Genomic DNA, 57671 nt, shown 5'->3' with positions numbered 1-57671 from the left:
GCCAGAAAATCCATAAACAAACCATTCTCCAATAGTAATTGGGCCATGGGCACCCGCAAATAATATGACCGAAACAATGGCTCCTATAATTGGCGCGCCTCTAAATATGCCTTTAATAAGTAATCCTCTAAATACAACTTCTTCTAAGATTGGTCCTAAGAGGCCAATTGATAAAAATTGAAGCAAGATTGGCACATTTTTATAATCTTCTTCTAATCCTTTTTCATTATTTGTCTCTGGCATGAAAAAAGATGAAAGATAATCTACACCGAACATTAAAGCAAAACCTATAATGATTAACATCCATTGTTGTTTGGTAATCTTGCTAAAATTAAATAATTTCAACTTAAATAACCATAATAATAAAAATGCGATGACAACTGGAATAATACTAACCCAGAAATATTTAGGGCTCTCTTCTGCTAATGCTAAAACCATCGATTCAGCGAAAAACATTACAACTATCATAAAAATAGATTGTAACAATAATTTCCAATACGCTTTATGCGAAATTTGAAAATCAGTTTGCTTAGTTTGTGAATCTACTTGTTCTTGTGACATTATTTACCTCCTCATTTCTCGGGAAATCTTTTGTTCTCTTAATTAAAACTCCACTTATTTTTAAAAAATAATTTTACTAAACTTATATAGCTTAAATGTCAAATATATGTTACATTCAAAGTGCAGTATCCGTTTTCAAAGTTCTAAATATTAAATAAAGGTGGGTTTAACATGCAAGAATATGAAAATGGGAATACATACGCTTCATCCGCTTCAAACCCTGAATACTCACATCAAGATAAAACTCCACAATCTCAAGAAGAACGTTATCCTAAGGGGAATAAGTTTTTAAATATCCTTATCTTTATTGGTTGGTTCATACTTGCTGAAATTCCAATCGTTACCTTAAGTTTCATTGTTGGATTTTCAGTTCATATGGACTTATTAACTGGCACAGTGTCTACATTACTTTTCCTTCTTTTCACTGGTATCATTGTGTGGTTTGTAAGACGATACTATCAACGTCACACATACGAACAACCGAAGAAATTTAAAGGTAAAGACATTGCGATAAATATTGGCTGGGCTGTGTTACTACGCCTACTGGTAATTGGTATGTCTCTATTAATGTTAGTTGTCACAGGCTCAAGAACGACTAAAAACGACCAAATGTTACTTGGCAACATGGATGGACAACCTAGTCCGGATCAATTAGGCCAAGCCTTCCCAGTTATTGTATTTGCGTTAACCATCACGTTCATTGCTCCATATTTAGAAGAATTGATTTATCGTGGTATCTTTAAAGAAACACTCTTTAAACGCAGTCGTTTCTGGTTACCATTCATTCTTTCATCAATTATTTTCGGTTCTCAACATAATCCAACCAATTGGGTAGCTGCATTAATGTATATCTTTATGGGCATGATTTTTTATCTTGCGTATCACCGTAGAGGCAATGTTCGCGATAGTATGATGGTCCACATGATCCATAATGGCGTTACTGGTATATTGATTCTTGTTGGTTATTTCACCGTATTATTTAGTTAAATTATTTAAGTAGTCCGTTTTTAGGACTACTTTTTTTCTTGAAAATGAAGGACAACTGGCGCAGTCATTTTCAAAAATAAAATATCAAAATATGTAACCTACCTATAACATAACAAAATTCTAAGTCATTCAAGCTTAAATGTTTCTTAAATCGCAAAATAAAACAGGACCCCGAGTTTGCGGAGTCCTGTTTTTTTATTTATCAAAAGCGATAGTTTCAATATTTTTCTTTTTCAAGAATTTCTCAATTTTATCTTGTTCACGACCATTAACAATATCTATATTTTTGTATATATTCTTAAACTCTTTTAAATCATCTTCATCTAACTTTTCTTCAGCTTTTTTTGACATACTTCTAGCTTTATTATCCATGTCATTAGATGTTGTAATATATTGACTAATTTTTTTACTATATTTTTCATATTCTTTATTCGGTAATTTATTATTTTTTATGTATTTAGCAAAGTTAGCGTCATTTTGAACTCGTAAATTTAATACTTTATCATAATTTTTCTGCTGTTTTTCAGATAATTTTTTATCAGAATCTAACTTATCTTCATAAGGTTCAGTAGCATCGCTTAGCTTTCTGCTAGAATCTAAATATGTTTTTATATCTTTCTTCATAGTAGCTTCAGAAATTGTTTTATTAGACATTGTTTTATCAAAAATGTGTTCTGGAATTTTATGATTATGACTTTCATTGTTCTCAGTATGTTTATTTTCAGTCTCACTATCTTTTTTATGATTTTTCTCAGAAGATGAACATCCTGCTACTGTAATAACTAATATAAAAGTTGAAATTAATAATGCTATCTTTTTCATATCAAATCTCCTTTTATTTAATTTTTACATTACAGTTTAAGTATAGTGAACTTCTCAGTAACTTTAAACCTTTCTTAAGTAACTCAACTAAGTCGTGAGTTTCTTCTAACTCTTAGTAATAATAAGATGACAACAAGATAACCAAAAATAGAAATAAGTGAAGCTTCGAAGCCAAACTGGTTGCCTGATATAGCTATGTTGTTCGTATGTAATACATATTGCCATACGGCAGTGCTACTTTCTTTTTCAGTGATAAAGATAATTTGAGAAAGATTCCAAAAGAAATGCAAGGTAATACTTGCCCAAATCGTATTGAATTTATAAGTGGCTAAAGCAAACATAAGGCCTACTAGAGAACCACTCATCAATAATAGTAAGAAGCTACTTATATTGAGTGCCCCATTCAATACATGGATCACGCCGAAAAAGACAGATGTCGAAATAATAGCAACTTTAATATTCGTTTGCTTCTCAATATAACCCATTAAGAAGCCTCGACACACCATTTCTTCAACAATCCCGCCGCCAAGTGCAGTAACAAAGATTGACCAAAATATCATACGCATTGTTTCATTTAACGAATTAAAATGATGAATTTTAAATTCACCAGGGACAAAAATGAAATAAATAGCATAAACTAAAATTGGTAATCCTAAACCAAGTAGGACATATGTTTTATGAAATTTAGGTGCAGTAATACGGTACGATTCTAAACTATCTTTGAATATCCTTTTAATAAAAAATCGCACTACGAAAAAAGCGAAAATAATATAAAATATACCTTGTAAAATAACGCCAATTCCTAAAAACTCAATAAGATTATCAAATAATGATGTAATACCTTGGGTAACTCCCATAATTAAAATTGCTAGAATAAACATGCCAATTATTTTTAATAGTTTCATTATGTTACTCCTAATTCTTTTACTTAACAAATTTAGTTTAACACAAGCATTTAAACATAAAATAAGAGTTAGAAAGCGCACTCTCTAACTCTTTTTCACTATATACTATTTTTTCTCAGCTACTTTAGAAATATATGTAGATGCTTTGTCTTTATCAAATATTGTAAGTCCGGTAATATCTTTTGTATTTTTTGAAGGTACAACGAAACTTACTAAATATCCAAAAACAAATGAAACTAAGAATGAAATGATTGACACATAGAATGGTGAATTTCCGCCACCTACACCATTTAAAATGTAAGCAATAATTACGCCGGCAATTAATCCTACAAGCACACCTACTGTATTCGCACGTTTTGTAAAGATACCAACTGCGAAAATACCTGCTAATGGTACACCAAACAGGCCGGTAATAAGTAAGAATAGATCCCATAAGTTGTTAGAATCTGCGTAAATTAAATACATTGAGATAGCATAACTTAGTAAACCTGCTACAACAATAACTAATCTTGCGAAATTAACTTCTGATTTATCTGCTCCTTTTCCAAAGAAACGGTGTTTAATATCTTCAGAAATACAAGCCGAAATTGAGTTTAAACTAGATGAAATTGTTGATTGTGCCGCTGCGAATATTGCTGCGATAAGTAAGCCGCCAACAAACGGAGGCATTTCAGTTAAAATGAAGTACGGTACGATAGATGACGTATTAAAACCTTTAGGCAACATTTCTTCATGATGATAAAATGAATACATCATTGTTCCCATACCATAGAATATAGGTGCTGAAATTAATGCTAGCACTCCATTAGTCCATAAAGATTTCTTTGTCTCTTCCATCGAGTCTGATGCTTGATAACGTTGAACTACATCTTGGCTGGCAGTATATTGATGCAAGTTATTAAAAATATTTCCAAGGAAAATAATTGGGATCGCTGCTGCAGCTGAATTTAACTTCCAGTTATCAGCGCTAATAATCTTTTTATTAGCAATAGCATCACTCATAATCGTACCGAAGCCACCTTTGATTTCAAATGCTCCGATAATAATTATAAGTAATGCGCCCCCTAATAAAATTACGCCTTGTATAAAGTCACTCCATACTACCCCTTCGAAGCCACCTAAGAAAGTATATAAAATACATAAAATTCCTACAAGACTAGCTACGATGTATGGATTCATATCTGAAACAGCAGTAATTGCTAATGTTGGTAAATAAATAACAATTGCAATTCGTCCTAAGTGGAAGATAACAAATAATAATGAACCAATAACACGAATACTTGGTCCAAAACGTGCTTCTAAATATTCATAAGCTGATGTAACACGTAATTTTTTAAAAAATGGTACATAAAATGCGATTAATATTGGAATAATTGCGACAATCGCAATATTTCCTGCTATGTATGCCCAATCCGTTAAAAATGCTTTTTCTGGTGTAGACATAAATGTAATTGCGCTTAAAGTTGTAGCATAAATTGAGAAGCCGATAGCCCATGATGGAAGGCGCCCGCTGGCAGTGAAGAAGCTATCTGTATCTTTACCAGCGCGTTTTGTGAAATACGCCCCTATTAATAACATCGTGATTAAATACCCAATTACAGCAACCCAATTCCACATCCCAAATCCAACCTGTTGCATAACTGACACCCCTTGCTTTACAAATTATGTTGTTTACTTGTTGTTATATTTATAAATCATATTTTTTAATTAAATTGTTTAATGCTTCACGATTATCTTCATTAAATGGTGCGAATGGGCGTTTTGGTAAACCACCATCAATACCACGAGATTTTAAGATTTCTTTAAGTGTTGGATAGATACCCATGCCTAACACTGTTTCAATAATGTCGTTTGTATCATGTTGAATTTTATATGCTTCTTCAACTTTGCCTTCACGTGCTAAATCAAAGATTTGACGTGCACGACGACCATTAACGTTATAAGTTGAACCAATTGCACCATCTACTCCAGAAATTGTTGCTTGAACTAACATTTCGTCAAAGCCTGATAAGATTAATTTATCTGGATACGCATTTCTAATACGCTCTAATAAGAAGAAGTTAGGTGCTGTGTATTTTACGCCTACAACTTTTTCATGATTAAAGAGTTCTCCAAATTGTTCAATGCTAATATTTACACCAGTTAAATCTGGAATTGCATAAATAATCATATTGTTTTGTGTAGCTTCAATTATTTCGAAGTAATAATTTTTAATTTCTTCGAATGAAAATGGATAATAAAATGGTGTAACTGCTGATAATGCATCATAACCTAATTCAGTAGCATATTTACCAAGTTCAATTGCTTCATTTAAGTCTAATGAACCTACTTGAGCGATTAAATTTACATCGTCTCCCACAGTTTCTTTAACTACTCTAAAAATTTGTTTCTTTTGTTCTTTACTAATTAAGAAGTTTTCACCAGAACTACCATTAACATATAAGCCATCTAATTTTTCAGTTTCGATAGCATTTTTAGCAATTTGTTTTAAACCTTCTTCTTTCACTTGACCTTGTTCATCAAATGGCACCAATAGTGCAGCGTATAAGCCTTTTAATTTCTCTTCCATATTTGATTACCTCCATTTATTTTTATATGAATTAATTTTTATAAAGTTTGATATAAATTCAACAACAATAATTTCTATTTACAATTTGAATTGTAAACGCTATCATTTCAATGAACAACCATTTTTGAAAAATTTTAACAAAATATACTAAATTTAATGAAAATTATTTTCAAAATAATTCAGAGAATATTCATTCTAGAAAATAACGAATATAATAAACGTTGTATGAGGAGGTTATTGCATGTATAAAATTGCGGTAGATATCGGAGGCACTAATATTAAAGTTGCTGTAATAGATGAAAATCTTGAAATGATAGATTATAAAAAAATTGATACTCCAAACAATATAGATGTATTAATCATTGATGAAACTTACAAAGTGATTCAATCTTTTATGGAGCAATATAATTTGAAAACACCTCATATTGGTATATCAAGTGCAGGTGTTGTTAATTCAGAATTAGGCCAAATTATTTATACAGGACCAACTATAAAAAACTTTGACGGTACTAACTTCTTTGAAGCATTCAAAGATTTATCAACAGATATTACTGTTTATAATGATGTTGATGCTGCTTTACTTGGAGAACTAACCTTCCATAATTATGAAGAAGATAATATCTTTTGTTTAACATTGGGAACAGGTATTGGGGGCGCATTTTATAGTAAAAGTTTAGGTATTTACCAAGGCTCTCGCCATCGCGCAAATGAAATTGGCTACTTACTTTACCGCGCTGAAGATGAAAAAACATTCGAACAAAGAGCTTCAACTTCTTCGCTGAAAGCATTAATGTTAGAGAGAAAGTTCGAATTTGAAACAGATGTTCCTAAATTATTTGATTTAGCAGAAGAAGGAAATCCACAAGCCGTAGATATTTTAAATGAATGGAGTAATCACGTAGCTGAGGGCATTGCTCAAATACAAATCATATACGATCCAGGTCTTATTTTAATTGGTGGCGGTATTTCATCCCAAGGCGATAAACTTTTAAAATATATTGAACCTAAAATTCATAATTATCTTCCAAACGATTATGGCATCGCGCGATTACAAACTACTAAAACAGAAAATCACGCAGCATTGTTTGGTGCTATAAAAAAATAGTATAAAGCCTATCGTTAGTCTTATTTACTTATCGATACGGCTTATTTATATTTATTCTTTCTCATTATTTAATACAACTTGACGTGTTTGTTGATAAGTACGGTGCATATTAGGATCTCCTAGTAATATATAACTTACAAGATCTATTAAAAAATGAGTAGCTATTTGAGAATTAATGAATCTAGAGTCATTATTACTTGAACGAGCACTTGTTATTAGCACTAAATCTGCATTCTTAGTTAGTGCACTCCCTTCAAAATTAGTAATTACGACTACATAAGCACCTCGTATTTGAGCAATGTTACTCGCTTCAATTAATTCAGATGTTTCACCACTATTTGAAATCGCTACAAACATATCTTTAGATGATAATAATGAGGCTGAAATTTTCATTTGATGTGCATCTGTTGAAATGGAACCTTTGACTCCCATACGCATTGTACGGTAATAAAACTCACTTGCTGTTAATCCTGAACTTCCTAAACCCGCAAAATTAACTTGCCTACATGTTTTTAAATTATGTGCTAATCTTTTTATCTTTTCCTCGGAAATAAACTCACCAGTTTGTTGAATAATATTTTGATGATAACTATGAATCAACTGTACTAATGGCGCATTTTCAACCACTTTTTCTGACTTTTCATGTTGTAAACTAAATTTCATATCTTGAAAGTTATTATAATTTAACTTACTACTAAACCTAGTAATTGTGGCAGGTGATGTGCCGATAGCATAAGCTAAGGAATTAATCGTTGAAAAATTATCATCTAGTTCGTGTGTTTTTATATATTCAATTATTTTCTTATCCATTTTAGTTAATAAATGACTACTACGTTGTACACGATTATCAAATTTCATCTCATCACCTCTGACTTAAGCTATATAAACTTTATTATATATGAAAATATTTTTCAAATTATATTTTTAAATTGATAAATATTTTCTCGATGTTATGATATGAGTAAATAAATTTTAAACAACAATAATCTCAGAACAACACAAAATATTAAATTGTTTTTGCTTTATAACTTAATAAGCTATTTACAAATTTTAAATATGTGGAGTGAATTTTTATGTTACCAAAAGGTCTAATCGTTTCATGTCAAGCATTACCAGATGAACCATTACATTCATCTTTTATTATGTCTAAAATGGCATTAGCTGCTTATCAAGGCGGTGCATCAGGAATTCGTGCAAATACTAAAGAAGATATCTTAGCTATTAAAGACGAAGTTTCTTTACCAGTGATTGGTATTGTTAAGCGTGACTATGATAATTCAGATGTTTTTATCACTGCTACTTCAAAAGAAGTTGATGAACTTATTGAAAGTGGTTGTGAAGTCATTGCTTTAGATGCTACGAAACAAGAACGACCAAAAGAATCTTTAAAAAAATTAGTAAATTATATCCGTGAAAAAGCACCAAATGTTGAAATTATGGCTGACATCTCAACTGTCGAAGAAGCTGTTCAAGCAGATAATTTAAAATTTGATTACATTGGCACAACATTACGTGGGTATACTTCATATACTAAAGGTCATATTCTTTATGAAAATGATTTTGAATTTTTAAAAGAAATCTTACAGAAAGTAAATGCTAAAGTCATTGCAGAAGGAAACGTCATCACACCTGAAATGTATAAAAAAGTAAGTGAGCTTGGCGTACACTGTACAGTAGTTGGAGGCGCTATTACACGTCCTAAACAAATCACTGAACGTTTTGTAGACGCTATTCAATAAGAGTAGTCTATTTTTAAAAATAGTTCTTATTCATTTACAAAGGGGAATAATTATCTTTAGTTGAATAAACGTATGGAGGCGTTTATATGATGAAATTGATTAATTTAAAAAATAAAGCGATTGCCAGTGATTATGTAGCTATTGAACTTTTGAAACTAATTCAAGACAACCCTAAAGCAATTCTCGGATTGGCTACAGGAAATACAATGACAGATATTTATCCACGTTTTTCTGAATTATTGGAAGCAAACGACACAGATTTAAGCGAAGTACAAACGTTCAATTTAGATGAATATGTGGGCTTAGAACCTGAACATTCTCAAAGTTATCACACGTACATGCATAAGCTATTGTTTGATCATAATTCTAGTTGGCAAGCTTCGAATATTCATATTCCTCAAGGTAAAGTGGATGATTTAGAAGCTGAGTCTAAACGCTATGAAGAATATTTAAAATCTATTGGCAACCCAGATATTCAACTATTAGGAATTGGGGAAAATGGGCATATTGGGTTTAACGAACCTGGCACGTCTTTCGAAAGTGAAACACGTGTGGTGGATTTAACTGATTCAACTGTTAAAGCCAATAGTGTGAATTTCGATAAGATTGAAGATGTACCGAAACAGGCTGTATCTATGGGATTAAAATCAATTATGCGTGCTAACCGTATTATTTTAATCGCATTTGGAGAACGTAAACAAGAAGCAATTCGTCGTTTATTAGAGGGAGAAACAACTGAAGATTTACCAGCATCTATATTGCATAATCACCCTAATGTAGAAATCATTATTGACGACACTATTTATAACAATTTGAAATAAAAAAATAGGACAGTATTCGAAGATTTAAAACCTTTGAATCCTGTCCTTTAATTATTTATTATGAGTGTTTAAATAATTTTAAAATTAAAGACATAATAATGCTTACAATTGCGATAATCGCAAACGTAATTGCGAAAATTAATTCAATTTGATGTAAGTTGAATTGTAAATTAAAATCATTAAAACCGTTAAACGTGCTATAAACTAGTAAGTTAAGTACAAGTACAGCGATTAAAGCTATAATAGACAACCATCCCAAAGTTGTGAAAAAGTTTTTTGCACTTGGAAATCTTAAATCATGTTGCACCGTAATAGCCCCCTTTCGTATCAATATGTCAATTTTTCACATAGTTAATATTTATATTCACTTATTTTCGCAATTTTAAACCTTTTAAAAATATAAATGTGCACAATATGTACGCATCAGACTATAAGTTTTAAAATTTATCATATTCTGACTATGCCGGTAGTCTTAAAAATGATGAATTGTGCCTGCTTTAATCGTTTTACTTATTTCAATTTCATCATTGGCGATAACGATATCTGCATCTTTGCCAATAGCCAAACTACCTTTAGTATCATCAATCTTTAATGCTTTTGCCTGGTTTAAACTAGCTACACGCCATAAATTCTCTAATGAATCATTTGTAAAAGTCATTAAATTACGTAAGCCATCATTCATTTTTAAAATACTACCTGCCAACGCACCACTTGCTAATCTTGCTTCTTTACCTTTTACGATAACATTTTGACCACCTAGGTCGTATTCGCCATCTTTCATACCTTTAGCACGCATAGCATCTGTAATCAAATACATGTGCTCATTACCTTTTTGTTTATAGGCAATATTGACTGAAGCAGGATGTGAATGTACACCATCGACAATAACCTCAGTGTTTAAACCTTTATTCGTCCATGCTGCACCAAAAACACCTGGATCGCGATGTTCGAATGGCGTTGCGGCGTTATATAGATGCGTAATATGCTTAGCGCCATGTTCAACCGCTTCATTTGCTTCATCAAATGTGGCTACTGTATGCCCCATTGAAAAGATAATATCGTCATGTAAAGCATTTAGAGTTTCATGCGCACCCTCTACTTCTGGCGCAAACGTTATAATTTTAATTTGTCCGTTCGCAATCTCTTGAAAATGTTGAATTTTGCTTACTGAAGGGCGTTGTACATATTTTGGATTTTGCGCGCCTACTTTGTGTTCCGAGATAAATGGTCCTTCTAAATGAACGCCACCGATTTCAGCTGCCTCACCTGGTTGCTGATTTGCTTGATAAGCCACAATATTTTTTAATGCTTTTTCAATATTCTCGTCTGATTGCGTCATTGTTGTCGCTAAGAACGTTGTTGTCCCTTCAGATAACAATTGTTCCGCTAAATGTTTCAATCCTTCATATGAGGCGTCCATAGCATCTTCACCGTATCCGCCATGAATGTGAATATCAATAAATCCTGGTAAGACATTTTGTCCTTGAGCATCTACTTGTTGTAAATCGCCTGTATACTCGCCTTCTTGAATATCACTTATTTTGCCATCTTTTACTACAAGATATCCATTTTCAATAACTTGTTCTTCTGTGTAAATTTTCCCATTAGTAATGACATAGTTCGACATGATATACCTTCTTTTCTTAAATATTGTTCTAAATTCATAACAATTATAGCATTTCAGATATTCAATTTATTGCTTTGTAAAAAGTTTTCAAAACAACTTATTATATCGCTAGTTTTCTTAAATTTTCAAAAAAATGAATTTTGAAAATAATTACAATTATAGGTATACTCATAACTAAATAACGTATAAGGGATGACTTAATAAAACTATGAATGACAAGCGTAAGAAAAACAATTATTTCGTTTATATCATTTCGGTAGCCATCATTATTCTTATCACTGCTATGGCAGGCATTTTCCCAAAGGGATTTGGAACTTATGCACAACACGTTTATGATTTTATTTCAAATTCATTTGGTTGGTTATTTTTACTCATTATTTTCATTTTAGATATCTTTTTAATTTCTTTAGCTGTTTCTCGTTATGGTCGTTTTAAATTAGGTGATGACGATGAAGAGCCTGAATTTTCATTTTTATCATGGCTGGGAATGCTATTTTCTGCTGGGCTAGGCGTAGGTATCGTCTTTTGGGGTGTAGCTGAGCCACTGACTCACTATATTCACTCCCCTTTTCCAGGAAAAGTTCCAGATCAATCAGCAGAATCTGCACGTGTCGCTATGGGATATACTTTCTTTCACTGGGGCATTTCGCAATGGTCCATCTTCGCTATGGCCGGCTTAATTGTAGCTTACTTCCAATTCCGTAAAAAAAGAGATGGTTTAATCTCTACTGCCATGGAGCCAGTCTTTGGCGAAGCTTACAAACGTCCGTTCCGCAATATAATCGATATTCTAGCGATTATTGCTACGGTCATGGGGATTGCAACGTCGATTGGCCTCGGTATTATGCAAATTAGTGGCGGTCTAAGTCACGTCTTTCATGTACCAAATAACAATTTCACTAAAATTGCAATTACTGTCTTAATGGTTTGTATTTTCCTAGGTTCAACGATTACTGGTTTAGATAAAGGCGTAAAATGGTTGAGCAATATCAATATTATTTTAGGTGCTGTACTACTCATCTTTATGCTCATATTTGGCGACTTAAAATTTATCTTTGAATCTTACACTTTAGCCATTGGAGATTACATACGAAACTTTGTAGAATACAGTTTACGTATTGACCCATATTCAGGAAAAAATGCATGGATACAGCAATGGACTGTCTTCTATTGGGCATGGGTGATTTCATGGTCACCGTTCATTGGTGGCTTCGTAGCTCGAGTGTCTCGTGGACGAACAATTCGTGAATTCATCATGTGTGTACTCATAGTGCCGCCACTTATTTCATTTGTATGGATTTCAGGCTTTGGTGGTATGGCTGTCAAAATTGCAATGGGTGGCGATAAAATCACTCAACTCGTCGACAAAGACTATACGGTTGCATTGTTCGAGTTGCTATCCAAATTCCCACTATCTGATATCACTAACGCATTAGCAATTGCTTTAATATTCTTACTGATTGTGACAAGTGCTGATTCCACAACACATATTGTAGCTGGTATGGCGACTGGAGGCAGTGAGAATCCTAAAAATAAACATAAAGTCGTTTGGGGTTTACTAATTGGAGCAATTTCAGTTGCGATGACGATTGCGGGTGGTTTAACAAGCTTACAAACCGCTTCAGTCGTAACAGGTTTACCATTCTCTATTATTTTATTACTAATGACAATTTCAATCATGAGAGCCTTACGCCGCGAACATACCAAACACTTCCAAATGTCATATATTGATGACGATAAAGACTACTCTATTCCTTTAGAACAACGTGAATCTGATAGCGATACTGTTGAAAAGGAGCAGAAAGATGACAAGACAGAAACGTAATGAAGAACAATATTTTAATTGATTACCTATCATAGGTGTAATAATAAGTGTATTTCTGTTTATACTCTTTTTCGTTATTTATAAAGTCGATGATAACTGGATGATTGTGAGTTTGTATTGTTTATTACCAATATTTGTGAATTGTTCCATGACTTTGGCATACAAATTCTTTAAAAAGTGATTATTAAAAATTAAATAAGATGTCTCTTGCTATAAGTGTAATTTTTAAATATTGTAGTAATAAGAACTTGAAATAATTAAGGGGATTCAAGGGGGATTAATTATGAATTACAAACAATATTCACCGGAAGCATTACGCCAACTTATTCGAGAAGGTAAATTAACAGGTCACACAAGTGGCATGGCAGAAGGTTATATCCAGGCCAATGTCGTTATCTTACCTTCCGCCTATGCTTATGATTTTTTAAAATTTTGCTTCAGAAATCCAAAGACATGTCCATTATTAGACGTTTCAGAAGTAGGTTCACCTTCTTTTCCTTATTACGGAAAAGATGCAGATATTCGTGCAGAAGTGCCCAAATATCGTATTTATGAACATGGCGAGCTCATAAAAGAAACAGATAATATCACTGATCTTTATACCGACGATATGGTAAGTTTCCTTATCGGCTGTAGCTTTACCTTTGAACATGCACTACTAGAAGCCGGCGTCCCTGTGCGTCATATTGAAGAAGAACACAACGTTCCTATGTATCGCACCAACATTCCAGCCGAACCTAGCGGACAATTCAAAGGCAACATCACCGTAAGCATGCGTCCAATGACCATCGCCCAAGCCATCCAAGCAACCGAAATCACAACGCACTTCAAGAACGTTCACGGTACACCTATTCACATTGGCACGCCAGAAGAACTAGGCATCAACAATATTAACGAACCAGATTACGGCGAACCCGTTACCATTAAAGCAGATGAAGTCCCAGTATTCTGGGGATGCGGCGTTACACCACAATCCGTGGCACTAGACACCAAACCCGACATCATGATCACACATTCCCCAGGCCACATGTTCATCACAGACATTAAAGACAATGAATTAAGTAATTAATATAAAAAATGGGAGATACACAGCATCAAACCCTAGCTGGCGTATCTCCCATTTTTGTATTCTTACTATCCTATTTGTATCAAAAGTTGATAAATTAGTGTGCCGGCATAGTTACCTATGACGTAACCTAAAGTACCTATAATAAGTATAGGCCCAATTAAACCTTGCCATCCTTTGCTTATAGCTAGTGCCGCTGCTGTAGTGGGACCTCCAGCAGTCGCATTACTTGCAAGTAATATTTCCTCAATTTTAAAGTTAAATAATTTACCAATAATCAAACTTAAACCTAAATTAAAAATTAAAATTATTATCACAAAGATAAATAGTAATGGCGCAGTCTTAATAATTGTAACGAAAGATGCTGGCGTACCGATTACAACAAAGAATATGTAAATAATAAATGTTCCTATTTCTGAAGACCCAGCCAACTTATCAAAGAAATCTCCCCAAATAGCTACTGCTAACAACGTTAGTGTAGTCAATAATAAGTATTGATCTCCAAAGAAAGATACTAATATAGTCAGCACTATATTAGACTGTGGAACTACATGTTGAATTAGCTCAGATAATTTAAAACTGATTGCTACTAAAGCAACCGCTATTGCTATCGAAAAAGCTATATCTAATAATTGAATATTTTTGGGTTGCCAATATGATTGTTGTGTTTCTGGAGTTGCTTCATCTTTATAGTCTGTCTTGAACCATTTTTTAATAAATGGCAATGATGGAATTGCAATTAATAACATAAAATACAATGCCATCACACTATTATCAGCAACTACAGTAGATGAAATCATATCACTAGGTGTTTTAAATTTTGTGCTTAACGCTGCAAAGTTAACGCCACCGCCAATATAACTACCTGTCATCATAGCGCCAATCTTAGCTAGATATGGAATCCAACGATGAAGTAAGATAAATCCTACTGTTGTTCCAATAATTGTACCTACCGAAGCGATAAGAAATATATATAATAATCGTCGACTTTCTCTCCATATTTTTAAAATATTAGAACTAAACAATAATAGAGGAATTGATATTGGCACCGCATAATTCCATACTGTGTCATAAACAGGTGATTCAGTCGGTATAACTTTAAAGTTAGATAATAACATAGCGCCGACTAAAGCTATAATTGCCCCTGAAATCGTACTTGCCCATTGATATTTCTGTTCTAGAAATATACTCACTGTAGCCCAGACGATAATAATGGCCCATAACACCCATGTATCGTCTTTAGCTATTAAAGCTCCCATTGTAAACATAAGCCCATCCCCTTCCTTGAGTAACATTTTATACTAAATATCAATTATTTTCGATGCTAGTATACATATTCTTAAGATAGAAAATAATGAGAAATATTCTCAATTAATTACTTACATCCTCTGTACATTCTTAAAAAATAGGTCTATCCTAATGTATGAAATATTGAAAAAATAGATTGAAAGAAGGTTTCATTATGGATAATCCTGTTCAGTATAAGAAGTTTATACTGCCTGTAGTTATCGGTGTCATTCTTGCCTTAATTACGCCTTTTAGACCTGAGGCATTAAGCGTGCAAGCATGGCTCATGTTCGCTATCTTTGTAGCAACTATCGTTGGCTGTATCACACAACCAATGTCTATCGGTGCCGTCTCTATCCTCGGTTTTACCCTTACCGTATTAGTTGGCGTCGTTGATACTAAAACAGCCGTTCAAGGTTTTGGTAACCCTAGTATTTGGCTAATTGCTATGGCATTCTTCATTTCAAGAGGTTTCGTGAAGACAGGTCTTGGTCGTCGAATCGCACTTCAATTCGTTAAACTTTTCGGGAAAAAGACGCTCGGCTTAGCCTACTCTCTTGTCGGCGTTGATTTAATCTTAGCCCCAGCTACACCTAGTAACACTGCACGTGCTGGTGGTATCATGTTCCCTATCATTCAATCCTTATCAAAATCATTCGATTCAGATCCTAAACAAGGTACTGAACGTAAAATGGGGGCATTCTTACTCTTCACAGAGTTCCAAGGTAACTTAATCACTGCGGCAATGTTCTTAACAGCTATGGCAGGTAACCCTTTAGCGCAAAACTTAGCTGAAAAGACTGCACATGTGCATATTACTTGGATGAATTGGTTCTTAGCAGCAATTGTCCCTGGATTAATTTCTCTCATTGTAGTGCCATTTATTATTTATAAAATGTATCCACCTACAGTTAAAGAAACGCCAGATGCTAAAAAATGGGCAGAAGACCAACTTGCAGAAATGGGTCATATTTCTAAAGCTGAAAAATTCATGATTGGCGTCTTCATTATCGCTCTAGTATTGTGGATGACAGGTAGTTATATTGGTATAGATGCAACATTAACAGCATTTATTGCTTTATCATTATTACTCATCACAGGCGTATTGAATTGGAAAGACGTTTTAAACGAAACAGGCGCTTGGAATACATTAGTTTGGTTCTCAGTACTTGTTATGATGGCCGATCAATTAAACAAACTTGGTTTCATTCCTTGGTTAAGCCATCTTATCGCTCACAATTTAGGCGGTTTAAGTTGGCCAATTGTACTTATCATCTTAATCGTATTCTATTTCTACTCACACTATTTATTCGCAAGTTCAACAGCTCACGTGAGTGCGATGTATGCCGCCTTACTTGGTGTAGCCGTAGCAGCTGGTGCACATCCATTATTTAGTGCATTAATGTTAGGTTTCTTCGGTAACTTAATGGCTTCTACAACACATTACAGTAGTGGCCCGGCACCTATCATTTACGGCGCTGGTTATATAAGCCAAAAACGTTGGTGGCTGATGAACCTTGCATTAGGTATCGTTTATTTCATTATTTGGCTTGGCATCGGCTCACTATGGATGAAACTCATTGGACTGATGTAATTGTAAGAAGGAATTCAATTTTAAATTGGATTCCTTTTTTTATCTCAAATATACTTTTATCTAAATTATAATTGTTAACAATATAAAATCGACGTATAATATATAAAAAATATCATAAAAAGGAGTTGACTCTTATGATTCCAGAAGAAAGAGGCTCTTATACATTATCCAAAGAAGAAGCAATGATATTTGCGACTGCAGAATTTAAACCATTTTAACAATCACATTGAAAATGAATTAACTACAGCGAATCTACTTGAACTATATGAAAAAATTGAGAAAAGTAAATCATCGAATTTATAATCTTTCCGATTTTGATGACTACTCAAATATAAGTTATTCATTTTTTAAATTTCTCCAAGATAATATCAATCAATTTACTACTTCTTCTAACCCCTCTATAACATCTTACTTACAAAATAAAGCTTTACTTTTAAACCAACAAAATTCTCTACGTACTTATTTTATAGTTGATACAGACACTTTAGACATCATTGGTTATTTTTGTTTAAAAATAGTCAATATAAATACAAATATCTCAATATTGCATGATACAGATGAGTATCGCTTGAATACGCGATACTCATCTGTTGGCGCCGCCATTACCGCGTCTCGGTAATGGCGGTTTTTTGCGTTCTTTTTGTCTTCTTTCTCCCCTTTAATATTCCGTTCTTCGTAAGAGAAAAAAGTCGCCTTGGCAGGCGCCTTTAGTTTCCTACATGAAGAAACGGAGGTGAAACTATGCTTTATGACATTATTACTGAACAGTTAGCTAAATATAATGAAACACCTAGCAGTATCGTTTGCTATTACGAACAAATCGACTTCGGTCTTACTCAAGGCAATGAACAACATTTACTCGAATGCTATTTTCAGAGAATTTTCCATTATTTAAATCATTTAGATAATACACGTTATTTACTACAACAAATTGCGACGACGCCTCATGAATTGACAGAGTGGTACGTATTACATTCATATGTCCTAGGAAATGATTAGTTAGACATCATTCGACTATCCATTTTCAGAAAAAATGAATATATCGCACAAAATTAAATGAAATTAAGATTTTTATAAAATTAAAACTTTCATCTAAATGACTCATGCTGTCTAGGGTCGTTTTTTATAATGAAAATAGGTTTCGTGAAGGGAAGAAATGCGAATGGAACAGGCATATAGAGTACTTAATATCTACTCTAAATTGTTGAAAAAACAAACTGTAAATAAGGCAGATTTAGCCAAACAATTTGAAGTTAACACAAGGACGATTCAAAGAGATATAGATAATATTCGATATTATCTACATGAAGCTAATCTTCACTCAGACATTGAAGAGGAAATCACTTTTGATCAAAGTAAAAACAGTTATTTTATCAAAAGTATGCATAAAAATATGGGAACGCCACTTCAAGCTACTAAAGTAACTTATGAAATCACACCTCATTTATATCAAAAAATGAAAAATAACTATGACATTAAAGTCTTACAACGAACTTCAAAGTCTCTCACTGTTGAAATTGAAGTGAGTGCGAGAGAAGCGATTGAGTTGTGTTTCAATCATAGAAAATCATTACGTCTTATATCTCCAACTACGTTACTCAATCAATTCACTACAGAACTCATTAAACTTCAAATGATTTATCTAAGACATGAAGTTTAACTATAAGACCAAGGGCAATGGAAGTTTATTTCTTACTTGCCCTTGCCTCTTAATAATCAACTACTTAAAGGAGAATGAAATATGAAGAGAATGAAATATTTAATCGCATTAATCATGATAGGCTTATTAATCCCCAATCTAACAGGATGTAGTAAAAGCATCGAACATAAAAAGAACATTTCAATTAAAGATATTATTAATGATAAGAAAGAACACCTTCTTTATATGGTTAGTAATAAAGATGGTGAGTCTAGAGTAGAATATTTATATTTAACAAAAAATGGACAAATGAAAATGATTGCATTAGATGGCGATTCAAATGTACCACCAGATTTTATTCGTAAGTTAGATGCTGATGAAGTGAAGAAGACACTTGATAGTAAACATGCATCTTATGAAGAAACACCTTATCGTGATGTTAAATCATATATAGAAGTAACCACTGATAACGGTAAACCTTTAATGACACTAGTAACAACAAAGGAAATATCTGAGAAACAAGCTAAAAATAATATTAGTAGCGCTATAGATTCCGTAGAAGAAGGAAAAGATAGTTTGTTAACTTACACTGACGTTAATACAGGCCAATCACAAGATCCTAGTAAAGATATAGAATATACAGGTCAATTCTCAGTTAATCCAGCAGCATTAAATAGCGATTCATCAGACGATTCAGATTACAAATATACGATGATTAAGCTTGATAATGAAGATCAAAAAATTGTAGATCTTTCTCCAAAAGATAAAGACGTTACACAAATCAAATTTTCTGACTTTAAAATGGAATAAGGAGAGTAAAAAATGAACAATTCAAAAGAACAACTTATGTCAGATATTGCCCTAATGATTAAAGGAAAAACTCAAATTCAAAATTGTAACAATACTATTAATAAAGAAAATAATAAACTTCGAAAAATGACATTAAATAATATAAAAAGAAAGAATATGTTATTTTTACTTTTACCAGCACTCGCGATTATAATTTTATCAATTATTTTATTTCAATCAGTTGGCCTACTCTTTATTGGAGTAATTGTATTTGGTGTTTGGTTTTTTCAAAATAAAAAAATTAAAAATCCAAGCAAACATTTCCTGACTTCTAATCGTTATGAAAATGCTCAAAAAGAAGTATTCGAACAAGATAGTGCTAAACTTGCTTTACAAAATATCCGTTCAAATCAAAGTACATTATCCGAAATCAATCAAACTTTAAATGCTTCAGGCGTTTATAATCGTATTCCAAATTCATACTCAAATATTGATGCTTTAAGCGCAATGTTTAATTATTTATATAATCAACGCGCTGATACGTTAAAAGAAGCGATTAACTTATTTGAAACAGAATCACATCAAGCACGTTTAGAAGGTCAACAGAAACATATTCTTTCAAAAGTAACAGAGACAAGTATCGATGCTAGAGCAGCTAGATACGCTTCTAACTTGGCAGCAACGAACTCTGCCGCTTCAGCTCATTGGGCAAGACAAGCAGCACACTACTCTGGAGAAGCGAGAGATTATGCAGCCTCAGCAAATTATCATGCATCAGAAGCAAGTCGTAAAGCAGGTGACGTAGCAGCCGATGCCCATAAAGCACGCAAAAATACAGAAAGATTATAAAATTTTAAAACCACTTATCTAGTCGCAATATTAGATAAGTGGTTTATTTTTTATTAATCGTTATCTTCTTCAAAAATTAAGGTTTTATGAGCTTTTTTTAATTTTAAATAGTGCTCATCAAATTCTCGCTGTTCTTCAAGTTCACGTTTTTCTTCTCTTAAAGGTATATTTTTCGCCTTATAATTAATATTGTTAATAAGCAATGCTCCGCCTGAACGACTTTTAGTATATTTGTCTTTTAAATAATAAAAATAATTATCTTCCAAGTATATTAATATCTCATCAATAAGTTCTTCGTTTAGAATATCATAGCTTTCTTTTAAAGTTCTTCTTATTAAATCCTTCCAAACATATTCATATCTTCTGAAAATAAAAATAGGAATATCTGGCTCAAAATTATTTTTATACTTATTTTCTTCGTTATGCTTAATACTTAGAGCTATTCTTCTTAAAATAATTCTCGGACTAAATAAAGTTGTTTTATTATTATAAGAAATTAATTCTTTGCCAATTAAAGGTGTATCCTCACTTTTTGAATATAATTGTGGATTTTGAGAACGAAACGGAAATACTTCTAAGTTACATAATTTAATTCTATCAATTTTTTCTTTTACATCTTGTAAAGTATTTAATTTTTCACTATTTAAATACGCTTTTCTAAATTGGTTAAAAGTATTTGTTTTAGGTGCTTTTTTTATTAACATTGGATAGTAGTAACGTGCTAAATAATAATGTCCATTAGCCAAATTATTTTGATTATTTATTAAGTTTATTCTTTCATCTTTATCCTTATTTATTAAGTTATTGAATTCTTTACTTAAGATAGAATTATTTAAATCGAAAAGATGATTTTTTACAGAATTACTATCTTTAAAATTAGATAAATCAGAACTAACATCTTCTACGTGTTCACTTTTGAATTTTTCGTAAAACTCGCTCAAATCTTTAGGTGAAGTTTTTTTATCTTCTAAAGCTATATTTGGGTTAGCTAAACATTGAAATATTGTAGCTTTACTTATATTCCCGTGAAAATGATTAGGTATGCCAAAATGAATATTTTTATAAAATGTCATTTTCGGTTTTTTAATAAGGTATGCATATTCATAGTCTTTTTCAATTTCTAACCATGAAAAATCATTTTCGTTGTATATTATTTTATTATCTTTACTTTGTTTAGAATCTATAGAAGAAGTTATTTTTAAAAATTTATTAATTAAATTATTAGCTCTTTCAGTTTGCCATGGATTATATTGTTCTAAAAATTCATCTTGGTCTACTATTAAATTTTTTAATAAATAACTTTCGTATTCTTTTCTTCTTTTCTCTTTCATTTTTCTCATCCCTATTCTTAAAAAGTATTAAGACGTTTGCATAGCTTTATGTCAGTCTCAACACTGATATTTAAGCATTTAATAGGGACACTATATGGGTTTTATTTTTATTATGGTGATATATATAAAAACAAACTATCTTTCCATTGAGATTAATCATCTATTATTTTCAAATATCTAATCTAATTATTCTTATCTATATCATTAATCTCTTTCAAATTAACCAATCCTATGACTACAGGCCCCCACATCAATAAAGATGCCATTAAGAAATTCGTACCCATAACAAAATAAAAAATACAAAAACTTAAAAATCCTACGAAGATTAACATAATATTAAACCAACGTTTTTGCGCTATTTTTGGTTTATTATTAGATTCCATCCTTATTTGCTCCTTTTTTATTTTTTCGCAACAATTATAAATAAACTCAGTATGTTTTACCCGTCAATTTCGAATCCTAAATCTTCAATCATTTGGTAATCGAGTTCGTTAGGTTGTCCGCCTGTAATTAAGTAGTCTCCTACAAAGATTGAATTGGCAGCTTTTAATGCGATAGCTTGTAATGAACGTAAATTAACTTCGCGACCTCCTGCGATACGAATTTCTTTTGTTGGATTAATCAATCGAAACATCGCTATGATTCTCAAACATTTCATTGGCGATAATAAATCCAATCCTCCAAATTTTGTGCCCTTAATTGGATGTAAGAAGTTAATCGGAATGCTGTCTGCGTCGATTTCTTTCAATGCGAAAGCCATGTCGATAATATCTTCATCCGTCTCGCCCATGCCACAAATTACGCCTGAACATGGTGAGATATTGTGTGCTTTCATTATTTCAACGGTGTGCACGCGATCTTCATATGTATGTGTGGTTACGACTTCGCTATGGTATCTTTCACTTGTATTTAAGTTGTGATTATAACGATCCACGCCCGCTTCTTTTAATTTTTCTGCTTGTTCTTCGTTTGTTAATCCTAAGCAAGCACAAATTTTAAGTTGTGGATGCACTGCTTTAATTTCTTCTACTGTGTCGCAAATGTGGTCGACTTCTCTATTCGTTGGTCCTCGTCCGCTCATCACGATGCAGTAGGTACCGATATGATTGTCTGTCGCTACTTGTGCACCTGCTTTAATTTTTTCTGATTCGACTAAGGCGTAACGCTGTTTTTGTTTGATTTTGACAGATTGTCCGCAGTAACCACAGTCTTCTGAACAGATTCCGCTTTTTGCATTTAATATCATATTTAATTTTACTTTCTTGCCGAAGTAATGTTTTCTAACAATGTACGCTTCATTTAATAATTCAAATGTGTCGATTGTCGGATTTTCAAATAATTCTAAAGCTTCGTTTTTGCTTAATAAATCATGGTTTAAGATGCGTTCTGCTAAATTTAAATTCATGTTGTTTCGTACTCCCTATCTTTTAAAATGGCCCAGTGATACGTTCGTGACTAACAATGTAAACTATTAATAATTATAAGTTTACATTAAAACGAACACAAATTAAACTTCTCCTTGAAAATAAAAGAAAACCACATTGATTCTAACTATAAAATCAATGTGGCTTTATAACATTATTCATCATAATTTTTCTCGAGTTTACGTAGTTCGTCGCGTGTTTTCTTCTGCAATCCTTCGCCATAATCCATCATCTGGACAATATCTTTAAAGGCGGCATGCGGAATCGCGAGTTCATCTAACTCCTCAGGGTGCACATGTAAATCAATTTCGTCTTCGCGTCCTTCAGCTAATTTGTGTACGAAGTCAGGTTCTGTAACAAATGGTGAAGACATGCCGACCATATCTGCGTTGTTCAACGCATCTAGCGCAGTTTCTGGAGAATTAATACCACCACTCGCAATTAACGGCACACGTCCATCTAAATATTCATACACTACTTGGTTAACACGACGTCCATAATGCTCGCCTGGCGTACGTGTCTTATTCTGATAAATGTTACGTCCCCAACTCGCAATTGCCAAATATTGAATATTTGCGACTTCTAATACCCAATCCAAATGTTGATTAAATTCGTCGACGGTATAACCTAAATCACTGCCTCTGGTTTCTTCCGGTGTCGCTCTATATCCGAAAATGAAATCATCCGGCGCTTCTTTATCAATCACATTTTGCACTGCCTCCATGACTTCTAAACCAAATCGCGCTCTATTCTCTAACGTATCTACACCATACTCATCATGACGTTGATTTGAAAATGTAGAGAAGAACGTTTGAATTAACAGGCGTTGTGCTACAGAAATTTCTACGCCATCGAATCCAGCTTGAATCGCACGTGATGTCGCATCGGCATATTGTTGAATGACTTCATGGATTTTCTCGACAGACATTTCCAATACGTGATGTTTGATTGGCGAATGTAACGTCATAGGACTTGGTCCGTAAACCTCACCATAGTTCATAATTGCCGTATTTGAGAATCTGCCTGCATGTGCAAGTTGAATAATCGCTTTATTGCCATCTTGCTTCATAGCTTGAGCCACTTTTCTCAAACCTGGGATACAATCATCATCAGAAATGTTAAAACCATATTCGAATAATTGCCCATACGGTTCAATATATGCGGCACCTGTCACTTGTAATGGCGCTGAACCAGCACGTCGCTTGGCATAGCGGATATCTTCCTCTGTAATATGGCCTTCTTTCGTAGAAGAATTGGTCGTCATTGGAGACAACACGAAACGGTTAGCTAATTCTATGCCATTCGGTAAAGTAATTGGTTGTAATAAGGGTTGATATTGTGTCATTATCGGCATCCTCTTTCGTACATGATGTATTATTTTCAAAGTAACACGCCACATCCCAATACTCAATTGACTTGTTTATGAACTTCTTTCATCCCCTTTTCAAAAATGAAAAACATTGCCTGGGAAATTCTTCCAAGCTAGCAAAGCAAAATTTAACAAAAATGGTACAAACACGTTAAAATAGGAGTGGGTATATAAATCAAGGGAATGGTACTTTACAGTTGGAGATGAGTGTCCGATGGAATTCAGTGTTTTAGATTATGCCTTGATAGACGAAGGCAAAGACGCAGCACAGGCGTTGCAAGATACGACAAGACTTGCGAAACTTGCGGACGACTTAGGTTACAAACGTTTCTGGTTAACAGAACATCATGATGTGCCAGCCTTTGCGGGTAGTAGTCCTGAGTTACTGATGATGTATCTCTTAGGACAAACTGAGCGAATCAAGCTAGGTTCTGGTGGCGTCATGTTGCCTCATTATAGTCCGTATAAAGTGGCGGAAAACTTCAAGATGTTGGAGGCGTTGTATCCTGGTCGTGTTGACTTAGGTATCGGGAATAATCCTGGCACTGCGATAGTGAAACGTGCCATGGATGAGGATAAAACCGATTATCTTGATTATAGACAAAGTATCGAGGATATTCGCGGTTATTTAACGCAACCACCTGAGGAACAGCGTGTGGGTAAAGTCATCGCGCAACCACAGATTACTCGCCACCCTGAAATGTGGCTCTTAAGTACAAGTCAGCGTTCTGCCAAGTTTGCAGCTACGCAAGGTATGGGCTACACGCTAGGTACGTTTTTACTACCTAGCCAGGATAAAATAGATGCGGCGAAAAACAGTGTTGCGACGTATCGCAGTCATTTTCAAAAAACGAAGTTAAACATGTCGCCTAAGGTGATGATAACGGCGTTTGTGATTGTGACGGATACGGAAGATGAGGCACAACAACTGTTGCATGCGCTTGATGTGTGGTTGTTAGGTAAACGTCAATTTGCGGAATTCGACCGTTTCCCATCTATCGAAACTGCGAAGAACTATCAACTGAATGATCGTGACAAACGACTCATCGCACAACACCGCGCACGCATCTTAGCTGGTACGGTAAAACAAGTGAAACCGCGCTTGGATGCGATGATTGAGACATTCGAAGCAGACGAAGTCTTGGTCGTACCATTATTACCAGGTATCGAGCAACGATGCCGTACCATCGAACTTTTAGCACACACGTATTTATAAATAGAGAAAGGATGTTATGAAATGGCTAAATTAGCTAATTATTTATATGTTGAAAAGGTAGGAAACCAATATATCTATAGAATGACACCTGAACTTCAAGACGATGTAGGTACAGTAGGTTATGTCGAATTTATGGGTGCTGACGATGTAAATGTAAATGATGAAATCGTAAGTATCGAAGCGTCTAAAACAGTATTAGATGTACAATCACCTCTTGCAGGTAAAATTGTTGAACGTAATACAAAAGCTGAAGATGAACCTTCAATCTTAAATTCTGAAAAACCAGAAGAAAATTGGTTAGTTAAATTAGAAAATGTAGATGAAGAAGCATACAATGCATTACCAGATCCGGATGATGAATAAATGGTAAACACTCAAGAAGAACGTCTGGCTTATTTAATCCGTGCGATGTGGAAAGAGGCGCACGGAAATAAGCCTTTAGACTACCCTGACACTGCCGAGACACAATGGGAGCTTTACCGTGGATTAGCTAATGTGCGTCCACCGAAGCCTGTGTCTTCGGCATTTTTAGAAGTACAAAACGCATATTTATCTACATTGAATAACCAACAAGACATAACACACATTGAAGATTTAACACCTGTTTTAGGTGAGCAACTTTATTTATGGCAAGGCGATATCACGACGCTTGCTGTAGATGGGATTGTGAACGCTGCAAACAGTCGATTCTTAGGCTGTATGCAAGCTAACCATAATTGTATCGACAATATCATTCATACAAAAGCGGGCGTTCAATTGCGCTTAGCTTGTGCAGACATCATTGAGCAACAAGGCCGCAAAGAAGGCGTGGGTAAAGCTAAAATGACGTCTGGCTATAATCTGCCAGCTAAACATGTGATTCACACTGTGGGACCACAAATTCGTAAGCACCCTGTGTCTCAAATGAATAAAGAATTACTTGCACGTTGTTACCGCAGTTGCTTAGAACTTGCCGATGCACATGACTTACAACACTTAGCTTTTTGTTGTATTTCAACAGGTGTGTTCGGTTTCCCACAAGACGAAGCCAGTCGCATTGCGATTGATACAACGTTGAATTATTTGAGAGAAACAGGTTCACCGCTTAAAGTCATCTTCAATGTGTTTACAGATAAAGATTTAGCATTATATGAGGAGGCTTTCGCTGATGGCAACAGAGACTAATACCGACGCTAAATGGCAAGCACTCGAACTATCTCGCCATGATAACGCTGAGCAATACGAAGTGTTAGCTCAAGCTATAGATGAAGCCGATGCCATTGTTGTGGGCATAGGCGCTGGGATGTCTGCGTCTGATGGCTTCACATATATCGGTGAGCGTTTCACGAAACATTTTCCGGACTTTATAGAAAAATATAACTTCTTCGATATGTTGCAAGCGAGTCTACATCCGTTTGACAGTTGGCAAGAATATTGGGCGTTCGAAAGTCGCTTTGTAAAGCTCAATTACTTAGATCAACCTGTAGGCCCATCTTATGTCGCGCTAAAAGAGATGTTAGCTGACAAAGATTATCATATTATCACAACTAATGCGGATAATGCCTTCGCGGTGGCTGACTATGATATGGATAAAGTCTTTCACATTCAAGGCGAATACATTCTTTGGCAATGTAGCCAACATTGTCATGCGCAAACTTACCGTGATGACGATGCGATTCGTGAAATGGTGGCGCAACAAGAGGATATGAAGATTCCGTATGAACTTATTCCACATTGCCCAAAATGTGATGCGCCAATGGAAATCAACAAGCGTAAAGCACAAGTTGGCATGGTAGAAGACGCAGATTTCCATGCACAACTTGACCGCTACAACGCATTTTTAGATGCTCATAAAGATGGTAAGGTGTTATATCTAGAAATTGGAATCGGCTACACAACACCGCAGTTTGTTAAACACCCCTTCCAACGTATGACACGCCATAATCCAGATGCGATGTTTATGACTTTAAATAAGAAAGCCTATCGCATTCCGAAAAATATTCAAGATAGAACAATTCATTTAACTGAAGATATCGCCTCATTAATTATTAACGCACAAAGAAAATTAACAACTTAGGAGACGAGAACAATGTATTTAATAGAACCTATTCGAAATGGCAAATATATTGACGATGGTGCCGTAAACTTAGCAATGCAAGTTTATGTGAATAATCATATATTCCTAAATGAAGACATCTTGTTACCCTATTACTGCCAGCCAAAAGTAGAGATTGGTCGCTTTCAAAACACGGCAGTAGAAATTAACCAAGACTATGTAGACGACAACGATATTAAAGTCGTGCGCCGTGATACAGGCGGTGGCGCAGTTTATGTTGACGATGGCGCCGTGAATGTATGTTGTATTTTAGAACAAGATACGTCTATTTATGGTGACTTCCAACGTTTCTATCGCCCTGCCATCCAAGCGTTGCATAATTTAGGTGCGACAGATGTCATTCAAAGTGGTCGTAACGATTTAGCATTGAATGATAAGAAGATTTCTGGCGCGGCTATGACGATTCTAAACAATCGTATTTATGGTGGTTACTCTTTACTCCTTGATGTCGATTATGAAGCTATGGTGGAAGTGTTGAAACCTAACCGTAAGAAGATTGAATCGAAAGGTATTAAATCTGTGCGCGCCCGCGTCGGTCAAATTCGTGATTCGTTAGATCCGAAATACAAAGATATTACGATTGAAGAATTTAAAGATTTAATGATTATGCAAATTATGGGCATCGATGACATTAAAGATGCCAAACGCTATGAATTAACCGACGAAGATTGGGCTGGCATCGATCAATTGCTTGCTGAAAAGTATGATAATTGGGAATGGAACTATGGTCGTTCACCACGATACGAATACAACCGTAACGACCGCTTTAGTTGTGGCACAATTGATATTACTTTATCTATTGAACATAACCGCATTGCCGCTTGTCGTATTTACGGCGATTTCTTTGGCCAAGGTAATATTCACGATGTCGAAGAACACTTGCTTGGCACACGTATGGTCAAAGCAGATTTAATCGAACGCCTCAACGCTATTGATTTAAATTATTATTTTGGAAAAGTCACTGCCGAAGAACTAACCGACTTCATTTTAAGTTAATATAGTATATTTTAGAGGTCTGGCCGTCTAACTTCAGACAACCCTCACACTTACCTTTTATGGTTTGAAGCCTATGATTACGCACATTAGCGTAAATCATAGGCTTTTTTATTTGGAAAATTAATAACACACAATGTTTATACTGTTAGCACTTGAAATGTAAAAACAATTTGACATTTAATTTGAATATGTTAATCTACAAGTGTAAAAAACTTTTGACATTTTGAGGTGAGAGATATGACAACTATTTTATTATTCGTAACTGTACTTGTATTCGGAATATTATGGTCCATCTTTACTAATAAGTTTTTACCAAAGGAAACACTATACGAAAACACTTATGAAAAAACGTCAGATAATACTGGATATGATGAAAGACAGCGTGTGATGTTTTTAGAAATATTCTCTAAAACGTTTGTAAGTTTAGTTTATTCTTTTTTCTTTATAATCATTTTTCGAATTTTTGGTGCAAAGTTGGGTCACCATACAGTTTATCCATTCAATGAATTCCCAGAGCTAATTTATCTTATCATTGGTGCTATATTTTTAATTAGTAATTACTTTATAGTTAAAAAGAAATATTCTGGTTAGGAATTGATTGATAATGAAGAATAAAATAAGAGAATATCGGAAACAAATCGGTATGTCTCAAGATACATTAAGCAAAAATGTCAATGTATCTCGACAAACGATTAATGCCATTGAAAATAATAAATACGATCCAACTTTACAACTCGCATTTAAATTAGCGAAACAATTTGATACTACTGTAGACGACTTATTTAATCCTTAAAATAAAAACAAAGGGTGAGAAATATGTTAAAAAAACAAGATGAAATGGAACAACATCAATTTAATGTAGCAGCTAAATGGACTAATCTTTATTGCTTTACTCGTTTATAATTTATATATCAAAATTACAACTGGCACTTTAAATGTCATTTGGTTAATTATGCTTGTTGGTTTAGTTATTTACTGGGGCATTGTCACATATTTAAAGTACAGCACTCGAATTAAAGATTAGACCAAATAAGTGTTGTTCATTATATCGTATTTCTATTCAATGTTATATTTTTACACTAGTAGATGCTATTATATAATTAATAAGTATATGATATATAACAAGCACCAATCCCCTTACTACCGCTAATAGTGAGGGGATTTTTAAGCTCCCTTAATTTTCTCAAATCAAAAAAACTTGAGCTTAAATATGTAAATCACATATATTAAGCCCAAGCTCGTCTTATTTATTAAAAATATATAGGGTGTTATATATAATAACCTTTATTAATATTACTTCTTAATGAGTGTACCAATCTTTCCTTCTAAGGCATCGCCTAAATCTGCTAGAGATGTAATTAACACGCTACCTTCAGGGTTCTTTTCAATGAATTGTAACGCTGCTTCAACTTTAGGTAACATACTGCCTTTCGCAAATTGATTATCTGCAATATGTTGCTTCATTTCATCAACGGTTACTTCACCTAGACCCTCTTGATTATCTTTTCCATAATTAATATAAACATAATCAACCGCAGTTAAAATAATGAGTTGATCTGATTTTAAGTGTGCGGCTAATAAAGCGCTTGTTTTATCTTTATCGATAACAGCGTCTACACCTTTATAATTGCCTTGTTCTTTAACCACTGGAATACCACCGCCACCAGCAGCAATCACGAGCGTACCATGCTTAATTAATGTTTCAATACTGTCTAACTCGACAATATTAATTGGCAGAGGTGAAGGCACAACACGGCGATAACCACGTCCTGAATCCTCTACAAATTGATACCCTTTTTCTTGCATCGTTTTATCTGCTTGTTCTTTAGTATAGAATAAGCCAATTGGTTTCGTTGGATTTTGGAACGCTGGGTCATCACCCGCCACTTCTACTTGCGTAACTAAAGTGACCACTTGCTTATCAATTCCTAATGAATGTAATTCATTTAATAAACTTTCTTGTAATTGATAACCAATATAAGCTTGACTCATCGCACCACATTCAGGGAATGGGAACGGTGGTCCTTGCTCATGCTCAGCTGCATAGTTAAGACCTAAGTTGATACTACCTACTTGAGGTCCGTTACCATGACTAATCACAATTTCATACCCTTTGTTAATTAAACTTACTAAAGACTTAGCTGTTCCTTTTACTAATTCTAATTGCTCTTCAGGTGATTGTCCTAAAGCGTTACCACCTAAAGCTACGACGATTTTAGACATAGGCAGATCCCCCTTTGTTTATTCTCCTAAAATTGCCACCATCACTGCTTTGATTGTATGTGCTCTGTTTTCTGCTTCTTGGAAGACGACAGATTGTTCACTTTCAAACACTTCATCTGTAACTTCCATTTCAGTTAAGCCATATTTCTCTTGGATTTCTTTACCAATTTTAGTTTCTGTATCATGGAAAGAAGGTAAGCAGTGTTCAAAGATAGCACGAGGGTTACCCGTTTTTTCCATCATTTCTTTAGTTACACGGTAAGGTTCTAACAATTTAATGCGCTCTTCCCAAACTTCGTCAGGTTCACCCATAGATACCCATACGTCTGTGTAGATAACGTCTGAGCCTTTTACGCCTTCATCGATATCGTCTGTAACTAAGATTTCGCCACCATTTTTAGCTGCGATATCTTTGCAACGATTTAATAATTCGTCAGTTGGGTTTAACTCTTTAGGACATACAAGGTGGAATCTCATACCCATAATTGCTGCCCCTTGCATTAATGCGTTTGCTACGTTGTTACGTCCATCGCCTACATATGTGAAATTGATTTCGTGGTAAGGCTTTTTCAAGACTTCTTTTGCTGTTAAAAAGTCTGCCAGTACTTGCGTAGGATGATCTTCGTCTGTTAAGCCATTCCATACAGGTACGCCTGAATATTTAGCGAGTTCTTCCACAGTACGTTGTGAGAAGCCACGGTATTCAATGCCATCATACATGCCACCTAATACGCGAGCAGTGTCTTTTGCAGATTCTTTTTTGCCCATTTGGCTTCCAGTTGGTCCAAGATATGTCACGTGTGCGCCTTGATCATAAGCTGCTGTTTCGAATGCACAACGTGTGCGTGTAGAGTCTTTTTCAAAGATTAAAGCAATATTTTTACCTTTTAATTTCTGCTGTTCTATTCCCGCATATTTCGCTCGTTTAAGATCCTCAGATAAATTTAGTAAAAACTCTACTTCTTTTTGTGAAAAGTCTAATAGCGTTAAAAAACTTCTGTTTCTTAAGTTTTGCATCTTGTACAACTCCTTTGTGATTAATTTCACATTTATTGTAAGCGATTACATAAAAGAATACAACACATTATCAAATATATAAAAATATATTTTTGTGTAATTGACAAAATATTTACAATTACATGATATTTGAAATTTATTATGTATTTTGGCGTTACAATAAAAATGATAACCTGTATTTCTATGATTTTATTATTACACAAAATATGCAATAAATAAAAATAATAAGTAAACGTTCCCTGAAAATTTTTAATTTGTTATTAGGACTTTATAAATAGGAAATATTAGTTAATGTGTTTAATATACTTGAGGTCTAAGATAGATTTTCACTCACTTGAGTTGAGACGCTTGCCTAGGGTACAGTTTCAGCCAGAAATTCCTCACAGATAAATCTGTGGGAATTTCTAAGGTCTTCAACTTGTACTGCTCCCTCAGGCGTCGCTCAACTACGTTTCGTTATCTATCTTAGAGTTGTTTAAATGAACACTCTAGCAATTATATTCATAATTACAATACTCGTTGAAAGTCACACAACATCGTTTGTTATTCCTCTTACAGTCACTTAAATTTTTATATTAATATTTAATAATTTAACGTCCCTCTTTGTTGAATACTTCCTTATCACCTATCAAAACTTCCGTTAAAGCTATTTTCTAATTTTCAAATAATATTTGTATCTAATGTAAAGTTTTTCTTAATTTTTTTATGATTTATTAGGCACAAATTTGTATATGTTAATATAAATTATACGTACGTTTACATTTAATTCATGCACAAATATATGAGAAAGTGGGTTATTAATTTGGAACAAGTTGATTCATCAAATGAGCAAAATAATCAAGTAAATGACAAAATAGTTAGACCTAAAGGAAATCGATTTCTTAATGTATTGATTTTCATCTTTTTTATGATTTTTATACAATTACCAGCTATTCTAGCTTTAAGTACATTAGGATTGGCAGTAACTAATAAAAGTTTAGGCTTAATCATCGGATTGGCTATAGGTTTTATAATTCTTTCAACATTGGTTATATGGTCAGTAAGAACATATTATCGTCGTCATACATATGAAAATATTCATCAATCTTTAAAAGGTAAAGATATTGGTATCAATATTTTATGGTTTATTGGTCTTCGAATTATGATCGTAATAATGAGTTTCTTAATGGTGGCAATTTACGGTCAACATCAATCTAATAATGATAAAGCATTAATGAAAAATTTAGAACGTATTGATACCTTAACACCCTCTATTGTTATTGCTTTAATAATATTTTTTGTAGCAATAACTTTTGTAGCACCTTATGTGGAGGAACATACTTTCCGAGGTATTTTCAAAGAAACTATCTTTAACAAAGGTTCATTTATTCTTCCGTTTATATTATCTTCAGTTATCTTCTCTGCCAATCATAGTGCGGGAAATATCATTGCTTTCTTAATGTACATGTTAATGGGGATGGGTTTGTATCTAGCATATAAACGTAGAGGAAGTCTAAAAGATAGTATACTTGTACATATGTTAAATAACGCTTATGCAAGCGTAGTCCTCATTAGCGCCCTAATTTCTATTATCATGAAATAACTTTCAATAATAATTATTCTTAAAAATAAATATTAAAATTATACTTTTTATCAATAAAAAGGTTTCAATTATTAATGGATGGGTAGAATTCAAATAGATACATAAATTAGTATCTGCATGGGGTCATTATCATATAGTCTTTGTAATATTGAAATGCGTATATTCCTCTCATTTCAAAAGAATTACTCCCTAATTTTCTAGTAAATTCTATATTGCTAAGCATCCCAACAAATAGAATGTGACTTTCCTGACATTTTATTAACACCCAAACATTTGTATTTTCCAAACCACCTATAATGGTGATTTATACACTTATAGTCCTCCCAATGCTATAAGTGTATTTTTATTTTCAAAAATAAAATACCAACACTAAGACAATTATCCTAATGTCGGTACTCACTAAATTTATATTTAAATGTTACCTTGCGCATCGGCAGTTTTAACAAATGCGATCACGCCTTCGACCATTCCAACAACTCCCGGAATACCTGTCCAACAAAATAGTAAATATAAGACTGCTTTCCCATACTGTTTTCTATAAAATCGATGTGCACCAAATCCGCCAAGGAAAAAAGCTAAAGCTGCATAAACATATTTATTCACTATTATTTCGTCTCCTTTAACCAATTGATTTAAAGAAACGCCAAAAAGTTCTGTCATCTCCACCAAAGAATGCATATCTGGAGAACTCACTTCTCGTTCCCAATTTGAAATCGAATGTCGAGAAACATTTAATTTTTCAGCTAATTTTTCTTGAGACATCTTTTTAGACTTCCTTAAGCTTCTAATTCGTTCCCCAACATTGTTATTTTTCAAATTGATCCGCTCCTTTTCGACCTCATCTTATGGTTAAAACCACGTTTATTCTAGCGAAAATTATGAACAAATAGCTATTTTTTGCAGAAATTTAGCTATAATATTAAGATTTGATATATTTTAGACTAACCGATGTAGTGAGACGTCTAAGTTAAAATGTTATTGAGAATTTGCGCGAAGTATTTTTAATAAAACAAATATTGCTATTAAAAATATGACTATTGAAATAACTGAAGCGCTATTACCGTAATCTCCTCCAGTTATTAATATATTGTTGGTCTCGGTAATGTATTGAATAAGGCCGTAGTTTTCATTATGGGTTGTGACGTGAACGAGATCTGCCATGTTCCAACATATATGTAAGAACGCACTTGCCCAAATAGAATTAAATTTATACGCCGTTAAACCGTATAAAATACCCGCAATTGTTCCACTGGTTAGTAATAATATTAGACTTACTCCAGACATCCATCCATTAAACAAATGTACTGAAGCGAATAAGATTGATGTAATTATGATAGCTACGGTGATGGTTGTTTTCTTTTCAATATAACCCATTAACAAGCCTCGTACTGTTAATTCTTCAGCTATTGGCGCGCAAATCCCACCCAGGATGATAACTTCAAATAACATCTCAAGATATTCAGTCATATTCTTTGTTTTAGTCACTTCAAAATGACCAGGGACAAAACAAATAAATATCAAAAACATGACTATTGGTATTAGCAAACCTATTGATAAATAACTCATCTTAAATTTAGGCCAGTTAATACGATAGTCTCGTAAGTTCGCTTTAAATCCTTTATTGATTAAAAGTTTAATGAATAGAAATGTAAGCCCGACGTAGGTAAGACCATGTAAAACTGTTTCAAATGAATGTAAATTGATTAAGTGCCATAGAATGGCTATGTTTTGAGCCACTACTGTAATGATGAAAGTTAGGATAATAATACCAATGATTTTTAAAATTTTATTTAATAAAGACATACACAACCTCCTAAGTTATCTTAGGAAACCTATACTATTAACTTGCGAAAATTTGTGAAATTGTGCCACAAATAATAACTACTATAGCTAGTACGAGCCACCATTTTTGAGATAAAAAGTCCCAAAAATTTAAATGTTGAGGCGTTTGATTTACTTCCTCTTTATGTAATGGAGTTTCTTCTCCAGTTAATAATTCATCTGTTGATATACCAAACTTCTCTGCCAATTGAATAATCATTTGAACATTGGGTTCAATTGTTCCCTGTTCCCATTTAGAAATGGTTTGTCGTGTCGTATGTAATTCAGTAGCTAATTGATCTTGAGTTAGATTATTCTTCTTTCGATGCTTTTTAATCTGTTCTGCAAGTTTCATAATATAGGTCACCTCTCTTCAAACTTAGCAAGTTTAGATGTAAATTTCCGCATACAAAATGGTTCATTATCTTAATAATAGATAACATTTTGTCTCCAAAATTTAGCATATCATGATATTTATGTATTTAATCATTATTTATAAAATTAGATAAAAAATAACTCACTAAATGAACTTAATCATCTAGTGAGTTATACGAGTTATATATTATTTTTCAGTTTTTGATGATTTGCGTTTTCTGATGAATGCTAAGCCTAGGCCACCAAATAATACTGACCATAAGGTTGTATTTGTTTCAGTTTGACCTGACTTTGGTAGTTCATTTGTTGCTTTGGCATTAGAAGTATTTGAATGATTTGCTTTATCAGATACTACACTTCCATGGTTAGTTGTATCTGCGTGTTGATTTGATTTTGAAATACTTGCCACGCTTGAGTTATGGCTATTTGAAGTTGCTGATTGGTTATTATGACTTGCTTCTTGTTGATGACTTGTATGAACACTATGATTCACATTTTGAGAAGAACCTTTATCTTCTACTTCATTATGTGTGTTTTGTGCTTTTTCAGTATCTTGAGTATTAGGGTGTGTTTCCTCGTCTTCTTGAGTTGACGTTGGTTTTTCATCATTACTATTTGTTTCTTCTTGCTTAGAAGTTTCATTGTCCGTATTTTCTTCATGCTCTGAAGTTCCTTCTTCATGATGAGATGTCTCGTCACCTTTATTATCTTCTTGATCTGAAGTTACGTCGTCGTTATCATTTTCAGAAGCATTATCATCGACTTCATGAGATGGCTCGTTCCCCTCTTGATTTTCATTATTGCTATCAGAAGCATCGTCATCGTTTTCATTATTTGAAGTATCGTTGCCGTTATCAGGTTGTTCTCCATTATCTACCTCATGACCTGTATTTGAGCCTTCATTTTCAGAAGAAGTGTTATCTGAATCATCTTTAGACTCCCCGCTAGTATTTCCTGGGTTATTATTATCTTCAACATCGCCTGTTAAGTCGTCTAATTCCCAAGCTGAAGTTGTACCTGATAATTCGAATGACGCTAATAATGTTGGTTTGCCGTTTGGACTATCTTCAGTACTTTCAAAAGTGATACCTTCTGGTGAAATATCTTTATTATCTGGATCGTATAAATATTTCACAAAATAAGGCTCATTAGGGTTCGTAATGTCATAAATCATGATACCGCCAGCACGTTCTAAACCAACAAATGCATAAGAATGTGCACCTACTTTACCGACAACGACATTCTCAACTTCTGGACCTTTGTCATCGCTACGTCCGTCCACTTCAATCTCATCTGGACCTTCATAGTTACCATTGAAGCGTTCTGGTAATAAATCTAGAATACGTTGTTCAATGTCATTACCACTGTCATAAATCATTTCTAAATCAGATGCTCTTAGGATAGAGAATGAACGACCACCGTATGAAACTAGCGCATTAAATTTGCCATCTTTATCTTTAAATGCATGAGATGTCGTAACTTTTAAACGACCAAGTTGCTCATCATCAAACAAGCCATTTTTAACCATTTCGTCTAACTCATCTTGTGTGAAGCCTTGATAGTAACGTGCATCTAACTTAATATCATCTTTCAATTTCTTCACACGTTTTTCTTCAGAATAACCGTCATAATCTTGTGAATCACCTTCATTCGCAATTAACAGATACGTTTCCCCGTTATATTCATACGTATCGATACCATCCGGTTGTAATAAGCCTAATACTGGAACGCGACGTAATTCTTTTTTATCATCTTTATCTGATGGATCCATTGAATTTTGAGCTAGTGAGTGATCTTTATATGGTAAGCCTTTCACTTGGACAATTTGTGCCTTTTCGATATCAAGCTTCGCAATCGCGCTTACTTCTTGTAACGTCACATAAGCGTATTTACTATTGTCATCTGCCGCAATGTATTCTGGTTCAATATTTAAATAAGCGTCATCGGCATTAGGTCCTAATGCACGGATACCTTTTTGATGTTCTTTCGTGAACGACGCCGTTCTCACATCATTCGCTGTTAAATGTTGAGGCCCTTTCGTCACATCAATGACCGACACTGAGCCTTGAGGATTCACAGTGTAATCATCATTCGGCTCACCTTCATTTGCGACTAATAAATATTTGCCATCTTTAGAGAACGTCACCATATCCGGAAGACTGCCGACCGTTAAATGATTTAAATAATCGCCATTTGAACCGTAGAACACCACGTGTCCGGGCTTAGTCTTATCCACTGCTGGCGCTGACACTGCGACGTAATCACCACTTGGATGTACCGTCACACTTGTTAAATCGCCCGCTTCAATTCCATTATCTTTTAAATACAAACGTTTCACTAAGTTAATTTCGCCATCTTTTCCAGGGTGCTTCACATCAATGATATCTAACGCTTCTTTATCACCATTCACCGAATATGCATAGCCATTCTTCGGATTGTACTTTACAATCTCCGTACCACCCTTATCGAAATCAGCACCACTTGTATAACGACCCTTATGCGTAATATTTAATTGATCTTGTCCTGTCTTAGAAGCATTCTTTGTACGTTGAGCCGAAGTCCACACAGGCGTTGTAGACAGAGTCGCTTTCGGTTGTTGATCTTGAGAGTTCGCATCCTCCTGTAATACTTTGTATAGTTCTTCCTTCTCCTTAGGCGTTAAGTCCTTAACCTCAGTCTTAGGGACATCAGTAATTGCCACACTACCTTCTTCCGTAGAAGTTACTTCATTATTTTTCACTTCTTCTTGAAAAGGTCGATCAGCCGGACTTACTTGAGTAGACTCCCCACCCTCTTGCGTCATGTTTACATGCTTATCTTGAGCTACTGCAGAATCTGAACTTTCGTTACTTTCTTGCGTGATTTTATCATGTCCAGTTTCTGCCTTTTCAGTACTTGGTTGTGTTGATTTTGTAGTTTCTTGGGTAGCCACTTCTTGAGTAGCTTCTGTTGAAGGTGCTTGTTTACTCTCATGTTGAGCTTGTTCTTGAGTCTTTGAAGTTTCTTTTGTAGTTTGTTCTTGTGTAGGTGTTTGTGTTGTTTTATCTTGCGATGATTCTGCTTCATTTGTAGATTGAACTTTTTCTTTAGTAGGTGCTTCTTCTGTTTTTACTTCCTCAATTGAAGTTGAAACGGTATCATTCTTAGTAGTTTCTTGAGTAGCTTGTTCTGTAGAAGGTTGCTCTTGAGTTTGTACTTCTTTAGTAGCTTCACTTTCTTGAGTAGATGAAGCCTCAGAACTTACTTCTTCAGTATTATTTTGTTGTGATGCTTGATTACTTTGAGCATCATTATGTATCGTTTCATTTGATTGAACTTGTGCCTCTTGAGTTTTCACTTCTTCAGTTGATGGTACCTCAGTTGTTTTTGTTTCTTGAGTCGCAACTTCATTTGACTTAGGTTGTTCTACACTTTGAGTAGTACTTTCAACACTAGCTTTCTCTTGCGTAGCTTGTTCTGTAGTATTATTCTCAGAAGATTGAACCTCATTACTCTCAGCAGCAGAAGCTTGTCCGCCACCTAAAAACAATAAGCTCCCAACTAAAATCGACGCCGCCCCAACCGAATACTTACGAATCGAAAACGCCTCACGCTTATTAAATAACTGCTTATTTCTCATAAAAAATCCCCCTGTAAGATGATATACACCACCATCTTACAAGAGGAATATTTATGAATTATTTGAGAGAAGTAAAATTAAAGTAAACTTTATTAATAACTATAATTCATTGTATTTAGAATTATTATTTTTACTCTTTTCAACTGGATATTTTTCGGCATTTTTCACTAATTTTTTTCGTATAATTTCGTTAATGTCGAAATCTAAATTATCAGCTAGCATATAACTGTATATTAAAACATCTGCCAATTCTTCAGCTAATCTTTCTCTTTTAGTATTCACTACTTCTTCAGGGGATTTCCATTGGAATAGTTCTAATAGTTCAGCCGCTTCTAAACTAATTGATAATGATAAATCCTTTTCATTATGAAACTGTCTCCAGTTACGTTCATCTCTAAATTGATTTATTTCTTTTAAAGTATTTTTTGTTTCATTCATTAATCTCACCTATCGATGCTTTTTTTAGTGCTTCTCTTAACTGATCGTCCACTGCATAAATATATAATCCATTTACTCCACGAGTTAAAAGAACATTTAGTTCATTTTTTAAAAGCATATCTGAAAAATATTGTTTTGAACCGTCTTCTAATGTTCTTCTTTGAGTGGCTTTTTTATTTGCACTACTTGATTTATCAAATATTATTTTTCCATCTCGATATTTAACAGAAGGTCCTATTACTACACCGGCATAATTTAAATCTAAACCTTGAATACTGTATGTTGAACCTATTTCATCTAATGTTTGTGATTGTTCAACCCATGGTAATTTTTTCTCTTTTCTATTTACCTTCAGTTGATAGTTCCATGGCATAGACCAATCTCCAATTTTTACTCTCCAGCAATCTTCATTTTTAGGTGCAGTTGGTCCGTATTTCCAGTCAAATGTAGCAAGCATTCGTGAAATACCACTTTCTGTGTTTTGTGCCTTATTTCTAATCTCTTTTTCTAACATATCTGGTGAATCAAATATCTTGATTTCATACCCTTTACTATCATTAGGAATATTATTTATAGTTTGCTCATCTATTAAATTTCTTATCCAATTAAATGTAATTTCGTCACTGTTAATACGCATTTGATTTCTTAATATAATATGATTATTTTTACTTTGTGAATCATTAAAATATTTTTCTAATTGGTCCTCTTCCCATATCTGTCCAGTTGTAAGTACTTGTTTTAAATCAAAAACTATAACTACAACTTTCGCTCTTTCTAATAAATCATCCAAATGATTTTTGCCTTGATAACTTTGTTGACCTTGAGTTAAAAGTAAATGTGCTTCATCTACAATAACTACATCCACTTTATTATTTGGATTATGTGTATTAATAAAACTCGTAGGTTTACCAACAATATTATTATTTTTACCAGAAATACCTAACTTATTAGCTATTTGATTATAAATAGTTACATGTTCATTATGATTAACTAATAAATGAATATCTAAATTTTGATTTAAGTCTAAATTATATTTGCGTAATTCAAAAAGTAACGTACTCATCAAAACTGTTTTACCAGACCCCGCTTCTCCTTCCACTATTATTAATTGACCTTCTTCATCTAAAAGAACCGCTTCTTTAATTTTAGTCAAAATTTCTTCTTTAGCGTTGATTTGTTCTTGAGTCAATTTATGAAATGGAGAAGCTTTAAATATTGCAGAATCTTTAATAATACTTTCTATTGGAAATAATACGTTATTTTCTTTATTTAGCGATTTCCAGATGTCAGAAAATATTTCATCTAACTTTTCAGAAGTATAATATTCGTTTTGCTGATTTGTTCTACTATTATGAACCCTTGAAATATTATCTACGCTTAATAAGTATTGCATCAATCTATTTTCAATATCTAGTGTCAACGACTTATTAAATAGTTCATGGCCAATAACATACATCGACGAATTATTTGATGTTGAAAAGTCTTCCCAAAAAGCTTTTGATTTAATATCTGCATTAAGATGTTGTCTTGTTCTATTTCTTATATCAGCAGTTTCACCGACATAAACTTCAAATTCATTTTTATTTTTTTCATCATTAATTATATATACAGTTGGATATCTTAATAAAAACTTACCGTCTTTAGAAGTTTCCCATTTTTGTACTGACTCATTAAGCCTATCCATTGAATATTGAATGTTTTCAATTTTTAATGATTTTCCCATAACATCACCTATATACTCTATCTTCTATCTATTATCTATTTCATTTTATCAATTTTCGAACTAATTTTATCCATTTTTTTATAAATTCTTAAAAATATACAGATTCTAACTAGGAGTAAAAAAAGATAACTCTATTTTAATTTCAATAGAGTTATCTTTGTCACTTTTCTGTATAATCTATTCCACTGAGTTCAGTGCGCTTAGCATGTCTGTTTTACTGATTTTGCGTGCCATGATGAGCATGACGATGAAGGCGAAGACGAGTGTTAATACGGTTGATAGGCCAAAGTTGGTCCAGTAGAGTGTCATGTCTGCCATGGCATTGTTTGGTGGTAGTGTGCTCATGATGAAGTGATGTAGGTAGTAACCACCTATGAAACCAACTAAGATGCCGACTATGGTTAACAAGATTGTCTCGCGATAGATGTACATGACGGTTTCTTTTTTATAGAAGCCTAAGACTCTTAAGGTTGCGAGTTCTCGCGTACGTTCACTAACGTTAATATTAGTTAAGGTAAATAGTACAACGAATGATAGTGCTGATGATGCCACTACAATAATCAAGACGATGTTGTCTAAGCCGTCTAAGATGGTATTAATTGCTGTTTTAGCTTGATTAGATTGGATGGCTGTTTGAGCTGCGTCTTGGCTATTGAGTTCTTTAGATACGTTGTTGATATTGCTTGCTGAACGATCTGATAAGTTAATAATTTTCGCGTTGTAATTTACTTTGTTGTCGAAGACTTTTTCATAGTAAGTTGGGTTCATAATCATATGATGTCCTGCATACATTTGTGTAATGCCATCTATCTTCACTTTGTGCGTTTTGCTGGCATTATCTTTAATCGTAATATTGTCACCCACTTTGTAGTGACCAAGTTTTGCTAACTTTTCAGTGATAATTGCGCCATTATCGCTTAAGTTCATTTGTTTACCAGTATCGTAATCTTTCAAGGTCATGAATTTGCTGAAATTATCTGTATGTTTAGGAATCATCATTGTAATTTGTTGGTTATCGATGACATTCTTCGGTTTGGCAGTAACCGCTTCATAATACATATCATCTTGGGCTTTAACGCCTTTCATGTCGCTGATTTTCTTTTCATGAGCGTCTTTATCGTGCTGACTGGCATTAGGATTATATACGCCGATAACATCGTAATGAATAATGTCCTTATATTGATTGTCGATAATACCATTTAATGAATCGCGCATACCGAAGCCTGTGATTAATAACGCTGTACATCCAAAGACTCCGAAAATGGTCATTAACATACGACCTTTGTATCTGAATAGATTTCGAGCTGTGACTTTCTTATTGAATGACATGTGTTTCCAAATGAATGGAATACGTTCTAACAGAATTTTAGATCCTGCTTTCGGTGGTTTCGGTAACAAGAGATATTTCGGTTTCTCTTTCAATGCTTTCCACGCAATCACCATTGACGGTACGACTGTGCACAGTAGCGCTAGGATGAAACTAATGATGATCCACAACCAATGTGCTGGTGTTTGAATTGCTGGTACGACCAAGTTAGCTGCGTACGCTTGATAGATGCGTTGTGGTAAGAGCCATGTACCAAAGAAACTACCCACGACTGTGCCGATAATCGCCGCACTCGTGCCATAGATTAAGAACACTTTCATTGTGTCGAACTTGCTGTAACCTAACGCACGCATCAAGCCCATGTTTGTACGTTTCTCTTCAGCCATGCGAGACATCGTGATAAATGTCACTAAGATGGCTACGGCGAAGAAGATAATTGGGAACGTATTCGATAAGACGTCGATACGTTTCGCTGATTCACCAAATTGACTATAACCTTGGTTATAATCGCTACGTGATTTAATTGAAAAATGAACATCATTCAGTTTTTTAATTTCTGATTCTTTATTTTTGAGCTTTTGTTCTGCTTGTGAAATATCTTGTTGTTTCTCTTTATATTGACCCGTTTGTTTTAAGATGGCTTCATTCTCTTTTAATGCCTCTTTTTGTTGGTCTAATTTCTTCTTAGATTTATCGAGTTCGCTTTGTTTATCCTCTTTTAATTGTGAGACTTGTTTGTCTGACCAGTCCATTAAATTTTTCTCATTTTGAGCAACATTTTTATTGATTTGTTTCTCGAATTGATCTGAATAAGCTTGGCTTTTTACATTGTCATATGTGATTTTAGCAACGTTTGCTTTTGTTGTTGAAAAGGCGCTCTTCGCAAGCACGCCAAATGTGTCGATTTGACCTTTACCTGCGCTCGTTACACCCAAATCACGTTTTTGCATGTAATCACTAGAGGTAACGAATCCGACCACTTTATATTTAGAATGTTTAAGTCCAGAAACGTCTTTGTCACCATCATTATTTGTTAACGTGATTATATCGCCAATATGATATTTTGAAGTGTCTTGTTCACTTAATGCAATTTCATTAGATTTTGTAGGCAAACGTCCTTCTTTCGCTTTGTATGTTGAAAGGTCTTCTGTCTTTTCATTTAATCTAATCGCTGTATCAGAATTTGAAATTATAGCATCTTTATAAATACTAAATTCTGTTTTATCAACGTGCTTCATATGCTTAATATAGTTTTTATCATCTTTATCAAAGCCAATGGGACTTGTGACTTGTGCATGCGCCATATGATGTTCTTTGAAATAGTCATCTCCTGTTTGACGCATATCATCCCCAGTCACTTTTAAACCAATCAGTATAAACGCACCTAACGCTAATAGAATTGTGATTGAAATAAATCGTGGGAAGGAAGATTTGAATTCTCGAAGTATATTTTTTCTTAACGTTTTCATATTCTTACCCCCTAATACTCAATTTCTGCGATTGGTTTAGGATTTTCATTAATATAATCTTCCTTAATCTTGCCATCAAAGATTTCAATCACGTGGTCCGCCATCTCTTTTAAAGCGGCGTTGTGCGTTACGATGATAACTGTTTTACCATTTTTGTGGCTCAAGTCTTGTAGTAATTGAAGAATTGTTTTCCCTGTTTTATAGTCAAGCGCACCTGTTGGTTCATCACATAATAGTAAATCTGGATTTTTCGCTACTGCACGCGCGATGGAAGCACGTTGTTGTTCCCCACCTGACAATTGTGATGGAAAGTTATTGATGCGCTTTTCTAATCCCACTTTTTGCAATGTCTCTTTTGGATCTAACGCCTTATCTGATAGTTCAGACGCCAATTCAATATTTTCTAAAGTCGTAAGGTTTGGTATTAAGTTATAGAATTGGAAGACGAAACCAACTGATTTGCGTCGATAACCTGTTAATTCTTTTTCGGAAAATTGAGCAATATCTGTGCCATTAATAATCACTTTACCTTCCGAAGCTGAATCCATACCACCAAGTGTGTTCAGCAAGGTAGACTTACCTGCACCTGACGCTCCGACAATCACCATAAGTTGCCCTTTTTCAAGTTCAAATGAAATATCATTATTGGCGTAGACTTTTTGATCGCCTGTGCCAAAAATTTTTGAGTAATGTTCTAATTGTACATATGCCATGTTCATCTCTCCCAAACATATATAGTTGCATTCTTTACGTGTATCAGTTAATTTTTAATAGACACGTTGTCTATTAGTAAAGTAACACATATTAATTTGTATTTCTTGCCCTATTTTTCTGGAAAATAGACTTAATAGACACATACAAAAGTAACGTTTATTAAAATTGAATTAATAGACATACGGGAGGTCTTAAAATGGATAAACGACAAATTAGAACTAATGATTATTTGAAAAAAGGAATTACAAAATTATTAAATGAAGTGGATTATTCGGACATCACCATTCAACAATTGGCAAATGCCTCAAATATTAATCGCAGTACGTTCTACTTACACTACAAAAGCAAAGATCAGTTCTTAAACTCTATGATTGAAGACACAATTTATGAAATGATTGAATATGTGAAAAAAGGCGAGGCCAAAGGAGACGAAATCTTTAATACAGAATTTAAGATTTCATTCTACAGATTATTAGAATATATAGAAATGAACTTTGACTTCGTAAAAGTACTTATACAGAATATGAACACAACTTACTTCAGAGCACTTCTTGTAGAAAAGGTTAGAGAACACATCTACTATCCATTACTTGAGAAGAACAACGTCGAACTCGATTTCGAAAAAGACATCATTTTAAACTACACAATCCATGGTCATATCGGAGTAATTGAACGTTGGATGAATAGCGAAATGCACTATAGTTCACATTACATCGCCAACATCCTTGTAAATATTTCTAAAAACTCAACCCACGAACTCCTGAATATCCAGTCAGAAATTGAATAAGTGCATAAAAAAGCCAAATGAACTCGGGATGTAGTTCATTTGGCTCTTGGACACTAAGTCATAAGATTATATATGAAGTCTGCTACGTATGTTTCTAAAAAAGCTGCTATGATGATTAATGGTAAGGCGATAAATATATATGATTTGATGACATTGATAAAATTAGTTTTTATCGCATAGTTTTCTTTTTTATTTTTCCTAAAAAGATTGGTAAAACGACGTGTGATCGCTTTGTTCAATAAATATAAAGCGCTTGCTAGAATACAAAAACCCATGATTTCAAATGTATAGTGAGGTATAAATGCAATCGATCCAACTATACCTTTATGTATATCAAAGTTAATAAGGAAGCCTAACATGATTCCTGGCAGAATAATTGTCACTACTAAATTTATTAGATAGAGATACGGTATAGGTAGTAAAGCCAAGATAAACATTTGTAATGGAACTTGAAAGCCATTATTAAAAATATATTTCCATACTCTCTCTAGCCCATTAGCGTCACTAATTTTTTCGCTCGTACTCCCTAAATCTTTCAACTCATTAAATGAGGGATGGATAAAATAACAGATAATTGTTGTAATAATTAAGCAAATTGTAGCAATAATAAATATTTTTATAGCACGTTTAATAATATCCAAGTCGAATGATTTTAGCATAAGCAACCTCTCTTTCATCTCTTATACTAACAAACATAACATGAGCCTGGGACATAAATAATATGATGATGCTATTTTGCAAATTCGCAGTAGCTGACTGAACTGAAAAGGCGTTTAAATCAAGCTTTTTCCAGTTCTAGTCATCCTTGCGGGGGTGGGACGACGAATTTAAAAAGAATTCTGTCCCACTCCCCCTTTAACTATTTCTAGCAAAGGAGTCAAAATATATTTATCAGTCTTATTTGAAGAATTTTTCTACTATTATTTTAGAAGCGATGCCTTTTTCAAAGGTACAGAAACGATTGTAAAAAGCTTGATATTTCTCACTATATTCTTCTTGTACGTTAGCAATATTTTTTATTGATTCAATCAAGTCATCATTTGTTTTAATTAATGGACCTGGTGCTTCTTTTTCAAAATCGAAATAAAAGCCTCGTAATTTATTTTTATAAAATTCTAAATCATAGGTAAAGAATAATAATGGTTTCTTTGTATTTGCAAAGTCAAACATGACTGAAGAATAATCTGTGATGCATATGTCTGTAATTAAATACAAATCACTGATTTCTGGGTATTTTGCACCATCAATAACAAATTCTTTTAGTGATTCACTTAAATTTAACGCATTACTAATAATAATATGTGGGCGTAAAATGAGAATATAGTCATCTCCAATACTTTCTTTCAATTTATGTAAATCAAGTTTTAGATTGATGATATGTTTTTTGGCTTTATTAATTTCGTCATCCCTGAAAGTTGGCGCGTATAAAATGATTTTTTTATTACTTTCAATACCTAATTTTTGTTTGATTAATTTTTTCTTCTCAGTCAGATCTATGTTTTCAATATCATAAAAAACATCATTTCTTGGGTAACCTACCTCAAGAATTTCTTTATGATAATCGAATGCTGATTTAAAACACTTGCTTGCATATGGACTTGGGGAAATTAAATAATCCCAGTTTTTAATGGCATGATTAACTCTATTTTTATAATCTTTATCTCGTCCTTGGAATGTATCAACATCATTCAACATTTTCTTTAATGGTGTCCCATGCCATGTTTGTATATAAATCGTATCTTTATGTTTTCTAATATAGTGTGGGAAGTTTTGATTGTTTACCCAATATTTTGCTCTAGACAAGTAATAGAAATATTCAGATGACAATCTCTTAACTGTTTTAACGTTTGAATCGTTGAATGGATAAAGTGTATTAGCAGCCCAAATGATTTGATACTTTTTATTTTGTTTCTTCAATTCATCATATATAAATTTTGGATTATCACTCACTAATTTCCCTACATTACTTTCAAACACAATTAAATCTTTTTTTACAGGTAATGAGTTTATTAATCCAGCATTAAATACTTCCATTGTTTTAAAATATTTTTTATTTTTTCTAAAACGATTCAGTAAATGTTGCGAAAGAATATCATACTTCATTTTACTTTTAACTTTACTAGTCTTTTTAAAGCTAGTAATTGCATCAAATATTCTCTCACAATTGTGTTGATCTTTATATGCAATAAAACGATTAATACGTTTCTTTAACGACGCATCGATAACAAATTGTTTCTTTTGTAAATTATCTAGTTCTCTTTCTAATGTATCTTGTGAATTAACAATGATTCCCGGTAATTCTTGTTCTATATCAATATGAGAGCCTTCTTTTCCTAGAAATTCATTTCTATCAAATTGATAATAGATGACTGGTTTATTTAAAAAACTAAAATCAAAAGCAACACTTGAATAATCTGTAATCATTAATTTACTTTCTTTTATTAGTTTCTGAACATTTACTTCTCCTTGCTTAATTCGCGTAACATAGTTTGGAACATTGAAATAATCAATAAAAGGTTGCATATTAGGATGTAAACAAAAAACAATGTCAGTACCTTTGTCAGCGATTTCTTTTAGTTGCTGACTATGAAGTAAATTGTTCATTCTTTTTAAGTATTCCGATGTTTTTAACTGATCAATACTTGTTAACCAATCTCTCCATGTTGGAATAATTAATATTTGGTTTTTAACTTCTGAATTAGGATTAAACAATTCATCAAATCTAGCTAGTCCTGTAACAGCAACTTGTTTACTGAAGAAATTCAGATCTTTTACAACTATTTCCTTTTCTCTATTAGAACTCGTGATGAATAAATCTACGTTAAAATCTTTTAACTGGTTACCATTGATATCGCACAAATTCTTTGTACCTAAAACGCCGTGTTGTAAAAATACTTTAATGGCTTTAATTTTACGTGTATAAATTTTACTAGTTGTAGGATAAATTAATTCTGGATGATGCGTAGTACAGATGTAATCTGCTTGAAGCATAATTTTAAAGTGTTCTGCTGAATTATAGAATATGACATTTCCTAAAGGCAAAACATTTTTAGCTTCTTTAGAATTTTTTTCAATAATATAATAAACAGGTTTCTCTGGGTGATGGGTTCTCATATATTTAAAGAAGTGATAACCATTGTCCTGTGCTTTATAAGATTTTTCACCAATTACCCACACTTTTTGTTTTTCTTTTTTTAAAAAGTTGAGACGCTTTGGTCTTTTTAACTCATCCACATATGTTAAATAACTATTAATATCGTATGTATTAATTCTAAAAGATAAATTACGGCCTTTCATAGTAAAATAAGGTGTCAGTGACACTATGTTCCCCTTAAACTCAGTGATGATTTCTCCTTTTAATAGCTTTTCTGCTAATATTCTAGGATTGCCGATTTTTATTTTTATATTTTCCGATGATTCTTGTACTTTGATGTTTAAGTAAATATCGATAACATCCTCATTTTCATATTCATACTTCACGAAGTCTATCAAATCTTGATAGATATCTACTGAAAAATTATAAGTGGATGTATTATTCGTTTGATTAATTTTTTCAAGATTGATATTTACGAATTTTTCTCTTGCCGTCAGTCTCGTTTTTATTAATAGTTGTACATTCTCTAATGTCGAGTTCAGTAATGCAAATTGGCCTGCTATAGATGCTTCCTTATTGTTTATTTTTATAGTATCAATGTGTCTTCTTGAAAAATATGTCTTATTTAAAGCAAGCTCATCCAGTGCTAAATGTAAAAAGCCGTTTCTAGTTATATATGGTTGTATTTTAATATTCTCATTGGCATCAACTACCACTTCAGATAAGCCTAAAACTTCAGTTTGGTTATTTATAACTTTTAAGTTGCGTTGAGTTGTTAAAATTGGCGTCGATTCTTCTACTATGATGTATATTTTTTTATTTTCATATTGATTAAACTTCTTAGCGACTTCTATTAAATCTATTTTAAAATGTAAATCATTTTTAGCGTTTTCTAAAGTGAGCGCATCAAATTCGTTTTTTATGTACAATTTTTCAATCTTATTAATAGGATTCTCAAAATAAATATGCAATATTGATCCATCTTGCTTAATAGTTTGCAAATAAACCCCTTCTTTCAACTAAAAAATCCAAGCAACATATTAATATTTTTCATTATCATCATATAAACCTACTTTTAAATCGATGTATGCGTTACAATATATAATATATTACTAAATAGTATCAATAATTTATAAACTATTTTAATTATATCATAATATATATAATGATTTCGTTGACGTTATCAAACTAAGTTTAGTGTTTACCACAATCAAAAAGGGATTGATAAAGTGAAAAAGTTATTTTTAATTTTTAACAGTGCCTTATGTTTAATGCTGTTCTTTAAAAATAGACAACTTAAGAAAGAGCACAATTTTTTCTTAACAAACATTGAATCTGAAGAAGATAAATTAGATGAAATGGGCTTATGTAAAGATAAAGATGGAAATATTCATCCAAAAGAAGAGGCATTTGAATGAACCAATTAATCTCACATATATGTAACTAAATTTTGTGTTCTAAAGTGGAATTTTTTACATAACACAAGTGGGTTAGCTAGCGTATTTTCGTTAGCTTTTTTATTTTTATGACTGTAGTAGTTAGAAAATACAGTGATTTATATTTTTATATATTATTAACTTCTAATGTTATACAGAAAACTCCTTTAACTATTTCTAGCAAAGGAGTTTTAGCAATGATTATTCAGGTCTTGGGCTACGTTTCATTTTCACATATTGAGAGATACTATAAAGCGCAATACCAATCCAAATAAAAATAAATGTGATGAATTGATGGATATCAAATTGTTCTTTAAAAACAAAGATGCCTAATAAGAAGATTAAGGTTGGGCTAACGTATTGAATAAATCCTGTTAATGATAACGGAATACGTCGTGCACCTGCCGAGAATAAAATGAGTGGTATGGCTGTAACGGCACCTGAGAACATTAACCAGAATGTGTCCATATTCGCACCCACAGATGTTTGGCTTGTTTGCCATAAGTAGATAATATAAATTAATCCGGCTGGCGCTGTTACGATACATTCAATCGTTATTCCACTAATTGCTTCGACTTGAACCAATTTTTTCAATAAACCATAAATACCAAATGAGAAGGCTAACATTAACGAAATAATTGGGAATTCGCCAACTCGAATGGTCATGTATAATACACCGATTGCTGCGCACAGAATGGCGAGAGATTCAAACTTATTAAATCTTTCTTTCAAGAAAATAAATGCTAATAAGATACTTACTAATGGATTGATGTAATAACCAAGACTTGCTTGTAACACATGCCCATTAGAAACTGCCCAAATAAAAGTTCCCCAATTAATTGTAATCACATAACCAGCAATGATAATCGCGACAAGTTGGATTGGATTTGTAAAAAGATGCGTTAGATCACGTTTAAAGGTTTGTGACTTTCTTAAAATGAAGACCATTAAAATCATGAACACCATCGAAAGTACGATACGATAGGCTAAAATTTCGAATGCACTAATTCCACCTATTAAACGCCAATAAATTGGAAGTATTCCCCATAATAAATGTGCCCCTAGCGCAAAGAGTATATCTTTTTTAAATTCAGCATTAGAATCCATCTTTCAACCTCCTAGCTGTATAACCCTGGAAATATGTAATAAGTAATATATCTATCGTATCAATAGTTAAGATTATTGAATACAAAAATTGCTCAAAATTTTAAAACTATATTATTATGTAAAATCGGGTAGTATGTAGTAAATGAATTATAAAGGAGATACAGCATGGATAAAATATTGAGTTTTTTAATTATCATGTGGATGTCAACGATTGGTTTACTTAAATTTTTATATGCTCATTTTAGTTTTCCATTATTAATTCTTTTAGTTATTTTGATATTTTATCCTCAAATTAAAAATATTCTAATGGATTTAAAGAAATTCACTTTTAATTGGAAAGATACAACTTTAGTATTTGAACGAGAAAAAAACGAAACAATAAATGACCTTAATAATCTAGTTAAACTTAAAATTAGTGAAGAAGGTAAATCCTTATTATATGAAGGACATAGAGGTGGACCCTTAAAATATCCAAATAAAAAGGATTATTTATATAAAGGTGAATTAACTATAAACAAAGACTTTTTCATGCATGAAGTTAAAAAAGAAGGTAAACTTCACGTAGTCAATGAATTATACAATTGGTATGAGATTAATCGAAATCAACATTACAATGATAATTTCAGAGAAGCAATTTTAGAAGAAAATAATCCAGTAAATATTAACGCTGATAGAGCTATAAAAAGATTTTATTTATTATGTAATGATGTAGATGATATAGACGATTTTATTAATTTAGATGATATTGATAATTATAGAATCGCTATTTTTACGTTCACAGATACTATTGAAGCTATGACAAAATATGCACAACAAATGGGTACTTAATATATTATATTTTAGACATCCCTACCTCTAACTTCACACAACCCGAAGTCTTACCCAGTGTTTTAAAACTAAAAAAGCAGTGACTTCGAGAGCCACTGCCATAAATCATTTTGTATTATTGATAGATTTTATTGCCTGATTTTCTAAACTCTTCAGCTTTTTCTTTCATACCTTCTAATTGCTCTTTATAAGAGTCACGAATGTCATGGGATAATTTCATTGAACAGAATTTCGGACCACACATACTACAGAAATGCGCAATTTTCGCAGCTTCAGATGGTAAGGTTTCATCATGGAATTCTCTAGCACGTTCAGGATCTAATGATAAGTTAAATTGGTCAATCCAACGAAATTCAAAACGTGCTTTACTAATTGCGTCATCTCGCACTGTCGCGCCTGGTAATCCTTTCGCTAAATCAGCCGCATGTGCTGCGATTTTATAAGTCACTACGCCATCGCGAACATCGTCCTTATTCGGTAAACCAAGATGTTCTTTAGGTGTTACGTAACATAACATCGCTGTGCCATGACTCGCTATTTGAGCTGCGCCAATAGCAGACGTAATATGGTCATAAGCTGGTGCGATGTCAGTAACTAAAGGTCCTAATGTATAGAATGGTGCTTCTTTACAATAGACATCTTCTAAGTCTTGGTTCTCTTTAATTTTATGCATTGGAATATGCCCAGGTCCTTCAATCATGACTTGTACATCATGCTTCCATGCAATCTCAGTTAACTCACCTAGTGTTTTAAGCTCTGCAATTTGGCTTTCATCATTCGCATCATAGATAGAGCCCGGACGTAAACCGTCTCCTAATGACACGGCTACATCATATTTATTTAAGATTTTACAAATATCTTCAAAATGGGTATATAAGAAACTTTCTTCATGATGTGCAAGACACCATTGCGCAATGATTGAGCCCCCGCGTGAGACAATGCCTGTTAAACGGTCGACAGTTAATGGAATATAATGTAACAACACACCGGCGTGAATTGTGAAGTAGTCGACGCCTTGTTCAGCTTGTTCAATAAGTGTGTCTCGATAGACTTCCCAAGTTAAGTCTTCAGCTATCCCATTCACCTTTTCCAAAGCTTGATAAATCGGCACGGTACCGACTGGCACTGGTGAATTACGAATTAAATATTCGCGAGTAGAATGGATATTCTTGCCTGTCGATAAGTCCATCATCGTATCTGCGCCCCAATGAATGGCCCATACCAATTTCTCGATTTCCGCTTCGATTGATGAAGACACAACGGAGTTACCAATGTTCGCATTAATCTTAACTTTGAAGTTCTTACCGATAATCATCGGCTCTGATTCAGGATGATTAATGTTATTCGGAATAATCGCACGTCCTCGCGCAATTTCATCTCTAACGAATTCTGGATCCACTTGTTCACGAAGCGCAACAAACTTCATTTCTTTCGTAATAATGCCGCGTTTCGCATAATGCATTTGCGTTACAACTTTATCTTTCATTGCACGTTTCGGTTGATAATGAAAAGGGTGCGCCACATAGTTCTTGTGTCCATCTTTCTTAAAGCCATTATCAATCGATTGAATCTTGCGTCCTTCGTAACTTTCAATGTCCTCACGTTCCACAATCCATGAACTTCTAAGTTTAGGAAGTCCTCGATTAATATTTACCTCGTAATTCTCATCGTGGTATGGACCTGCTGTGTCATATACAACGACAGGTTCATTCTTGAAAGAGCGATTCTCAAGTTGCGTATCCGACAATTCAATTTGTCGAAATGGTACTTTGATATCAGTGTCTTCTCCTTGTTTGAAAATACGTGTGCTTGCTGGAAAATTCTTTTTAAATTTAATTAATTCTTGTTTCATATACATAACCTTTCTAAGACGCTAGGGTTATCTCAGATGACTGATATAAAATTGCGCACAAAAAAACATTCAGCTAAACACTGAATGCATAAGAAAATAAGCGAAAGTATATTAAACAAATGTATGTATCTCAACGTATTAAAGTAGAACACGGAAGAACCAAGTTCCTTTAATACCTCTTAGTTTAAATGTACTCACTTGCTTCCCTACGCTAGTACTAACTAGATCAGGTAAAAAGGGTTGGAGCCTTAAACTCCTTTCAGCCACTTAAAGCACCCCTAGCAGATGATATTGTATTACAAGCATAATTATACCAAACGTGTCATATTACTACAAATTAAGATTTGTTGTGTACAGAAAAAACAGTGACTTTATTAGCCACTGTCAAAACTTCGCTTATCCACCAAAGAATAAGTCAATAATGTCACTTGTTCTATTATTATCGACTTTATAAAACTCTGTATAACCACAATTTTTACAAGTAATTGTCTTAAAGTTGTTATGTTGTACATCAAACATCTTTGATAAACCTGAACCTGTTGCAGATAACGTGCCTTCTTCCACTTCCGTATGACCACATTTTACACAACCATTACCTTGATTCTCAGACATAAAATCACTCCTTAAATGACTTCTTATCATTCTTATAACCTATAATGCAATGTTTAAGCATTAAACCTTAATACAAGTCTTTACGAACTCTTATAAAGCGCGATTTAATACTCTTTATTAAAATATTATCTTCAAATCAACGCTAGTAAATAATACTTTAATTCTTCTCTTTGCGATTAGTGTAATAAGCGTGAACAAAAAATGCTACTTGCATAAGCGCCAATAAAATGATTGATGCTATGAGTGATACGATAATGAATTGGCTGTCTGAATGATTATGCGCTCTAAATAATTGGCCAATGATGTTGGGTAGGCAAACGATGAACGCAATAAGTGCGAATATTTTTTGTTTAACGATAAAGCATGCAATCATCACTATTGCGAGTAATACGATGCCTAATATAATACTTTGTGTTTGTGATAAAGTTGCAATTGTATAAATTGGGTAATGCTTTGAGATATAGGTACTTAAAATCATAAGTCCAAATATGATTGCGCCACCTATAAATGCAAATAGATAAACTTTCTTTTGCTCGCCGTATTTAATAAAGATTTTTTTCAAAAGAAATAGCGGAGCTATAATACTTATTACGAATATGAAAATCACGTTTAAGATATAGCTTACCGTTAGCGAGAATTCTTTATCAAATAAGTCCGGAATCGTGTAGATTGCGAACATAAAAATTGCGAAATAAGTAAGATACTTAGGTAAGCCTTTAGTAAAACTCATTTCTTTGGAAAAGTTATCTGCATACTCTTTCACAGGCGTGTTTAAAATACCGCTAACATCATCGCCATTTTGCTCTGCTGTTTCAAAGTGATCTTGTAATTCATCACCAATTGCATGTACTTCTTCTTCGTCTTTACCTCTAAATAATAATTCAGCTTTCAGTTTAAACAAGTAGTCTTCTTGTTCTTTACTTAGCATCTTCATCACTCTCCGAATAAATTATTCATTCCTGAGTTGAGATAACTCCATTTTTCTTTAAAACGTTGTAACTCTTCTTTGCCACTTTCAGAAATAGTGTAATACTTACGTTTTGGTCCGCCGTTGTCTGATTTGCGAGTAGTTGTATTCACATAGCCTTTTTTACTTAATCTCAGAAGCACTGGATAAATACTACCATCGCTTATTTCAGGAAACTGATTTTCTTTTAATTTCTCTAAAATTTCATAACCATACGTTTCGCCTTTTGCTATAAGTCCAAGTATTGCGCCATCTAAAAGCCCCTTCATCATTTGATTGGATACTGACATGTCATCACCTTTTTATTAACTATCTTATAATATAAGATAGTATATTATAAAAAAGAAGTCAACTATCTTACGTTAAAAGATAGTGACTCTTAAATAGTTGCTAAATTGCAGTTTATTAATTTTTATTGGCTCTTACTTTCAGTTTTTAAAAAGATGAAATAAATTTTATTTTTATCTTATAAAAAATATATACAAATGCGTTAATAGGATTATACTAGAAATGTATCACATAGAATTCCATATATGTGATGAATAAATATATGGAGGTGATGCCATGCTAGCAATGCTAGCCGTGTCCATTGTAGCTAGTATAATTAGTCATTTAGTGATTAAATTTTTAGATAGTTTAATCGCTAAGCTAATTAACACGTTACATAAGTGACACAACAAAAAACCCCCAGCAGCTTTGAGGAGCCTGGGGGCTTTTTCATGCTAGTAATGCTAGTTATGTATATATTATATTTCATGTTGTGTAATTTGTAAACTTAAAATCATAATATTATCCCAACTCACCCCTTACAATGAGATTTTAAAGGCATATTATAAGTAAAATAAAAAGGCAATTTCTATCGAAGCTCAATAGAAATTGCCTTGTGATATATATGCGTTTGTTATGTGTTTAGTTTTGTGTAAATGTTTCGATGACTTCTTTGATGGCTTTGTCCCAATATGCATAATCATGTTTCCCTGGGCTTTCTCTGAAGTCGTAGTTAATACCTTTGTCATCGAGATATTTTATGAAATCTAAGTTATCTTGATAAAGTTCGTCTTCGGTCCCACACATAATAAGTAGTTCTGGTAAATCTTGTTTGTTATTAACTGCTTGATCTACTAAATGATATGGATCAAAGTCAGTCCCTTTGACGTCTTTATTTTCACCGAGAATAGATGCTGGTGAGAAATCATAGTACTCATAATCTTTAAGCATTGTAACGTCAAACGGTGCAGAAAGGATGCCTGCTTTCGCGAAGCGCTCACTTTGTGTGAAAGCAAATTTTGTTGTACCGAAACCGCCCATTGAGTGACCAGCGATAAAGTTGTCTGCGCGATCTTTAGATAATGGAAAGATTTGATGAACATAATCATAGACTTCCATTACATAATCATAATAACTATGTCCATATGCCATATTTGTATAGAAACTATGATCGGCGTCCGGCATGATAATGGCAAGTTGATGTTCATTCGCATAGCGTTCAATGCTAGTATAACGTTTGTACGAATGTGTATCGCTTGATAAACCGTGTAACACTAACATTGATTTTAATGGGTTTGCCTCTTCATCTTTTTTAAAAAAGCTTTCATCTTCTGGTAAGATAACGTTTAATGTTTGATGTTTACCAATTGTTGTTGATAAATAATTCAGTTCAATTAATGCCATGTGAGGATTCCTCCTAATCATTCATTATTATGTTGCTGGGTCTAACTTTTTCTCAAGTAAGCGTAAAAGAACGTCGATTAATACAACGATTACGACAATAGGAAGTGCACCAGCAAGGATAAATAAGGTACCGTCTGTTGCGTTAGTACCACGAATGACCACGTCACCTAATGTTGGCGCGCCGATAAATGAACCAACGGCAACTACACCGATTGCAACGACTAATGCAATACGAATACCGCCAATAATAACGGATAATGATAATGGCAATTCAATCATTCGTAATACTTGGTTACGCGTCATGCCCATGCCTTTACCAGCATCTCTAATGTTGGCATCTACACCTGTTATACCCGTATATGTGTTTTTAATAATTGGTAATAGGGCATAAAG

General features: G+C 33.4%; 53 protein-coding genes, 2 pseudogenes and 1 riboswitch (2 of these 56 running past the window's edge). Of the genes and pseudogenes, 23 read left to right on the top strand and 32 right to left on the bottom strand.

Annotated features, from left to right (window positions below):
• Positions 1-561 carry the 5' portion of a CPBP family intramembrane glutamic endopeptidase gene (locus tag E2558_RS08650; protein WP_126564668.1) on the bottom strand. Its footprint begins 105 nt before the window's first position, so only the first 561 of its 666 coding nucleotides appear in the window; it begins with the start codon at positions 559-561; the stop codon falls past the left edge of the window.
• Between the two features lie 171 nt (positions 562-732).
• On the opposite strand from E2558_RS08650, the gene E2558_RS08645 reads away from it, so the two are divergent.
• Positions 733-1548, top strand: a complete 816-nt coding sequence (locus E2558_RS08645) for a CPBP family intramembrane glutamic endopeptidase (protein ID WP_126564669.1) — start codon at positions 733-735, stop codon at positions 1546-1548.
• Between the two features lie 195 nt (positions 1549-1743).
• On the opposite strand, the gene E2558_RS08640 is transcribed toward E2558_RS08645, so the two are convergent.
• From E2558_RS08640 to E2558_RS08625, 4 genes are all read right to left on the bottom strand, one after another.
• A complete protein-coding gene (locus E2558_RS08640; RefSeq protein WP_126564670.1) occupies positions 1744-2370 on the bottom strand; it encodes an NDxxF motif lipoprotein in 627 nt (208 codons plus the stop codon).
• A gap of 83 nt (positions 2371-2453) precedes the next feature.
• A complete protein-coding gene (locus E2558_RS08635) occupies positions 2454-3275 on the bottom strand; it encodes a CPBP family intramembrane glutamic endopeptidase (protein ID WP_126564671.1) in 822 nt (273 codons plus the stop codon).
• Between the two features lie 105 nt (positions 3276-3380).
• Entirely contained in the window at positions 3381-4913 is a 1533-nt protein-coding gene (locus E2558_RS08630) for a sodium:solute symporter family protein (protein WP_126564672.1), read from the bottom strand.
• Positions 4914-4962: 49 nt separating this feature from the next.
• Positions 4963-5844, bottom strand: coding sequence for an N-acetylneuraminate lyase (locus tag E2558_RS08625; protein WP_126564673.1), 882 nt, complete (start codon positions 5842-5844; stop codon positions 4963-4965).
• Positions 5845-6085: 241 nt separating this feature from the next.
• On the opposite strand from E2558_RS08625, the gene E2558_RS08620 reads away from it, so the two are divergent.
• The gene (locus tag E2558_RS08620; RefSeq protein WP_126564674.1) at positions 6086-6949 is read left to right on the top strand and encodes an ROK family protein; all 864 of its coding nucleotides are present in this window, start codon (positions 6086-6088) and stop codon (positions 6947-6949) included.
• Positions 6950-7000: 51 nt separating this feature from the next.
• Here E2558_RS08620 and E2558_RS08615 read toward each other — a convergent pair whose 3' ends face one another.
• Complete coding sequence (locus E2558_RS08615) at positions 7001-7807, bottom strand: MurR/RpiR family transcriptional regulator (protein WP_126564675.1); 807 nt, start codon at positions 7805-7807, stop codon at positions 7001-7003.
• 215 nt (positions 7808-8022) lie between these two features.
• Between E2558_RS08615 and E2558_RS08610 the strand changes: the two genes are divergently transcribed.
• The gene (locus E2558_RS08610; RefSeq protein WP_126564676.1) at positions 8023-8688 is read left to right on the top strand and encodes an N-acetylmannosamine-6-phosphate 2-epimerase; all 666 of its coding nucleotides are present in this window, start codon (positions 8023-8025) and stop codon (positions 8686-8688) included.
• An 89-nt stretch (positions 8689-8777) separates the two neighbouring features.
• Positions 8778-9509 (top strand): glucosamine-6-phosphate deaminase, encoded by a 732-nt coding sequence (nagB, locus tag E2558_RS08605; protein ID WP_126564816.1) that lies wholly within the window; start codon positions 8778-8780, stop codon positions 9507-9509.
• Between the two features lie 58 nt (positions 9510-9567).
• Here the strand turns inward: nagB and E2558_RS08600 are convergent, their stop codons facing one another.
• A complete protein-coding gene (locus tag E2558_RS08600; RefSeq protein ID WP_126564677.1) occupies positions 9568-9816 on the bottom strand; it encodes a hypothetical protein in 249 nt (82 codons plus the stop codon).
• A 165-nt stretch (positions 9817-9981) separates the two neighbouring features.
• Entirely contained in the window at positions 9982-11136 is a 1155-nt protein-coding gene (nagA, locus tag E2558_RS08595) for an N-acetylglucosamine-6-phosphate deacetylase (RefSeq protein ID WP_126564678.1), read from the bottom strand.
• Between the two features lie 208 nt (positions 11137-11344).
• Between nagA and E2558_RS08590 the strand changes: the two genes are divergently transcribed.
• Positions 11345-12961 (top strand): BCCT family transporter, encoded by a 1617-nt coding sequence (locus E2558_RS08590; RefSeq protein ID WP_126564679.1) that lies wholly within the window; start codon positions 11345-11347, stop codon positions 12959-12961.
• A 283-nt stretch (positions 12962-13244) separates the two neighbouring features.
• Positions 13245-14030 carry a putative hydro-lyase gene (locus tag E2558_RS08580; RefSeq protein ID WP_126564680.1) on the top strand — a complete coding sequence of 262 codons (786 nt, stop codon included), beginning with the start codon at positions 13245-13247 and terminating at the stop codon, positions 14028-14030.
• Positions 14031-14095: 65 nt separating this feature from the next.
• Here the strand turns inward: E2558_RS08580 and E2558_RS08575 are convergent, their stop codons facing one another.
• Entirely contained in the window at positions 14096-15295 is a 1200-nt protein-coding gene (locus tag E2558_RS08575; protein ID WP_126564681.1) for a DUF819 family protein, read from the bottom strand.
• A gap of 194 nt (positions 15296-15489) precedes the next feature.
• Here E2558_RS08575 and E2558_RS08570 point away from each other — a divergent pair, with 194 nt between their 5' ends.
• The 6 genes and pseudogenes from E2558_RS08570 (at position 15490) to E2558_RS08550 (ending at position 20185) form a co-directional block, all read left to right on the top strand.
• A complete protein-coding gene (locus E2558_RS08570) occupies positions 15490-16908 on the top strand; it encodes an anion permease (RefSeq protein ID WP_126564682.1) in 1419 nt (472 codons plus the stop codon).
• Between the two features lie 134 nt (positions 16909-17042).
• Positions 17043-17211, top strand: a pseudogene (locus E2558_RS12470) (hypothetical protein).
• A gap of 438 nt (positions 17212-17649) precedes the next feature.
• A complete protein-coding gene (locus E2558_RS08565) occupies positions 17650-17907 on the top strand; it encodes a hypothetical protein (protein WP_126564683.1) in 258 nt (85 codons plus the stop codon).
• A gap of 163 nt (positions 17908-18070) precedes the next feature.
• The gene (locus E2558_RS08560; protein ID WP_168210231.1) at positions 18071-18568 is read left to right on the top strand and encodes an HTH domain-containing protein; all 498 of its coding nucleotides are present in this window, start codon (positions 18071-18073) and stop codon (positions 18566-18568) included.
• An 81-nt stretch (positions 18569-18649) separates the two neighbouring features.
• On the top strand, positions 18650-19357 hold the full coding sequence (locus E2558_RS08555) for a hypothetical protein (protein WP_126564685.1): 708 nt from the start codon (positions 18650-18652) through the stop codon (positions 19355-19357).
• 12 nt (positions 19358-19369) lie between these two features.
• Positions 19370-20185, top strand: a complete 816-nt coding sequence (locus E2558_RS08550; protein WP_126564686.1) for a hypothetical protein — start codon at positions 19370-19372, stop codon at positions 20183-20185.
• 53 nt (positions 20186-20238) lie between these two features.
• Here E2558_RS08550 and E2558_RS08545 read toward each other — a convergent pair whose 3' ends face one another.
• The 4 genes from E2558_RS08545 to E2558_RS08530 all read right to left on the bottom strand — a co-directional run bounded on the left by E2558_RS08545 (position 20239) and on the right by E2558_RS08530 (position 24285).
• The gene (locus tag E2558_RS08545; protein WP_126564687.1) at positions 20239-21516 is read right to left on the bottom strand and encodes a hypothetical protein; all 1278 of its coding nucleotides are present in this window, start codon (positions 21514-21516) and stop codon (positions 20239-20241) included.
• A 182-nt stretch (positions 21517-21698) separates the two neighbouring features.
• Complete coding sequence (locus E2558_RS08540) at positions 21699-21899, bottom strand: hypothetical protein (RefSeq protein WP_126564688.1); 201 nt, start codon at positions 21897-21899, stop codon at positions 21699-21701.
• 56 nt (positions 21900-21955) lie between these two features.
• Positions 21956-22921, bottom strand: coding sequence for a biotin synthase BioB (gene bioB, locus E2558_RS08535; RefSeq protein ID WP_126564689.1), 966 nt, complete (start codon positions 22919-22921; stop codon positions 21956-21958).
• Positions 22922-23094: 173 nt separating this feature from the next.
• On the bottom strand, positions 23095-24285 hold the full coding sequence (locus tag E2558_RS08530; protein WP_126564690.1) for an NADH-dependent flavin oxidoreductase: 1191 nt from the start codon (positions 24283-24285) through the stop codon (positions 23095-23097).
• Between the two features lie 238 nt (positions 24286-24523).
• On the opposite strand from E2558_RS08530, the gene E2558_RS08525 reads away from it, so the two are divergent.
• The 7 genes and pseudogenes from E2558_RS08525 to E2558_RS08495 all read left to right on the top strand — a co-directional run bounded on the left by E2558_RS08525 (position 24524) and on the right by E2558_RS08495 (position 29409).
• The gene (locus E2558_RS08525) at positions 24524-25525 is read left to right on the top strand and encodes an LLM class flavin-dependent oxidoreductase (protein ID WP_126564691.1); all 1002 of its coding nucleotides are present in this window, start codon (positions 24524-24526) and stop codon (positions 25523-25525) included.
• A 21-nt stretch (positions 25526-25546) separates the two neighbouring features.
• Positions 25547-25888, top strand: coding sequence for a glycine cleavage system H family protein (locus E2558_RS08520; protein ID WP_103297350.1), 342 nt, complete (start codon positions 25547-25549; stop codon positions 25886-25888).
• Positions 25889-26689 (top strand): protein-ADP-ribose hydrolase, encoded by an 801-nt coding sequence (locus E2558_RS08515; protein ID WP_126564692.1) that lies wholly within the window; start codon positions 25889-25891, stop codon positions 26687-26689.
• A pseudogene (locus E2558_RS08510) lies at positions 26673-27634 on the top strand (SIR2 family NAD-dependent protein deacylase). The gene E2558_RS08515 and the pseudogene E2558_RS08510 overlap by 17 nt, the downstream one beginning before the upstream one ends.
• Positions 27594-28616: a lipoate--protein ligase gene (locus tag E2558_RS08505; RefSeq protein ID WP_126564694.1), complete on the top strand. Its 1023-nt coding sequence runs from the start codon at positions 27594-27596 to the stop codon at positions 28614-28616. Before E2558_RS08510 ends, E2558_RS08505 begins: the two are co-directional and overlap by 41 nt.
• Before the next feature lie 237 nt (positions 28617-28853).
• Positions 28854-29207 (top strand): hypothetical protein, encoded by a 354-nt coding sequence (locus E2558_RS08500; protein ID WP_126564695.1) that lies wholly within the window; start codon positions 28854-28856, stop codon positions 29205-29207.
• A gap of 13 nt (positions 29208-29220) precedes the next feature.
• Complete coding sequence (locus E2558_RS08495) at positions 29221-29409, top strand: helix-turn-helix transcriptional regulator (protein WP_126564696.1); 189 nt, start codon at positions 29221-29223, stop codon at positions 29407-29409.
• Between the two features lie 500 nt (positions 29410-29909).
• Here E2558_RS08495 and arcC read toward each other — a convergent pair whose 3' ends face one another.
• Together arcC and argF are read right to left on the bottom strand one after the other, a co-directional pair.
• Positions 29910-30839 (bottom strand): carbamate kinase, encoded by a 930-nt coding sequence (gene arcC / locus E2558_RS08485; protein ID WP_126564697.1) that lies wholly within the window; start codon positions 30837-30839, stop codon positions 29910-29912.
• Positions 30840-30857: 18 nt separating this feature from the next.
• Positions 30858-31856, bottom strand: coding sequence for an ornithine carbamoyltransferase (gene argF, locus E2558_RS08480; RefSeq protein ID WP_126564698.1), 999 nt, complete (start codon positions 31854-31856; stop codon positions 30858-30860).
• An 802-nt stretch (positions 31857-32658) separates the two neighbouring features.
• Here argF and E2558_RS08475 point away from each other — a divergent pair.
• A complete protein-coding gene (locus E2558_RS08475; RefSeq protein WP_168210230.1) occupies positions 32659-33438 on the top strand; it encodes a CPBP family intramembrane glutamic endopeptidase in 780 nt (259 codons plus the stop codon).
• A 411-nt stretch (positions 33439-33849) separates the two neighbouring features.
• Here E2558_RS08475 and E2558_RS08470 read toward each other — a convergent pair whose 3' ends face one another.
• The 8 genes from E2558_RS08470 to E2558_RS08435 form a co-directional block, all read right to left on the bottom strand.
• Positions 33850-34254, bottom strand: a complete 405-nt coding sequence (locus E2558_RS08470; protein ID WP_126564700.1) for an NINE protein — start codon at positions 34252-34254, stop codon at positions 33850-33852.
• A 159-nt stretch (positions 34255-34413) separates the two neighbouring features.
• Positions 34414-35241 carry a CPBP family intramembrane glutamic endopeptidase gene (locus E2558_RS08465; RefSeq protein ID WP_126564701.1) on the bottom strand — a complete coding sequence of 276 codons (828 nt, stop codon included), beginning with the start codon at positions 35239-35241 and terminating at the stop codon, positions 34414-34416.
• A gap of 37 nt (positions 35242-35278) precedes the next feature.
• Positions 35279-35614: a helix-turn-helix domain-containing protein gene (locus tag E2558_RS08460; protein ID WP_126564702.1), complete on the bottom strand. Its 336-nt coding sequence runs from the start codon at positions 35612-35614 to the stop codon at positions 35279-35281.
• 207 nt (positions 35615-35821) lie between these two features.
• Entirely contained in the window at positions 35822-39253 is a 3432-nt protein-coding gene (locus E2558_RS08455) for a choice-of-anchor I family protein (RefSeq protein WP_126564703.1), read from the bottom strand.
• 99 nt (positions 39254-39352) lie between these two features.
• Positions 39353-39691, bottom strand: a complete 339-nt coding sequence (locus E2558_RS08450; protein ID WP_126564704.1) for a nucleotide pyrophosphohydrolase — start codon at positions 39689-39691, stop codon at positions 39353-39355.
• Positions 39684-41414, bottom strand: coding sequence for a DUF2075 domain-containing protein (locus E2558_RS08445; protein WP_126564705.1), 1731 nt, complete (start codon positions 41412-41414; stop codon positions 39684-39686). The genes E2558_RS08450 and E2558_RS08445 overlap by 8 nt, the downstream gene beginning before the upstream one ends.
• A gap of 177 nt (positions 41415-41591) precedes the next feature.
• On the bottom strand, positions 41592-44210 hold the full coding sequence (locus E2558_RS08440) for an FtsX-like permease family protein (RefSeq protein WP_126564706.1): 2619 nt from the start codon (positions 44208-44210) through the stop codon (positions 41592-41594).
• An 11-nt stretch (positions 44211-44221) separates the two neighbouring features.
• Positions 44222-44923, bottom strand: a complete 702-nt coding sequence (locus tag E2558_RS08435) for an ABC transporter ATP-binding protein (protein WP_126564707.1) — start codon at positions 44921-44923, stop codon at positions 44222-44224.
• 197 nt (positions 44924-45120) lie between these two features.
• Between E2558_RS08435 and E2558_RS08430 the strand changes: the two genes are divergently transcribed.
• Positions 45121-45711, top strand: coding sequence for a TetR/AcrR family transcriptional regulator (locus tag E2558_RS08430; protein ID WP_126564708.1), 591 nt, complete (start codon positions 45121-45123; stop codon positions 45709-45711).
• Between the two features lie 53 nt (positions 45712-45764).
• On the opposite strand, the gene E2558_RS08425 is transcribed toward E2558_RS08430, so the two are convergent.
• Both E2558_RS08425 and E2558_RS08420 read right to left on the bottom strand, forming a co-directional pair.
• Entirely contained in the window at positions 45765-46370 is a 606-nt protein-coding gene (locus tag E2558_RS08425) for a stage II sporulation protein M (protein WP_126564709.1), read from the bottom strand.
• Positions 46371-46608: 238 nt separating this feature from the next.
• Positions 46609-49806, bottom strand: coding sequence for a CDP-glycerol glycerophosphotransferase family protein (locus E2558_RS08420; protein ID WP_126564710.1), 3198 nt, complete (start codon positions 49804-49806; stop codon positions 46609-46611).
• Positions 49807-50034: 228 nt separating this feature from the next.
• Here E2558_RS08420 and E2558_RS08415 point away from each other — a divergent pair, with 228 nt between their 5' ends.
• Positions 50035-50223 carry a hypothetical protein gene (locus E2558_RS08415; RefSeq protein WP_126564711.1) on the top strand — a complete coding sequence of 63 codons (189 nt, stop codon included), beginning with the start codon at positions 50035-50037 and terminating at the stop codon, positions 50221-50223.
• 219 nt (positions 50224-50442) lie between these two features.
• Here the strand turns inward: E2558_RS08415 and rarD are convergent, their stop codons facing one another.
• Positions 50443-51348, bottom strand: coding sequence for an EamA family transporter RarD (gene rarD / locus E2558_RS08410; RefSeq protein WP_126564712.1), 906 nt, complete (start codon positions 51346-51348; stop codon positions 50443-50445).
• 165 nt (positions 51349-51513) lie between these two features.
• Here rarD and E2558_RS08405 point away from each other — a divergent pair, with 165 nt between their 5' ends.
• Complete coding sequence (locus E2558_RS08405; protein ID WP_126564713.1) at positions 51514-52176, top strand: hypothetical protein; 663 nt, start codon at positions 51514-51516, stop codon at positions 52174-52176.
• A 115-nt stretch (positions 52177-52291) separates the two neighbouring features.
• Here E2558_RS08405 and thiC read toward each other — a convergent pair whose 3' ends face one another.
• The 6 genes from thiC to E2558_RS08375 all read right to left on the bottom strand — a co-directional run.
• The gene (gene thiC, locus E2558_RS08400; protein ID WP_126564714.1) at positions 52292-54028 is read right to left on the bottom strand and encodes a phosphomethylpyrimidine synthase ThiC; all 1737 of its coding nucleotides are present in this window, start codon (positions 54026-54028) and stop codon (positions 52292-52294) included.
• A 186-nt stretch (positions 54029-54214) separates the two neighbouring features.
• Positions 54215-54318, bottom strand: a riboswitch (TPP riboswitch).
• 106 nt (positions 54319-54424) lie between these two features.
• Positions 54425-54640 (bottom strand): zinc ribbon domain-containing protein, encoded by a 216-nt coding sequence (locus tag E2558_RS08395; protein WP_126564715.1) that lies wholly within the window; start codon positions 54638-54640, stop codon positions 54425-54427.
• 157 nt (positions 54641-54797) lie between these two features.
• Complete coding sequence (locus tag E2558_RS08390; protein WP_126564716.1) at positions 54798-55568, bottom strand: hypothetical protein; 771 nt, start codon at positions 55566-55568, stop codon at positions 54798-54800.
• Positions 55569-55573: 5 nt separating this feature from the next.
• Complete coding sequence (locus E2558_RS08385; RefSeq protein WP_126564717.1) at positions 55574-55897, bottom strand: PadR family transcriptional regulator; 324 nt, start codon at positions 55895-55897, stop codon at positions 55574-55576.
• A 619-nt stretch (positions 55898-56516) separates the two neighbouring features.
• On the bottom strand, positions 56517-57278 hold the full coding sequence (locus tag E2558_RS08380; protein WP_126564718.1) for an alpha/beta hydrolase: 762 nt from the start codon (positions 57276-57278) through the stop codon (positions 56517-56519).
• Between the two features lie 27 nt (positions 57279-57305).
• Positions 57306-57671, bottom strand: partial view of an ABC transporter permease gene (locus E2558_RS08375; RefSeq protein WP_126564719.1) — the 3' portion only. The gene runs 282 nt beyond the window's last position; the window shows 366 of its 648 coding nt (coding positions 283-648); the start codon falls outside the window, past its right edge; its stop codon occupies positions 57306-57308.

It is taken from the genome of Staphylococcus pragensis, assembly GCF_004785665.1.
GTDB lineage: Bacteria > Bacillota > Bacilli > Staphylococcales > Staphylococcaceae > Staphylococcus > Staphylococcus pragensis.
This window is presented reverse-complemented; position numbering and strand designations above follow the sequence as displayed.

Coding starts and splice junctions, on each gene's coding strand:
- E2558_RS08645 (WP_126564669.1), top strand. CDS start 733: ATGCAAGAATATGAAAATGGGAATACATACGCTTCATCCGCTTCAAAC.
- E2558_RS08640 (WP_126564670.1), bottom strand. CDS start 2,370: ATGAAAAAGATAGCATTATTAATTTCAACTTTTATATTAGTTATTACA.
- E2558_RS08635 (WP_126564671.1), bottom strand. CDS start 3,275: ATGAAACTATTAAAAATAATTGGCATGTTTATTCTAGCAATTTTAATT.
- E2558_RS08630 (WP_126564672.1), bottom strand. CDS start 4,913: ATGCAACAGGTTGGATTTGGGATGTGGAATTGGGTTGCTGTAATTGGG.
- E2558_RS08625 (WP_126564673.1), bottom strand. CDS start 5,844: ATGGAAGAGAAATTAAAAGGCTTATACGCTGCACTATTGGTGCCATTT.
- E2558_RS08620 (WP_126564674.1), top strand. CDS start 6,086: ATGTATAAAATTGCGGTAGATATCGGAGGCACTAATATTAAAGTTGCT.
- E2558_RS08615 (WP_126564675.1), bottom strand. CDS start 7,807: ATGAAATTTGATAATCGTGTACAACGTAGTAGTCATTTATTAACTAAA.
- E2558_RS08610 (WP_126564676.1), top strand. CDS start 8,023: ATGTTACCAAAAGGTCTAATCGTTTCATGTCAAGCATTACCAGATGAA.
- nagB (WP_126564816.1), top strand. CDS start 8,778: ATGAAATTGATTAATTTAAAAAATAAAGCGATTGCCAGTGATTATGTA.
- nagA (WP_126564678.1), bottom strand. CDS start 11,136: ATGTCGAACTATGTCATTACTAATGGGAAAATTTACACAGAAGAACAA.
- E2558_RS08590 (WP_126564679.1), top strand. CDS start 11,345: ATGAATGACAAGCGTAAGAAAAACAATTATTTCGTTTATATCATTTCG.
- E2558_RS08580 (WP_126564680.1), top strand. CDS start 13,245: ATGAATTACAAACAATATTCACCGGAAGCATTACGCCAACTTATTCGA.
- E2558_RS08575 (WP_126564681.1), bottom strand. CDS start 15,295: ATGTTTACAATGGGAGCTTTAATAGCTAAAGACGATACATGGGTGTTA.
- E2558_RS08570 (WP_126564682.1), top strand. CDS start 15,490: ATGGATAATCCTGTTCAGTATAAGAAGTTTATACTGCCTGTAGTTATC.
- E2558_RS08565 (WP_126564683.1), top strand. CDS start 17,650: ATGCTTTATGACATTATTACTGAACAGTTAGCTAAATATAATGAAACA.
- E2558_RS08560 (WP_168210231.1), top strand. CDS start 18,071: ATGGAACAGGCATATAGAGTACTTAATATCTACTCTAAATTGTTGAAA.
- E2558_RS08555 (WP_126564685.1), top strand. CDS start 18,650: ATGAAGAGAATGAAATATTTAATCGCATTAATCATGATAGGCTTATTA.
- E2558_RS08550 (WP_126564686.1), top strand. CDS start 19,370: ATGAACAATTCAAAAGAACAACTTATGTCAGATATTGCCCTAATGATT.
- E2558_RS08545 (WP_126564687.1), bottom strand. CDS start 21,516: ATGAAAGAGAAAAGAAGAAAAGAATACGAAAGTTATTTATTAAAAAAT.
- E2558_RS08540 (WP_126564688.1), bottom strand. CDS start 21,899: ATGGAATCTAATAATAAACCAAAAATAGCGCAAAAACGTTGGTTTAAT.
- bioB (WP_126564689.1), bottom strand. CDS start 22,921: ATGAATTTAAATTTAGCAGAACGCATCTTAAACCATGATTTATTAAGC.
- E2558_RS08530 (WP_126564690.1), bottom strand. CDS start 24,285: ATGACACAATATCAACCCTTATTACAACCAATTACTTTACCGAATGGC.
- E2558_RS08525 (WP_126564691.1), top strand. CDS start 24,524: ATGGAATTCAGTGTTTTAGATTATGCCTTGATAGACGAAGGCAAAGAC.
- E2558_RS08520 (WP_103297350.1), top strand. CDS start 25,547: ATGGCTAAATTAGCTAATTATTTATATGTTGAAAAGGTAGGAAACCAA.
- E2558_RS08515 (WP_126564692.1), top strand. CDS start 25,889: ATGGTAAACACTCAAGAAGAACGTCTGGCTTATTTAATCCGTGCGATG.
- E2558_RS08505 (WP_126564694.1), top strand. CDS start 27,594: ATGTATTTAATAGAACCTATTCGAAATGGCAAATATATTGACGATGGT.
- E2558_RS08500 (WP_126564695.1), top strand. CDS start 28,854: ATGACAACTATTTTATTATTCGTAACTGTACTTGTATTCGGAATATTA.
- E2558_RS08495 (WP_126564696.1), top strand. CDS start 29,221: ATGAAGAATAAAATAAGAGAATATCGGAAACAAATCGGTATGTCTCAA.
- arcC (WP_126564697.1), bottom strand. CDS start 30,839: ATGTCTAAAATCGTCGTAGCTTTAGGTGGTAACGCTTTAGGACAATCA.
- argF (WP_126564698.1), bottom strand. CDS start 31,856: ATGCAAAACTTAAGAAACAGAAGTTTTTTAACGCTATTAGACTTTTCA.
- E2558_RS08465 (WP_126564701.1), bottom strand. CDS start 35,241: ATGTCTTTATTAAATAAAATTTTAAAAATCATTGGTATTATTATCCTA.
- E2558_RS08460 (WP_126564702.1), bottom strand. CDS start 35,614: ATGAAACTTGCAGAACAGATTAAAAAGCATCGAAAGAAGAATAATCTA.
- E2558_RS08455 (WP_126564703.1), bottom strand. CDS start 39,253: ATGAGAAATAAGCAGTTATTTAATAAGCGTGAGGCGTTTTCGATTCGT.
- E2558_RS08450 (WP_126564704.1), bottom strand. CDS start 39,691: ATGAATGAAACAAAAAATACTTTAAAAGAAATAAATCAATTTAGAGAT.
- E2558_RS08445 (WP_126564705.1), bottom strand. CDS start 41,414: ATGGGAAAATCATTAAAAATTGAAAACATTCAATATTCAATGGATAGG.
- E2558_RS08440 (WP_126564706.1), bottom strand. CDS start 44,210: ATGAAAACGTTAAGAAAAAATATACTTCGAGAATTCAAATCTTCCTTC.
- E2558_RS08435 (WP_126564707.1), bottom strand. CDS start 44,923: ATGGCATATGTACAATTAGAACATTACTCAAAAATTTTTGGCACAGGC.
- E2558_RS08430 (WP_126564708.1), top strand. CDS start 45,121: ATGGATAAACGACAAATTAGAACTAATGATTATTTGAAAAAAGGAATT.
- E2558_RS08425 (WP_126564709.1), bottom strand. CDS start 46,370: ATGCTAAAATCATTCGACTTGGATATTATTAAACGTGCTATAAAAATA.
- rarD (WP_126564712.1), bottom strand. CDS start 51,348: ATGGATTCTAATGCTGAATTTAAAAAAGATATACTCTTTGCGCTAGGG.
- E2558_RS08405 (WP_126564713.1), top strand. CDS start 51,514: ATGGATAAAATATTGAGTTTTTTAATTATCATGTGGATGTCAACGATT.
- thiC (WP_126564714.1), bottom strand. CDS start 54,028: ATGAAACAAGAATTAATTAAATTTAAAAAGAATTTTCCAGCAAGCACA.
- E2558_RS08395 (WP_126564715.1), bottom strand. CDS start 54,640: ATGTCTGAGAATCAAGGTAATGGTTGTGTAAAATGTGGTCATACGGAA.
- E2558_RS08390 (WP_126564716.1), bottom strand. CDS start 55,568: ATGCTAAGTAAAGAACAAGAAGACTACTTGTTTAAACTGAAAGCTGAA.
- E2558_RS08385 (WP_126564717.1), bottom strand. CDS start 55,897: ATGTCAGTATCCAATCAAATGATGAAGGGGCTTTTAGATGGCGCAATA.
- E2558_RS08380 (WP_126564718.1), bottom strand. CDS start 57,278: ATGGCATTAATTGAACTGAATTATTTATCAACAACAATTGGTAAACAT.